This is a genomic window from Enterococcus nangangensis, from assembly GCF_005405245.1.
In the GTDB taxonomy this organism is placed as follows: Bacteria; Bacillota; Bacilli; order Lactobacillales; family Enterococcaceae; genus Enterococcus_J; species Enterococcus_J nangangensis.
The window spans coordinates 1-56,566 of sequence record NZ_BJDR01000013.1 but is presented as its reverse complement, the minus strand read 5'-3'; the positions used below and the strand labels follow the sequence as shown (position 1 = coordinate 56,566).

Sequence of the window (56,566 nt, the reverse complement as noted above, 5' to 3'; positions counted from 1 at the left end):
GATGGACGTTGCGCGCTTTCCAATAACCTAGCGGAACGCAGTATTCGTCCCACAACCATTGGTCGAAAGAATTGGAATTTTTCAGCAAGCACCCGTGGTGCGACTTCGAATGGTATCGTATACAGCTTAGTGGAAACAGCTAAAGAAAATGGCATCCAGCCCACAAAATATTTTGAATTTTTATTTGAACATCTACCTAATCTTTCAAGTTTGTCGGATCTTGAAGCCTATTTACCATGGGCAGATCAAGTTCAACTTGCTTGTAAATAAATAGGCAATCACCTCTACATCCATTGTAGAACTGCGATTGCCTATTTGACATATACTCGTTTACTTCCCGCTTACGAACCGTCTGCCAAAGTTGGTTCGTAGACAATGACTGTTACACCTTTAGCTTTAATTCGTTTCATAACCCCTTGAATACTACTTTGGCGGAAGTTGTCGGAATTACTCTTCATTGTCAGACGATACACCCCAACAGTAACTTCACGCTCTTTGTCTTCTGACCAACTACTGTTTGCTTTGTATGTTCCAGCAAGCTCTAATACATTGTCGGCAATAAAATCTTTCCGTGTACGATTACTCTCTACAATAGCGGTCATCATATTTTGTGGAACAGCATCGTAGTTAGCTAAAAGTTGCTTCGTGTCTTTCGGTAAGCAATATCCGCCATAACCAAAGCTTGGATTGTTGTAGTGGCTACCAATTCGTGGATCTAAGCCGACACCGGTGATAATGTCTTGCGTGTTAAGGTTTTTCATTTCGGCATACGTATCCAATTCATTGAAGTAGGAGACCCGTAGAGCAAGGTAAGTATTAGAGAAGAGTTTCACGGCTTCTGCTTCAGTAAAGCCCATAATGAGCGTTGGGATGCTTTCTTCTAAAGCACCATCTTGCAAGAGTTGGGCAAATTCTTGTGCTTTAGCAGTCAAAGCTTGGTTCGTCTTATCCGTGCCCACAATAATACGACTAGGATAGAGGTTATCATACAAAGCTTTGGACTCCCGCAAGAATTCTGGTGAGAAGAGGATATTCTCTGTTTTATATTTTTCACGAATGCCAGCGGTGTATCCCACTGGAATGGTGGATTTAATTATCATAGTAGCTGCTGGATTGACTTTGAGTACGAGTTCGATGACTGTTTCCACAGCTGAGGTGTCAAAGTAATTTTTTTGACTATCATAATTGGTAGGCGCTGCAATCACCACGAAGTCCGCATCTTGGTAAGCTGCTTCTCCGTCTAAGGTAGCCGTTAAATCCAATTCTTTTTCAGCTAAATATTGCTCAATGTAATCGTCTTGAATTGGTGATTTTTTATTATTAATCAAGTCTACTTTTTCAGGGATGATGTCAACGGCGGTTACGTGATTGTGTTGCGCTAAAAGGGTAGCGATAGAAAGACCTACATAACCTGTGCCTGCTACGGCAATCTTGCGGGGCGTATGGGCAGTCGTAGCCGTATTTGTGGTTTCTTCACGGAATAAAGCAGTGGGCTCGAAGTCCAGAACCTCAGCTAATTTTTCAAGTTGGGGAATGGAGGGTGTATAATCTTGGGCTTCTAAACGGCCCAACATCGTCCGATTCATTTCAGCCAAGTCGGCCAATTGTTGTTGGGTCAGTTTCTTTTCTTTACGTAGGGAATACACTTTGGTAGCTAATAATTCGAGGGATAATTTTTTCATAGTGTTGTAGCTCCTTTGATGTTTAAAAGAACATTATTTTGATATTCTAGTTTTACTTAATACGCTTATTTTACCATTGTTAGACGTAATGTACAATTTCAATAAGCAAAAATTTGAATATTTTAAGCTGGGAATATGTCCATGAATAAATTTGCTTTTTAAAACATCATTGAGAGTGCTGTGTATTTTGGGGAATTTAGTGTATTCTTTTATTTTAACCGATAAAAAATCTCTGACTATCAAAAATAGCCAGGGATTTTTTGCGTACCTTTATAGTAAGAGCGCAAGATTGAGAGGTTCTTGCTGTTATCCAGGTGTAGTTTATATGGACTTTGGCCGTCTCCCACCCATCAACCGACTAATTCTAGAAAAAAGTTGGTGTCGAGGAGGTCATATGAAAAGCTCGACTCCCTTGGTCAGAAATTGAGCAATAAGCGAAGGCCAACTGAAAATTTGCTTCTTAATTTTTATGTTGGACTTACTTATTGCCGAAATTTCTAGGGAGACGAGCTAGACATGCCAATGAAAAATCGCTGGAAACGGGAAAGGTTGAGAGAAAAATGCTTACGAGCATTTTGCAAGTTCTATTGGTTGTTAAAGCAATCCTTGATATTGTTAGAGCAATTGTGGAGCTTGTACAAACAACTAAAAAAGACTCTAAAGAGTAATCTTTAGAGTCCAACCGAATAAGGCTATCGCCATGTAAATGGGAGAGATACTGACAATATCTTTCCCCTACACCTGAATTATAGCAAGGACGAATGGGAAAGGCAAGCTATGGAGAATGTACACGCTGAATATCTTATTCTCTATATTAAAGATTAGTCGTGTTTGAGAATAAAAAAATTACTAGCTTTCAAAATACTTTGCATATCTTTATAGTAAGTGCGAAAAATTGAGAAGTTCTTGCTATCATTCAGGTGTAGTTCACATGGACTTTGGCCGCCCCCGAAGCAACAATTAATCTATTCTAGAAGGAATGTTGGTGCTGAAGGAGACGGATGCCAATGAAAGAATCGCCAGGAAGCGGGAAAGGTTCTAAAAATGCTGGAAAGCATTTGGCAAATTTTGATGATTGTACGACTAATCATCGAAATCGCCCATGAACTAAAAAAAGACCCTAAAGAGTAATCTTTAGAGTCACAACTTGGCCATTGCCATGTAGAAATTGGAAGAGGTATACCCAGTACCTTTTCCCTACACCTGAATTATAGCAAGTACTGTTTTAAAAAGCAATTGTCAGAGGTGTGTGTAATGAGGGGAGGTTAATCATACCTGATGTATGCTAGTTTTCGATCTTTTTGGGGTCTTATTGTTGATTTTTGATAAAGTTAAGCACGTAATAAAGATATAACTTTGATAGAATTTGGATAAGAGGTGAAGAAAATGCTACAAATTAGACCAGTTTCTGATTTGCGAAATAAGTTCCTAGATATTAAAAAATAGTGAACGATGGAGAACCTGTTTATTTGACGAAGAATGGTTATGGCTCAATGGTTGTGTTAAGTTTAGAGGCATACTCTCAGTTAACAAATCCCGTTGATTCATTTTTAGATGAAGCAGACCGACTGAGTGAAAAGGACAAGACAAGATTATCGCATGAGGAAGTTTTTGATAATTTGCGAAAAAAATCAAAATAGCAGCTGCCGCCCAACAACTAGGGAAGCAACTGCTATTTTTTATATGTTATTCGGTAATTTCAGCTACCATCTTAGCTAAGGCTTCTTGCCAAGTTGGGATGGTAAAGCCGGTTGCTTTGGTTTTGCTGAGGTCCATCACGGAGTATTGCGGACGGGTAGCTTTTTGTGGGTATTCGCTACTGGTGACGGGTAAGACTTCAGTTGGGAAGTTTTTTAAAATTTCAGTCGCAAATTCAAACCAGGAGCAGCTGTTGTCGTTAGAAAAATGATAGGTGCCAAAAGCGACGTCGTTGGTTTTAACAAACAACATAAATTCAGCGAGGTTGCGGGTCCAGGTTGGGCGTCCGAATTGATCGTTAACCACCGTAATTTTATCATGGGTTTCAGCTAAGCGGCGCATGGTGTAGACGAAGTTGTGACCGTATTTGCCAAAGACCCACGAGGTGCGAATGATATAGTAGTTTTGTAAATATTTTGCTACCATTTGTTCACCTAATAGTTTGGTGCGGCCGTATTCATTTTGGGGATTGGGGGTGTCATCGGTGGCGTATTGGCCATCTTTTTTTGTGCCATCAAAGACGTAGTCCGTGGAGATATAAACTAAAGTAGCACCGACTGCAGCGCAAGCGCGGGCGATATTTTCTGTCCCCACGACGTTAATCAATTCGTCCATTTCTTTACCTTCGTCTTCGGCTTTATCCACTGCAGTATAAGCGGCACAGTGGTAAACAAAAGTTGGTTTGTGCGCTGCAAAAAAAGTATCGACAGCTTGGCGGTTGGTGATATCTAATTCTTGGACATCAGCGGCATAATAAGCCACGTTGTTTTCATCTAAAAGTTTCGTCAACTCTGTACCTAATTGACCTTTAGCACCAGTAATTAAAAGCATTTCTTTTCCTCCTTAAAAAGTCTCGTTTCATTATAACATAGAAAAAAACCGTGGCGGGAAAATTTCCCAGCGCGGTTTTTAAAATTCTGGTTAAACTTTTGTGGATGCTAAGAGGCGTTCTTTGTAATCGGCTTCAATCATCTTAAAGCGCTCCGCATCAAAGGTATAAGGACGTTTTTCCGCTACTGCCCGCAAGTGATGCATTTGTAAAGTCCAGCCGGCTAAGTCCCGTACTAAATCAGGAAAAGTAACTGGTGCATCTTCTACGAAAGTGAGTACTGTTAGATCCGCAGCCAATTCGCGGAGTGTGAAAGTGACTGTCGCTTCGGCCCAACCGTAGGAAAGCGTGTAGGGTTCTTCCAGCTGAAAGAGGGGCAAATCTTCTTGAATGCCATTTGCATCAAAGAGTAAGGCTTCTTTTTCTTTAAAGTCGTCGGCGCTAATTTCAGGAAACCACTTGTGATACCCCTGTGTAGTAGTGAGGAGTTCCCAACAAACTTGTTTTGGCGCTTTAATGACGGCTTCAATCTGGAGAATCGTCTTGGTCGTTTGGCAGTCGAGGCTAACTTTCATCAGAGGTCCCATCCTTTAGTAAAATATGGCAGTAGTTAAAATGTAAACGCGTGCAGAGCTATTATGCCATGCTTTAAGTTTGCTGTCAATTTCACCCCAATTTTTTATTGTTTAACGGGCGTGAACCCAGCTGCGAGACAGCCACTTGGAAAAGAGGGACAAGAGGTAATTGACGATAAAATAGATGACAGCTAAGAAAGCGTATAAGACGAAGACCTGTTCCGAGGCGTAGTAACGGCCCATCAAGATTTGCGCTTTCCCCGTTAAATCTTGAATCGCGATAACGGAGTATAAGAGGCTAGTATCTTTAATGACTGTGGTAAATTGGGAAACAATGGCCGGTAACATGCTGCGGAGTGCTTGTGGCAAGACCACGTAAATCAAAGCTTGGAAACCGTTCATACCTTGGGAGCGAGCGGCTTCATCTTGACCTTTAGCTACAGCATTTAATCCGCCCCGTAAAATTTCCCCCACAGCCGCGGAAGTAAAGATGGTGAAGCTGACAATCCCGGCTGGATAGGAATTTAATTTAAAGAGAATAAAGACGACATAAATCCACAGCAGGTTAGGAATATTGCGGACGATTTCAATGTAGGTAGTAGCTAGCCATTTTAAGGGCTTAGGACCGTTGTTCCGCAAAACTCCGAGAATAGTTCCGAAGACGAGACTTAAAAGGATAGCCACGGTGGAAATGTAAAGGGTGGTCTTAAGACCTTCCCACAAGAAAATCAGATTGTTAGTAGTGAAAAGTTGTTGCATGTATTCAGCAAATGTCATGAGACCACCTCCTTAATAAGCGCTTTTGCTGCGTGTTTCTAAGTAACTAGCTAGCTTAGCCAGTGGGAAGCACAGAATAAAGTAAAGGGCACCGGCAAAGACGAAGGCCGGTCCGTAGTATAAGTTGTAGCCTGACCAAGAGTTAGCCATAAACATAATGTCTGGGCCTGTGACTAAAGCGATTAAAGAAGTATTTTTGATTAAAGAAACGACTTGGTTGGTAAATGGCGGTAAGAAGATGCGCCAAGCTTGAGGTAAAACAATTTCTTTCATCGTCTCTAGCCGCGTCAGTCCTTGAGAAAGCGCCGCTTCTGTTTGGCCTTTAGGTACAGCGGCAATCCCAGTACGAATGACTTCTGATACATAGGCGCCGTGATACAAGCCAACGCAGACAATACCAATGGTGGTGACACTTAAGGTTACTCCGAAAAGGGGCAAACCAAAGTAGACGAAGAAAATTTGAATCAGTAAGGGGGTATTTTGAAAAAAGTTCACATAGGAGCGAGAAAATCCCCGCCAGCCGCGATGCGTAGAGGAGGCCATTACGCCAAAGACCACACCCAGTACGACGGCTAGAAAGAGTGCGCCTAAAGAAATTTGAACAGTATAACCAAAGGCTTTCCAGAAAATCCCTTGCTCTTTAAAAAGCGCCGCCCATTTATAATCGGCAAAAGGACCATCGCCTGTAAAGGGATTAGTAAAGCCTAAAAGATAATGCGTCATGAGAGCCATCCTTTCTATTATTTATTTTTATTAAAGGTATGCTGTAAAGTTAAGACTAATTTTTATTGATTGCTAGTGTCTTTAATGTTCCATTTGTCGAAGAGTTCTTGCATCACGCCATCGCTACGGAATTCAGCAACAGTTTCATCTAGGTAACTAGCCAGTTCTTTATTGGCTAGTTTGGTGGCGATGCCGTATTCTTGTGGCGCAAAGCCAATGTCTAGGATTTCTGTTTGCTCATCGACATATCCTAATAAGATGGATTTATCTACGGAAAAGGCATCAATTCGGCCTGCGCTTAAGGCGAGTTTCAACATGGGATAAGTCCCAAACTCACCAAATTTAAAAGTCAAACCGCCTTCTTCTTGGCCTTGAGCTTCGATGGATTGTTTCGTGGTAGCTGTTTGCGCTACACCGATAATTTTTCCGTCTAAGGAAGCAAGGTCAGTGAAGCCATCTTCCTTGCGTACGAGGAAACCAACTTCATCTGTATAGTACGGTGCAGTAAAGTTATATGATTTTTTGCGATCTTCTGTGATGGTGAAAGTTGCAATCACCATATCGATTTCGCCATTATCTAAAAGTGGTCCGCGAGTTTTGGCGGTTACACCAATAAATTCGACGTTTTCTGCTGACCCTGTGATGCGTTCAGCTAACTTACGAGCAAGGTCAGCTTCCATTCCTTCCACTTGACCAGTGTCAGGATCTTGGTAACCAAAGCCTGGAACGTCAATTTTGACGCCGACACGTAACTTACCACGACTTTTAATTGTCTCTACCGTTGTAACACCTGTGTTGGTGGCAGTATCTTCTGTTTTTTTGTTACAGGCTCCTAAAATAAAAATTCCTGCAGAAAGGAGAAGGAGCGCCGTAAATTTTTTTAAATATTTCATTTTGTGGCCTCCTTATTTATTTGTGGAGAATTTTACTTAAGAAGTTGGTAACCCGTTCCCCTTGATCTTGGGTGAAGAATTCTTCAGGTGGGGCAGCAGCTTCAATTCTACCATCCGCCATAAAGACGACTTTATCCGCCACTGAGCGAGCAAAGCCCATCTCGTGGGTGACCACCACCATGGTAATGTTCATTTCTGATAAATCAATCATTACGTCTAACACTTCCTGAATCATTTCAGGGTCTAGAGCCGACGTTGGTTCATCAAAAAGAATTACTTCTGGATGCATATTTAAGGCTCTAGCAATAGCCACCCGTTGTTGTTGTCCACCAGAGAGTTGGCTCGGGTAAGCATGGGCTTTGTCGGCTAGGCCAATCCGTTCTAAATATTCCATCCCCGTGCGTTCAGCTTCTGATTTTTTAACGCCTTTAACTTTAATCGGCGCTAAGGTTAAGTTTTGTAAAACAGTTTTGTGAGCATACAAGTTAAAGTTTTGGAAAACCATTTGAACTTGGGTCCGCACTTTATTGATGGGAGCTTTTTTATCGGCGATATCGATGCCGTTAACCGTAATACTACCGTCTGAAACGGTCTCTAAGCGATTGATGCAACGAATCAAAGTAGACTTACCGGAACCGGAAGGCCCAATGATGACAACTTTTTCACCGTCTTCAATCGTTAAGTTGATATCTTTCAACACATGGTGGTCACCGTAATATTTGTTGACGTGGGATAATTCGATCATACTCTCACTCTTTTCTTATGAAATTTTTCAGCAATAGTTCAATTTTAGCAAAAAATATCAAATTAATAAACAAATTCTTTTTAATATGAAAATACGTCCGTGAAGATGGTGATTCCCTTAAATTTCCTTTGTTTATCTTTTTCGAATTTTTAAGAATTATAACAAACTGACAAAAAGAGGTCAATAGTTCGTGTTAGATTTTCTGACATGAAGAAGCGATAGTTCGGGAAACGCTGATGGAAAGAGCTGCTCTTGCCAAGCTGGAAAAAGTATGAGAAAATTTTTAGTGCAACCAATTACGAAAGCAATGAGGAACCTTCATGAAACTTTGGCAAAAGATTGTTCTTTCTCTAGTCGGCTTGTTGGCAGTAGTGGTCGGAGTCGTCTGTGTTTACGGCATAAAAATTGCTGGCGATGCTCATACTACGATTGATAATATGTACGAGTCGGTGGAGCGAGAAAGAGAACCGGAAAAAGTAGTCGCGGACTTAGAAGCCTCTAGCCCTTTTTCTGTTTTATTACTAGGAATTGATAGTGGTGGTTTGGGTCGGACGGAACAAGGTCGTTCTGATACCACGATTGTCGTGACGGTCAATCCGCAAGAAAAGCGCACCACCTTGTTAAGTCTGGATCGTGACATGTATGTGGAAATGGTGGGGAAAGAATCTTATGATAAGTTGAACCACGCTTACGCTTATGGTGGTGTATCCATGGCGATTGCGACGGTGGAAGACTTACTGGATATTCCTATTAATCATTACGTGACGATTAACTTGCAAGGGCTTAGCGACTTGATTGATGCAGTGGGAGGGATTACGGTAAATAACCCTCACAATTTTGAACTGGACGGCGTGACGCTTTATCAAGGAGAGCAGACGGTGAACGGGGAAGAAGGTTTAGCTTACGCTCGCTACCGTAAATACAACCCGACTACTGGTTGGGGGGATCCCAATGGCGATATCGGTCGGCAAGAGCGGCAGCGAGAAGTTATTCAACAAGTCATGAACAAAGTGATTTCTTTTGATGGGGTCACTAAGTATCAAGATATTTTAACGGCTGTCGAAAATAATATGAAAACTGATTTAAGTTGGAACGACTTATTGGCGATTAAAGATGGGTACTTGTCTAGCTTAACGGATGTCAGCTCGTACCAATTGAGTGGCTACGGCGAAACCCGCAGCTATGGCTACTATCAGTTTTTAAATGCCGACAACTTATTACAAGTACAAAATTATATGCGCAATGAATTAGGCTTGTCGCAACTAACCGAGCTTGAAAGCAGTAGTGAATACACCAATGGCTACAACTACGGTAAAATGTTTACAGACCAAGTGGATGAAAACTCCTTCACTTTTACGGAAGACGAGTCGTCTACTTCTACTACGAGTAGCGCTGCCACGGTGGCGAATAACTAAGATGAGAAGACCATTATTAAAATATCCTGGACTGCAAGAAGATTTTTTTGCAGTCCAGGATATTTTTTTCTAGTGTATTTTAGAATACACTTATTTTTAAAATGAAGACAAAACTTTTTTAGTTGCGCCGAGTCAGTTTGACTACCACCTCACAGCGGGCAGTTTGTGGGAACATATCGACGGATTGTAAGTACTCAACTTGATAAGTTTGCGCTAAAGTTTTTAAGTCGCGGGCTAAAGTAGAGACATTACAAGAGACGTAGACTAATTTTTGCGCTGGAAATTGTACCAGCGTTTTAAGGAGTTTAGCGTCAAGACCGGTGCGGGGGGGATCCACCACGATGGCATCAGGACGGAAGCCGTCTTTTACCCATTGGGGAATTAAAGTTTCAGCTGTACCCACGTAATAATGAGCATTAGTGAGGTGTAGCGCACTGGCGTTTTCCCGCGCATCTTTGATGGCTTCTGGAATGATGTCCATGCCCCGGACCTCGCGGGCCAGTGGGGCCAAGGATAAGCCGATAGTGCCAACGCCGCAATAGGCATCCACTAATGTTTCATTAGGGGCTAGAGCCAAGGCTTTGCGAGCCTCATCATACAAGACTTTCGTTTGGCGGGGATTTAATTGGAAAAAGGCGCGGGCCGACAAATCAAAGGTTAAGGCAGCTAATTTTTCCGTAATGGCGGGAACACCCCAAAGTAATTTCGTTTCTTCACCAAAGATGATGGAAGTTTTGGTAGGTTGCACGTTTTGCATGATACTCACCAGTTGAGGAAATTTAGCAGTGAGTTGGGCAATCATTTCTTTAGCTCGCGGCAATTTTGGCGAATGGGTCACGAAGACGAGCTGGGCTTGACCAGTTTCTACGCCACAGCGGACGACTAAAGTTTTCACGATACCGGCATTTTTTCTTTCATCATAGATGGGGACTTGAAATTTTTCCAGCAAGTCGCGGGTAAAGTTGACGACTTCTTGGGTGATGGGTTCTTGGACTAGACAATCCGTTAAAGAAACCAAATCGTGAGAATTGGCTTTAAAAAGACCGGCGATGACTTGGCCATTTTTTTCTCGCACTGGGAATTGGGCTTTGTTGCGATAATGCCACGGCTCATCCATGCCGATTGTGGGTAGGAGTCGATAATTTTCAAAGCCTGCTGGTTTAAATTTTTGCAAAGCTTGTTTTAAGAGGGCGACTTTAAAATTTAATTGACCGGCATAACTTAAGTGTTGCAACTGGCAACCGCCACATTCTTCATAGATGGGACAAGGTGGGACTTGACGCTCTGCTGATTTTTTTAAAACTTTTTTAAGCGCAGCTTCAGCGTAACCGGGGGTGACTTTCGTGACTTCCACCACGACTTTTTCTTTAGGTAAAGCACCCGGAATAAATAAAATTAATTTTTGAAAATAGGCGATACCTTCACCGTTAATCCCTAGGCGTTTGACAGAGACGGTGAGTTGCTGGCCGATGGAGACGATATTTTTAACCGACATAAAAAGCTCCTTTATAATTCAGTGCTTTAATTCTACTCTGAAACGGACGGTTTGTACAATTTTTCCGAAAGGGATTCTGTGGTAAAATACAGAAGGAATGGAGGAGATTTTGTGGCCGAAATTGAAAAAATTACCCGCCAAAAAGAATGGTACCAGCTGCACTTAACGAGTGGTGAAAAACTTTTAGTATCAGAAGACCAGTTGGTGCGCTACCGGTTGTTAAAAGGACAAGAAGTGACGCCAGAGTTGTTGGCCGAAATTAAAAAAAGTGGTGCCCAAGAAGTTGGCTTACAATTAGCTTATCATTATTTGAGTTACCAATTACGCAGCGAAAAAGAGGTCGTAAAATTTTTACGGGAAAAAGAAGTTCCTAATTCAACGATTAAAGAAATTATTTGGCGTTTAAAAGAGCTGAATTTAATTGACGACCGCACGTTTGCTGAAAGTTTTGTGCGAACGCAAGCCAACGTTGGCGATAAAGGACCGCAAGTGGTGGCGCAAAAGTTAAAAGAAAAAGGGGTAGCGCCGGAAGTCATTACGGAAGCTTTATTGCAATACCCACTGGAACAACAAATTAGTGTTGCCCAACACGTGGCCCAGCGTTTTTTAAAACGTTCCAGTCAAGATTCTTTTAAAGTGCGGCAACAAAAAGTCAAAGTTCATTTAGCACAAAAAGGATTTAATCAAGAGGTAAGCCAAAGCGCTTTAGCTAACTTAGCGCCGGAAAAAGACGACGAGCAAGAAGCTGAGTTGTTAGAGCGGTTAACCGCCCAAGCCTTTCACCGCTATCGTAATTTACCCCAAGATAAACGGCGGCAAAAAGTCAAAGAAACTTTATATCGCAAAGGTTTTCCTTATGACGAGTTGGCTAGTTTGGTGGATAACTTTCAGGAGGAAGAATGACAATTGATTTAAGAAGGGCTAAAAAAGAATTCCAGACTGACTTTTTAACGTGGTACTATGCTAACGGACGCCATTATTTGCCGTGGCGCCAAAATCGGACGCCCTATGGTACGTGGGTCTCAGAAATTATGTTGCAGCAGACGCGAGTAGATACGGTGATTCCTTATTACGAGCACTTTATGGGCCTCTTCCCGACAGTGGAGGCTTTGGCCCACGCGCCAGAAGAAGAACTTTTAAAGTCTTGGCAAGGTTTAGGCTATTATTCTAGAGCTCGGAATTTAAAAGCTGGGGCTCAACAAGTACTGGCGGATTTTAATGGTGAACTGCCAGCGAACTTAGCTGACCTGCAAAAAATTAAGGGCATTGGCCCTTATACCGCTGGCGCCATCAGCTCCATGGCTTTTCAACAGCCAGTAGTTGCCGTAGATGGGAATGCTTTTCGCGTCACCACCCGTCTGTTAGCTTTAGATGATGATATTAGTTTACCGAAAACCGCCAAAAAAATTGGCGCTATTTTAGAAGAAGTTGTCCCGAAAGAAGCACCAGGGGATTTTAATCAAGCTTTGATGGATTTAGGTTCCAAAATTTGTACGCCAAAAAATCCCCAGTGTGCCAGTTGTCCGTTACAAAAATATTGTGTCAGTGCAGCGCGGGGCACACAGCTAAATTATCCAGTGAAAACGCAAAAGGTCAAAGTGAAACCTGTTTATTATGTGGCGTTAGCTTTAAGTGACGGTGCTGGGAAATTTTGGCTAGAAAAACGAGAGAACGCTGGTCTGTTAGCAAATTTCTGGCATTTTCCTTTACTAGAAGTGACTAAAGCGCAGTACACAGCCTTAACGAGCACAGTAAGTGTTAGTACTGAATTGGTCGCTGAAGAAACGCCAGACGAGGCCTTCAATGACTTCTTGGCGGCTGAAGTCACGCCGCAGTATCCAGCTTTTATTTTTCAAAAAAGAACGCTAGGGACAATTCAACATATTTATTCCCACTTGAAGTGGCACGTGGTTTTAGCTTACGGTGTCTTAAAAGCCGACGACAAAGTTGAACTGCCAGGGGAATTTGTCGACTTAACGCAAACCGCTCACCCGTTGCCCAAAGCCCAATTAAAGCTCAATCAACTGTTGTTGGCTGAAGGCAAATTAAATAAATAAGCAGAAAATTCAACATTAAAATTTACCGGAGTTTCCAAGAGGCAAACGTTCCTTTTTAAATAAATGATTTCCGCTATTTTTTTAAGACGAAAAACTTTTCCTATGCTATAATTGGGAAGAGTTCGGTGTAGCTACACCCAAATTTTAGGAAAGTTGGGTCATTATGCAAGTTCCAAAAGAAGGAGAGTTCATTACAATCCAAAGCTATAAGCACGATGGACACTTGCACCGAGTATGGCGGGATACCATGGTTTTAAAAACCAGTGAATATTCACTGATTGGCTTAAATGACCACACATTAGTGACGGAAGCAGACGGCCGCAGATGGGTAACACGGGAACCAGCGATTGTGTATTTTCATAAAAAGTACTGGTTTAATATTATCGCGATGCTTAGAGAAAAAGGCGTTTCTTACTATTGTAACTTGGCGAGTCCTTATCTATTAGATGATGAAGCGCTGAAGTACATCGACTATGATTTAGACATTAAGGTGTTTCCTGATGGGGAAAAGCGGCTTTTAGATGTGGATGAGTATGAGCTCCACAAAAAAAAGATGCACTATTCACCAGATATTGACTACATCTTGAAAGAAAATGTCAAAATTTTAGTAGATTGGATCAATAATCAGGAAGGTCCCTTCTCCAAAGAATATACCGATATTTGGTTTGAACGCTATCAGCAGTTGTCCAAAAAGTAATAGCACAATAAAAAGAAGCTGTGCCGAAAAAATTTCGGTACAGCTTCTTTTGTTCGTCGTTGAAAATGTATGGCTAGCTTCAAATCTTTTACTAATGTCTCCTTTAAAGAGCTGGCTTCATGAAGCGTGGGCCGGTTTCTTCAACGTGATAATGCTCACCGAAGAAACGTTTGATTTCGGCTTGGGCTGCGGCTGGGGAATCGGAAGCATGGACGACGTTTTCAGTTCCCGCCATCGCATAGTCGCCACGAATAGTGCCAGGTACGGCCGCAGTCGCTTGGGTCGCTCCTAACAGCTGTCGCACAATAGCGATTACTGCTGGACTCTCTAAGACTAAGCAAACCACTGGACCAGAAGTCATATAGGCGATTAATTCTGGAAAAAAGGGGCGACTCTTTAAGTGGGCGTAGTGTTCTTCCACGGCCTCTTTCGTGAGATAGCTGTACTTTAAGGCTGCAATCTTCAGATTTTTATCTTCGAAGCGTTGAAGAATTTTTCCGACTAAATGACGTCTCACTCCGTCAGGCTTAATAATTACTAGCGTCTGTTCCATAAGAACACTCCTTTATTTTAGTGGGATTAAAATAAAAAGCAGCTCCACTTTTTGCAATCGTTTTCTTAATTGTAAAGGAAAAAAATTTAAAAAACAACTCCCAGCTGAGGAAACTTAAGAGATGGTAGAACTTCTATGAAGTCGGCTGTTCCTTAAGATAATCTTTAATTTTTAGGGATAGATATTGCACTGTAGCGTTTTCTGTGAGAAAATTTGGCGTAAACTTTTAGGAAATCCAAATAAAAAAGGTGAAGCTATGTCAAAAACAAAAAAAATAATCTTAGTTGTCGCAGCGACTCTCACATTATTAATCGGTGCCGGCTGTGTCTTTGCATTGTCTGTTGTGCATCAAGCAAAAAAAACCACGGACAATATTTATGAATCAGCCGAGCGAGCTAGTACACGGGATGATTCCGATAAACCTGTCAACTTTGAAGCCACTGAACCCTTTTCTGTTTTATTATTAGGGGTGGACTCTGGCGGCTTAGGGCGCAGTGATCAAGGACGCTCAGACACCATGATGGTGGTGACGGTCAATCCGCAGCAAAAAAAATCCACCATCGTTTCCATTGACCGCGATATTTATACGCAAATTGTCGGTCACGGGACTTATGATAAATTGAATCACGCCTATGCCTTTGGCGGCGTGGGAATGGCGATGGACTCCGTCGAAGCCTTGTTAGATATTCCCATTAATCACTATGTTACCATTAACTTAGACGGCTTTTCTGATTTAGTGGATGCAGTAGGAGGCATTGATGTCACCAACAAATATCACTTTGAGCTAGACGGTGTGGAATTATTACCAGGGGATTATCACTTAGATGGAAAACAGGCCCTTTCTTATGCGCGCTATCGGAAATATAACGCGACTACCGGGATGGGAGATCCTGATGGCGATATTGGTCGTCAACAACGGCAACGTGATGTAGTTAAAGAAATCGTCAATAAAATTTTGAGTTTAAACTCTATTACTAGCTATCAAGATATTTTGAAAGCTGTAGAAAAAAATACGAAAACAGATTTAGTTTGGAACGACATGTTAAACATTGTGGAAGGCTACACCAGTGCAGCTAAAGATGTAGAGTCTTTGCAGTTGCAAGGCGATGGCGTCATGATGGATAGCATTTACTACCAAAAGGTTCATCAAGATAGCTTATTAGAAATTCAAAATAAATTAAAGACGCAATTGAATTTGCCGACTTCAGATGCGTTAGACTTAAGTAAATATGCGGACAATCAATTTTATGGTAGTAGCAATGAAACCACTACGACTGAAAGTAGCGAAGAAGTGACTGCAACGAGTACAACGAGTGAAGAAGTTTACTACGACGATGAAGAGGAAGAAACCAACGATAATAGTTGGAGTAACTCTAATAGTGGTAACAGTAACAATAGTGGCTCTACTGGTGGAAACGGAGGGACAACGACACCAAGCTCTGATAATGGTGGAGGGACTAGCTCAGAAAGTTCAACCAGTTCTACGCCGAGTGAAAGCGGCAACGCTGGGGAAAGTTCTAGCTCCTCTTCAGAAGAAAGTACCACGCCAAGTACTTCTGCCCCTGAAGAAACGACGGAAAGTACCACGCCGGTGGAGCCAACTACAAGCGGTGAATAGTTTTCTGTCTGCTTAAAATAAAAATCCTAGGAAGCTTCGTCTATGACGAAAGTTCCTAGGATTTTCTTTGTTAACGAGCTTTCTATGTTGTCAAGCTTTCCCAACTAGAAGAGTAGGTAATAAGCTGTAAGCCCCACAAAATTTGAAAAACAATTTTCCGTGTCTTCCAGCTTATTACTCCTCTTCTGCCCAAGTTGGAAAAGCTCTGCTAATCTAAATATTTTTCCATCATGATGTGGGGAATATTAGCGTCTAAAAATTCTTCGCCGTACGCTTGATAGCCAAGCTTAGCATAAAAAGGTTGGGCAGTAAGCTGAGCGCCTAAAATAATATGGTGGTAATGTTGTTCTTTAGCGAAAGCTTCCGCTTCTAAAATTAATTGCTCGCCAATGTGCATTTTACGGAATTTTTTTTGGACTGCCATCCGTTGTAATTTCATGACACCATCTTGTAAAGGGTGTAGGCGACACGTGCCCATGGGAACTTTGTCATCATTATAAGCGACAAAATGAATGCAGTAAGCTTCATCTTGATCGATTTCTTCTTCTAAAGGTACATTTTGTTCCACCATGAAGACATCGTGACGAATGCGTAACGCATCGACGTAGATGTCACTTAAGGTATCTTTTGTTTGAACAATTTTCATTTTCTTCAACTCCTGCAAATTATGGCAAATACTATTTTTATTTTTGGGGTAAATCCAGTATACTATAATCAATCTAAAGATACGAGAAGGAGGGAAACGATGTTTGAAAAATTACGACAATCCAAATTATTTTTTTGGTCGGTGGAATTATTAGTCTTGGCGACGTTGATTTTTGTCAGTCAAAAAATTAATTTTATTTTCTCCCCGATTGCGACATTTTTCTCGACGCTGTTTGCGCCAATTTTAATCGCCGGTTTTTTGTATTACATTTTAAATCCGTTAGTGAAACTCTTGGAAAAAATTAAGGTTAAAAGAATTTACGCGGTCATCATTGTATTTTTGGTACTGGTGGGCGTCTTAGTACTAGGAATTTTCACCCTGATTCCATACTTAGCGCAACAGGTAACGTCCCTACTAAAGAGTATGCCTAGTTTGGCAGATAATTTAGAAACGTGGGCGCGGGAGATTGCGGCTAAGCCGATTTTTGCGAATATCAACGTTCAAGAACAAATTGACAAGCTAAATATTTCTTACTCTGAGCTATTTAGTAATGTTTTGCAAAAAGTTTCCGTGAGTCTAGGCTCCATCTTTGCCACGATTACTTCAGTCACTATGATTGTTGTGACGGTACCTTTTATTTTATTTTATATGTTAAAAGACGGCGACAAACTGCAACCGGCTATTCGTAAGTTAGCGCCGAAAAAACATCAAGATGAAGTAGTAGATTTGTTACATCAAATGAATAAAACGATTGCCACTTATATTTCGGGGCAAGCAATCGAGTGTCTCTTTGTGGCCACCTGTACCTTTATTGGTTACTTAATCGTGGGGGTAGATTACGCCTTACTCTTTGGCGTGATTGCCGGGTTAACTAACCTGATTCCTTACTTGGGACCTTATCTAGGTCTTTTGCCCGCCGTGTTGGTGACGGTCTTTACTTCGCCAACGAAAGCTTTATTGTGTTGCATCGTAGTTTTAATCGTGCAACAATTAGATGGAAACATCATCTATCCTAACGTGATTGGTAAAACCTTGAAGATTCATCCTTTGACGATTATTTTAATTTTGTTAGTTGCTGGTAATCTTTCTGGTTTACTGGGGATTTTTCTTGGGGTGCCGATTTATGCAGTAGTCCGGACAATCGTTACTTACTTTTACGATATTTATAAACTGCGCCAGAAAAAAGATGAGGAAACCCAACTGCAACTTTAAAAATTTCCTAGTTTTTAGAAAATAGCTGGAATCCTTGTAAGGGCAATGCTTTTCGTCACAGAATATTTTATGTTTTCAATTGAAAAAAATTTTTAAATATGCTAATATTTTTTAGTGATTAGACTATCGTCTAATCACTATTTTTTTATGATAGAAGGAGAGATGAGTATATGGGTAATTCTGACCCCGATAGTCAGTCGCTGATTTGGCAAATTCTGTTGTTAATCTTTTTAACCTTGTTAAATGCTTTTTTTGCGGCTTCCGAGATGGCGGTTGTATCCATTAATAAAAACCGTGTTGAGCAAAAAGCAGATGAAGGTGATAAGAAGGCCCAGCGCCTCATAGGGATTTTACACGACCCGAATAATTTCTTATCCACGATTCAAGTAGGAATCACTTTGATAAACATTTTATCTGGTGCGTCCTTAGCAGATAGTTTGTCCACAAGATTAGCCGTTGTTATGGGGAATTCAGCTGTTGCCAAAAATGTCTCCAGCTTGATTATTCTTGCATTACTGACTTACGTTTCCATCGTTTTTGGGGAACTTTATCCGAAACGAATTGCCTTAAATAAAGCCGAGGAAGTGGCTAATTTTTCGGCAGGCATTGTGAAAGCTGTCGGCGTGATTGCTAAACCTTTCGTTTGGTTGCTGACTTCATCCACTAGTTTGTTGGCGCGAATAACGCCTATGACTTTTGATGATGAAGAATCTAAGCTGACCCGCGAAGAAATGCGCTACATGTTGGAAACTGAAGGTGTTTTAGAAGATGACGAGCTTGAGATGTTACAAGGAGTCTTCTCTTTAGATAACAAAGTTGCTCGTGAAGTCATGGTCCCCAGAACCGATGCGTTTATGGTGGATATTGACGATGATGTGCAAGAGACAATTGATCGCATTTTGTCAGAGAATTATTCCCGGATTCCTGTGTATCAAGGGGATAAAGATAAAGTCGTCGGCGTGTTGCATATTAAAAACTTGCTGAAAGCCGCGCATAAGGTTGGTTTTGCAAACATTCGCTTACAAGATGTTTTACAAGAACCGCTTTTTGTGCCAGAAACGATTTTTATTGATGACTTATTGTACGAATTAAAGAAAACACAAAATCAAATGGCAATTTTACTGGATGAGTATGGCGGTGTCGTAGGGATTGCCACGTTAGAAGATTTGTTGGAAGAAATTGTCGGGGAAATTGACGACGAGAGTGATGAAGTGGAAAACCTCTACACGAAAATTTCGGAAAACGAGTACTACGTGCAAGGCCGGATGCTGATTGAAGAGTTTAATGAAGCTTTCGATACCCATTTAGAAATGCCGGATGTGGACACGATGGCGGGGTACTTAATTACCGCTTTAGGCACGATTCCCCAAGAAGGAGAACAGCTGACTTATGACGTGGATCACATCACCTTAGCTCCGGAAGAAATGGAAGGAGCGCGGGTTTTATTATTAAAAGTTACTTTTCATGAGAAACCTGAAGTAGAGCCTAGCGAAGAACCTGAAGATCGCCGGCGCTTCTTTAGAGAAACTGAAAAAGAAAAAGAGGAAGAAGCACGCGAGTCTTCCAAATAAGCTTAGGACTAGTAATGGGTCAAGCCTTTTAAGCGAGATTGTGCCGGTGAAAGACAATCAAGAGCAGCCTTTGAACCTCCCTAAGACAATTGCTAGTGAAAACTAGCCGTAGCTTTGGCGTTAACAAAGTTAAAGTTGAGCTGAGAAATTCAGCTAAGCAAGGTGGTACCGCGATGACAACGTCTCGTCCTTACATGAGGATGGGGCGTTTTTTATTTTAGGTAAAAAGAAAAAACAATAAGGAGTAAAGCAAATGACAAATTTACAACGAGAAGATTTTTCCAAATGGTATTTACAAACGATTCAAAAAGCAGACTTAATGGCCTATTCACCAGTGCGCGGCTGTATTATTTTTAAACCAGATGGCTTTGAATTGTGGGAACACATTCAAGAAGAATTCAATAAATTTTTGAAAAAAGAAGGGATTCGTAACGCATATTTCCCAATGCTGATTCCCCAAAGTTTCTTCATGAAAGAATCCGATCACATTGAAGGTTTCGCGCCAGAACTTCCTTGGGTGACGAAAGTGGGCAACGAAGAGTTGGAAGAACCTTTAGCTTTACGGCCAACCTCTGAAACTATGATTGGTTCGGCTTTTTCGGAATGGATTAATTCTTACCGCGACCTGCCTTATGAAATCAATCAATGGGCCAATGTTTTCCGTTGGGAGAAAAAGACTTTGCCATTCTTACGTACTTCTGAATTTTTATGGCAAGAAGGTCACACTGCTCACGCTGATGAAACAGACGCCCGGAAGCGGACGATGCGGGTATTAGACGCCTATGCCGACTTAATCGAAAACTTCTTAGCAATTCCCGTCTATAAAGGACAAAAAACACCTTCAGAACGTTTCGCTGGGGCTGTGGATACCTACTCGGTAGAAGCCATGATGCGGGACGGGAAAGCCGTGCAAGCAGGGACATCTCATTATATGGGAACCAAATTTGCGGAAGCTTTTGATATTAAATACTTAACCAAAGACAACCAACACGTTTTTGCCCACACGACTTCTTGGGGGATTTCTACTCGGTTAATCGGTTCATTAATCATGACCCACGGCGACGAACAAGGGCTAGTCTTCCCACCAGCCATGGCGCCAACACAAGTCGTCTTGATGCCCGTGGGACCTTGGAAGAAAAATCCAGCCATCTTAGAAAAATTAGTCACCATTAAAGAAGAATTAGCCGCCAATGGTCTGCGGGTGCGTTTAGACGACACGGACAACACCCCAGGCTTTAAATTTAACGAATGGGAATTAAAAGGCGCGTGTTTGCGGATTGAATGTGGTCCACGTGATTTAGAAAATGGGCACGTCATGACTAAATTGCGGGACGTTGAAGGGAAAGTTGCCGTAGACTTTGCCGATTTAACCAGCTACGTTGAAGAAGAATTAGGGAAGATGCAAGTTCGCTTATTGGAAAATGCCCGGGCCCGCAATAAAGAAAATGAACACTATGACATTGATACCTTAGAACAATTACAAGCCCACATTGAAAAATGCAAAGCTGACAACACGCCAACTGGCTTTGTTTTAATCGGCTGGGATGGTACGGCAGAAACTGAAGCTAAAATTAAAGAAGCAACTGGTTTTACTACTCGGAATATTCCTTTTGCTGCGCCAATGGAAAAAACGGTGGACCTTATTTCTGGCAAACCAGCGAAATACACCGTTTGGATCGCCCGCGCGTATTAAAATAATTTAAAACGAAATAGATTAGAGTGCGCCTTAAAAATTGGCGTACTCTTTTTTGCCACCAATAATTTTTTAACACCTTGACTGAAAAAGTTGAGGTTTTTTTGTAACCAAAAGGCAGTTGGTTGGTTATATCAGTGTAGGAGGAGGGATGAGGTGCAATTAGCAGGATATGAAAAATTGTTGGCAACCCTTGCGGAAGAAATAATTCGTTACTTAATGAAAGCCGGAGCGACGAAAGAGGACGCGCAAGATATCGCTCAAGATGCTTTTGTGAAGTTGTTGGAAACGGAAATTATTTTGCCACCAGCTAACTTGCGGGCATGGATGTATCGGGTAGCCATCAGTCGCTACTATAATCTTTATAATCGGAAGAAGCGCTATCAAGAAATTTTAGCAGCTAATTTTTTTCACCAGGAAAGCTGGAGCGATGTGCCCTTACCTGAAACGGGTTTAACCCAAGCACTAGGACGCCTCACCGTTGAAGAAGGGTTGTTAATTATTATGCGCTATGAAGAAAGCTTAAGTGTGAAAGAGATGGCTCAAGTTTTGCAAAGAAAAGAAGGAGCGTTAAAGACGCAGCTCTTTCGCATTCGCCAAAAACTAAAAGAATATTTACGGGAGGAAGATTGATGGAAAATTTAGATCAAGATTTCAAAAAATTAGCACGCAAAACGAAAAGAAGACGCTGGTTGTTAACTTTTTTATTAGTGTTGGTGACAGTTTTTGTTTTAGTCGGGGGAGGATTACTTTTTGTCCAAAGAAGAACCGAAAAAAATCTATCCCGCTTACGTTTGGAACTTATTTTAAAAAATACCTTGCTTAGTCCGAATTATCGCATACCGGTTATGGGGGGCAGTTATCAGCCGCTGACAGGTGATGCTGAAACCGTAACGGGCAGTAAAAATATTGATGGGTATCTAGTGAAGTTTGGCGAAGCTTATGGTAGTTACAATTGGCGAGGCTATGAGGTTAGTCGTTCTGGTCTTGCGATGTTATCAGCTAGTCCCAATTACGAAGCAACCTTTGATAGTTATTCTGGTGAAAAAATTCCTCAGTTTTATAATGTTAAGTTGCGTGCTGCAAAAACTAACTTTTCGCCAACGCAACAGCTGAGTCAACTGGCGACGATGGAAAATTATGTTGGCGAAGTTGCCCTGACTTTTGATCAGGATTATTCCTATGCCCAGATTCAACAGATGTTGCCAGAAAATGTCATGATTAACTGGTATTGGTTTACTCCGGTGGATAATTTTGATCCTAATGCGAATGACACGCAAGATGTCGTGGGGATTCAAGGGGAGGACGCCAATGGGAGTATCAGTGAAAAATATTATGGCGAGTATTTAAAAGCTGTCAAAAGTTATCAAGAGAATTTTGCCTTAGCCGGTACGCCAATCGCAGAAAATACCGCCAAAATTAGTACGGAGTATGCTAGCTTAACTAGTGCACGCTTTGCCGGCGTTATTGTTACAGGAAAAACAGAAAACTTGGCCCAACTGGTACAAGCCGATTGGTTATTTGCTAGTTCTGTCGGGAGTACAGTGGAGCGGGTTCCGTACTTAACGCCGACTAAATAAAAGTAAATGAGTTGACGGCACTCCACAAGCTCCCTACAATGAAGGCAAGTAGAGAAAGGGAGGTTGACACATGAAAATAGGAATTATCGGGGCTACCGGTCAAGTAGGGAGTTTATTGTTAGCCGAAGCGGTGAAACGGCAGCTAGATGTAACGGCGATTGTCCGCAGTCCACAAAAGGTCACGGCAGCTGTACCCATTTTAGCTAAGGATTTATTTGCCTTAACGAAAGAAGATTTAGCACCTTTTGATGTGGTGATTGATGCTTTTAATGCACCTAAAGGTCATGAAGAGTTGCACGAAACGTCTTTGGCGCACTTGACCAAACTTTTACAGGGAACCACAACGCGCTTACTCGTCGTGGGGGGTGCTTCTTCTTTGTTTGTAGATGAAGGTAAAACCAAGCGAATGATTGACGGGGTTTCTAGTGATGCGCCTTTTTATCCTACCGCTCATCACATGGTGGAAGCTTCCTTACAGTTAAAAGCGACCCCCAACCTCCATTGGTTATACCTTAGTCCCGCCGTTTATTTTTATCCTCACGGCGTACAAACAGGCCACTATCAATTAGGGGACGATCAATTAAGAGAAAATGCAGCAGGTAAAAGTGAAATCTCCATGGCCGATTATGCGTTAGCGATGTTAGATTTAGCTGCGCAACCAGAAAAAGAGGGGCACTTCAGCGTCTATCAACAATAAAAAAATCAACATCACGACTGAACAGACAGTTAAGCTGTTAAGGTTCGTGATGTTGATTTTTTTTGTGTTGTTCTGCTAAATAATGTTGAGCGACGCGATCACGGATTGCTGAAAGTTCTGCTTCTTTTTTGCGAAGCTCAGCTAAGTCTTCTTCTACGGCGCGTTTTGTTTCTTGCGGCTTAGGCTGCAAGGCCAAGTTTAAAGTGATGGCGATGGTGGTGCCGATAAAAGTATCTAGCACGCGATTAATCGCATAAGTAAAATTTTCGCCACTAGGTACGCCAAGGGCCACTAAAAGAAGCGTGGAGATACCGCTAATGATGCCAGAATTGTTGTGAATGCCATCGCTAAAGACAATCGTGATAATGACCAATAGCGGCAAAATCAGCACCTCAAACCAAAAGTGGGGACCAAAGTGATTTTGGAGCAGATAAAACACCAAACCTAATGTGCCGCCAATACAATTTCCCAAGATGCGGGTCTTACCAAAAGAAATGCTGGTGTTTAAATCTTGCCGCAAAGAAAAAACAGCGGATAAAGCAGCAATCATGGGGGCACCGCGATTTGTATAGTGGAAAAGCAGGACACACAAGGCTACGGCTAACGCCGTCTTCATGGTGCGCATGCCTAAACGAAAAGGTCCGAAATTCATAAGCATTCCTCCTTACTTTAAGGGTAAAGGAAATGGCCAATTAATTCAAAGAATTGTCGGTGCGTTAACGTAAAAGAGTATAGAGACGGAAGTAAGTACTACACTTAAAAATTTGTTGCGGTTAATTCCTTCAGCAAAATTAAATCTTTTTGTGGGTCATTACCCACGGGGAAAATATGCGCTCCTACTTCATGAAAGCCCATCTTTTGATAAAAATTTTTGGCTGGTTCATTGTGTTCCCAAACGCCTAGCCAGATACGCTCTTCTCCCAAGTCGCGGGCTTGTTGGGCGGCATGTTGCAAGAGGAGTGAACCAAGCCCCTGTCGTTTAAAAGGTGTGCGAATATAAATTCGTTCTACTTCTAAAGCATGGGGAGCAACGTTTTCTGTTTGTGCGTTACCGTCATTTAACTTGAGGTAACCAGCGATTTTGTCACCGAGATATAAAAACCAAAAAGTAGTGTGAGGATTTTGCAATTCAGTAATTAACTTAGGCAAAGCATAGGCGTAATCTAAATGCGCTTGAAGATCTTCAGGAGTATTCGCCCACGCAAAGGTATCGCGGAAAGTTTCGTGACTGATGGCTTGTAAGGTATTGACGTCGGCGACAGAAATTCTTTTAAGGAGAGGAGTCATGCTTTTTTGTGCCACGCAGTCTGCATTGCCCCTAACAAGGCGATGACGTCTTGCGTTAGGGTTAAGCTGTGATTTTCACCGGTTTTAACGGCGGTAATAAAATTGCTAATTTCGTAGTTCATGGCCTGACGGGAGTCGCCAACTTGCAACGTCTCAGTGGTGCCATCATGATAAAAAATGTGTGCTGTATCACTTCTTGGGTATTCAGGAATAGTGATGTAGGCCTTTTCTAAAGCAATGGTACCGACTTTGGGCATTTTTGCTTGGAAAGTTAATAAGACTGCAGCCATTTCATCCTCTTCGTTACGAAACAAGCTCATGGATTGTTCGTCCACCCCGGTGGAAAAAGGGAGCATCGTGGAAGCCACAAGTTCCGGTTGGCTACTTAAAAAGTAGCGGGCAAAACTAACCGCATAAGTCCCAATGTCTAATAAAGCACCGCCGCCTAACGCTGGATTAAAAAAGCGATTTTCAGGATCAGGTTCTTTATAACTACCAAAGGGCGCTTGAATCATTTTTAGTTTGCCAAATTTTCCTGCTTGGATTTGTTCTTTCAAGGTTTGATACAAGGGCATATTAAAAATCGTCATGGCTTCTTGCAAAATTAAATTTTTTTCGTCAGCTAAAGCAACTAACTTAGCTAGCTCATGGGGGTTCATGGTGATGGCTTTTTCACACAAGACGTGTTTGCCAGCTGTCAGTGCTTTTTGACAGTAATCAAAATGTTGGAGATTAGGTACGCCAATATAAATGGCATCAAGGGTTGGATCTGCTAACATCTCGTCGTAAGTGCCGTAAGCTTGAGGAATATTAAATTCTTGAGCAAAGGCTTGTGCTTTAGCTAAGGAGCGAGAAGCGCAAGCGCCAATTACGGCTTCTTCTTGTTGAAAGTAAGTGGCAAAACTTTTAGCGATGCCTCCAAGACCTACAATGCCGAAAGTAAATTTTTTCATCTCTTTCATCCTTTCTTTGTTACTTGCTTCCAGAATAACAGAATTTTTCTCGTAAGCGGTACTGAAGAGGTGTGATTTGCTAAAAATTTATCAAGATAATAGCTTCCATGTGATTTTTTCCAAAAGATTCAGTAAACTAAGAAGTGAAGAAGTTTTTAAAAGGAGGGATGCGAAATGCATCAAGTTTTAATCGACATTATGGTGGAAGCCATCGTGGAACAATATGACAGCGAAGAATTTTTTTATCAACATCTTTTACAAATTGATGCCAGTCAATGGGCAGCATTTAAAACAGGGGAACAATCTTTAAGCGAAGAACATATGCAAAAGATTAAAGGTTTGTTTAGCGATTACGAGTGGATGCTGGTGCAAAAAGTTTTACGCCAAACAATTATTTTTCCTGAACGGCGGAACTTTGCTGCAGCGGAGTATCGCCGTTTGAAAACCATTATCGCCAAAAAGTGGTTAGAGACTGGTGGCGAAGCGGAATTAATTTCAAAAAAAACGGGTGAAAAGAAACGTCAACGCGGCGTCAATGGTTTCATTGATTTGAAAGTAACCATGCCTTACGGTGAATGGGGCTTTGATGATATTTTAAGCTTCCGCCTACCTGCCATTATCCAACAACAAATTGAAGGCTCCACGGTAGATCTTTTAGAATGGGTCAATGAGAATTTAACCGACACTTATGTCCATCAAAAGGAATGAGTTGCCTATGAAGCAAAAAAAATATCAAAAAGTTTTTTTAGGAATCTTAGCTGTCATGCTAGCTAATCTTTTAGGCGCTAGTAAAAAAGTTATGGCCAGTTGGCAACCGACTGATGGCCTAATGATTCCTGCTGTGTGTCAGGGAAACAAAGTGGTGACTACATTTCCTTTTATGCAAGAGAAGTTTGATAGACCTGCTACAGGTGCAAGAGCAAAGGCGGTGGCACCAGTTGTCCCAAGTAGCGACTTACCTGCGGGGGTGACGAAAGATGATTGGCAACTACAGCTAGTGAATCGTGATCATCCCGTTACTACGGAACCAACTGTGCAATTAGTTGAGTTTGCCGGACAATGGATTGCTGCAGAAATTTTTGATTCTTTGACGGAACTTTTCGCGGCAGCAAACAAGGCGGGGATTAACCTGGTGCTGATTTCAGGCTACCGCAGTATTGCGCACCAAGAAGAACTTTTTCAAGACAAAATTGCGGAGTACGTAGCAACTGGACTTTCCGTAGCCGAGGCTCGTGGGGAAACGTTAAAATATTTAACGGCACCAGGCACTAGCGAACACCATACCGGCTTAGCAGTCGACGTGATTGACGACGTGTGGGCTAAGGAAAGTGGGGAATTAGTAACCGCGTTTGGCTCGACTGAAGCGGCGGAATGGCTAGCGCAATATGCGCCAGCAGCAGGTTTTATTATTCGTTACCCTTTAGGTAAGACAGCTGACACGTATATCGAATACGAACCATGGCACTTACGTTACGTTGGGGTTGACAGTGCTCAGTATCTGACGGAAAATAATTTGAGTTTAGAAGAATACCACCAACGACTATCAGAAAACTAGGAGTATTATGAGTAAAAAGAAAAAGGTAAAGGTTCGCCGGTCCTATCAAAAACGGGCACCTTATCAGCGCCGCTTAAAAGTGTTCATTACCATTGTTGTGATTTTGTGGTTGGCCTTTGTCGGCATCTATCATCTGGGGAAAATGGTCATCCAAAGTTCCACGTCTGCGACGACAGCCACCACGGAAGAGTATTTGAGTCACGATGATTTTTTAGCAAGCCTTGTGCCTAAAGCCCAAGAACTACACGCCCAGTATGGTGTGTTGCCGAGTATTATTTTAGGACAGGCAATTTTAGAATCCGATTGGGGCCGTTCCCGCTTAGCTAGTGAGTATCATAATTTGTTTGGGATTAAAGCTGGTGCTGGCCAGGAAAAGGTTCACTTGGAAACCCAAGAGTATGTTGATGGTCAATGGCTGACGGTCACTGCTGATTTTCGTGTTTTTGGTAGTAACGCGGAAAGTTTAGAAGCCCACAGCGCTCTTTTTGTGAATGGGACGACCTGGAATCCTCAGCAGTATCAAAGCGTTCTTTTAGCGAAAGACTATCAAAGCGCGGCGCAAGCTTTGCAAACTTCCGGTTATGCCACCGATCCAACCTATGCCGAAAAAATTATCGGCGTCATTGAAGAGTATAATTTAACGCAATACGATAGTTTTACTGCGACACAATAAAGTTTGGGAGGATGCCACCATGACGACAGAAGAAAGATTTGTTCCGGAGATTATGACGGACCTGAGAAAAGATATTGTTAAAGTTCCTGAGCTAATTAAAAAAGCTAGTGGTATTGTGATCTTTGGTAAAAAAATTCGCTCCATTATTTTCACCACGGATATTTCCATTATTCGGAATACCAATGCGGATGCCGTCATTGCAGTTTATCCTTTTACTCCCCATCCGGCCATTACAAAAAGTATTATTGAAGCAGCCGATATTCCGGTATTTTCTGGCGTCGGTGGCGGATTAACCCAGGGTAGTCGCAGTGCGTACATGAGTCTTTTTGCAGAAGCTCAAGGATCCATCGGGGTAGTTTTAAATGCGCCCACACCCTTGAAAACGGTGAAGATGGTGACAGCCGTGGTGGACATTCCCGTGGTGAGTACAGTGACCAGTATTCATACACCTTTAGCTGAAAAGTTAGCAGCTGGTGTTTCCATTATCAATATTTCGGCGGGAAAAGATACGGCAGCCACTGTGGCTCATTTTCGTAACCTTTATCCGGAGCTACCAATTATTGCCACTGGAGGACCTGATGATGAAACGATTGCGGCTACTATTGCCGCTGGTGCCAATGCAGTGACGTACACACCGCCAACTAGCGCAGAACTTTTTTCCAAAAAAATGATGAAGTACCGCGAAGAAGAAAAACCGCAAGCATCAGAATAACCTGTAGTCTGGTGGAATTAACGGCGACTTGCTGAGAAATTTTTTCTGTAGCAAGTCGCCGTTTTGTTAGTTTATTTGTAACAAAAAGGGGAATATTTCTCTGCTAATGTAAGTTAAAGTATGTTTTTTCTGAACGTTTGACGTTTTTTTTCACAGGAGTTACGATTGTTCCTTGAAATTTGAAATTGGCAGTGTTTTAATAAAAGCTATACAAGTTTGAAAATTTTAGGAGGAAATCATGCGGGAATTAGAAGAACGAATTGCAAATAATGGTCGGGTTTTAAGTGAAGGTGTCTTGAAAGTAGACAGTTTTATTACTCACCAAGTGGATCCAATTCTGATGGAAAAAATTGGCGCACGCTTTGCAGAAATTTTTAAGGAAGCCGGGATTACCAAAGTAGTCACTATTGAAACTTCTGGTATTGCGCCAGCTTTGTATACCGCGCAAGCTTTAGGCGTACCCATGATTTATGCCCGCAAAGGGAAAAGTTTAACCATGAATGAAGAGTTACTTTCTACGAAGGTCTATTCCTTCACCAAACAAGTAACCTCGAATATTAGTATTTCGCGGCGCTTTTTAAGTGCCGAAGATCACGTCTTATTAATCGATGACTTTTTGGCCAATGGGATGGCAGCTAAAGGTTTGATTGAGTTGTGTGAACAAGCTGGTGCTAGTGTGGAAGGCATCGGTATTTTAATTGAAAAAAGTTTCCAAGACGGCCGCGACTTTTTACAACGCTCTGGTGTAAAAGTTGTTTCTTTGGCCCGCGTTGCCAGCCTCGAAAAGCAAGAGGTAAAATTCTTACCTGCTGATGATGAGGCGTAATTAATCGACGACAACACGAGAGAAAGTAGTGATAAACTTGGGGAAAAAATTTTTACCTGGTCAAACCATCGGCATTATTGGTGGTGATGAACTAGGCCGTTTAAGTGCCAACGCTTGTCACGGCTTAGGCTTAAAAGTGCTCCTCTTAGATCCCAATAAAGATTGCCCAGCTGCACAAGTTTGCGATGAACAGATTATCGCTGACTTTGACGACTTGGCGGGCTTTGAAGAGTTAGCCGTCAATGTTCACGGCGTCATTTATACGACAGAAGCCGTGCCTACAGCGAGCCTGCGCCACATTCAACCCGTGGTGCCAGTGATTCAAAGTATTGATTTATTGGAGATTACCAAAGATCGCCTGTTGGAAAAAGCTTTTTTAGAGGACAACAATATCGTTTTGGCGCCTTATGCGACAATTGTTAACGTGACGGACATTCAAGATGCAATTGATGGTATCGGTTACCCTTGCGTTTTAAAAACGGCTGAAAAAGGACACGCTGGTCATGGCCAAATGGTCTTGTATTCGCCAGCGGATATTCGTAAAGCTATCGACTTACTGCGTTTTGGCACGTGTGTCTTAGAAGCGTGGATTCCTTTAGAAAAAGAATTAGTCGTGACCGTTTTTGGCAATGAGCGACAAGAAGTCAGTGTATTACCGGCCGTGGAAGTGGTGCAAAAGAAAAATCGCTGGCACCAGAGTATTGTCCCAGCGCGGGTTTTACCAGAAGTCGCCACAGAAGCGCAACGGATCGCCAAAGCGCTAGCTAAAAATATCGAACTCACAGGTGTCTTAACCTTAGAACTTTTTGTGGGGAAAAACGGCGCTATTTATGTGAATGAAGTTGCTACGGTTCCTAGTCTAGCTAACAATTTATTTCGCTCAGCAGCTAACTTTAGTCAGTATGATTTACTAGCCCGCAGTTGTGCCAACTGGAGTCTAGGTAGCGCAAAATTATTGGCAACGGCTGTTTCCGTCAATATTTTGAGCCAAGATCAATTCGAATCAGAAAAAATTATTGATGCCTTTCCCGATTGGGATTTTCAATATTATGGCAAGTTAGCCAGTGGGGATAATCAACCAGTGGGCTACATCACAATTTTAACGGAAGATATTTATCAGACTTTAGAAGCAATTTATCAAACTCAAATTTGGGATTAAAGGAGTAAAGACATGTTAGAGCGGTACTCAAGAAAAGTGATGCGGGATATTTGGGCCGATGAAAATCGTTACCAAGCGTGGTTAGAAGTAGAAATTTTAGCAGATGAAGCATGGGCTGAACTAGGTGAAATTCCCCATGAAGATGTGGAAAAAATTCGTGCCAATGCCGGCTTTGACGTAAAGCGAATCTTAGCCATTGAAGAAGTCACTCATCACGATGTGGTGGCCTTCACCCGCGCCGTCTCCGAAACTTTAGGAGAAGAACGGAAATGGATTCATTATGGTTTAACCTCAACTGATGTGGTGGACACCGCTTACGGTTATCTACTGAAACAAGCTAACGATATTATTCGTGAAGATTTACAAAAATTTACTGCCATTATCGCCAAAAAAGCGTTGGCACATAAGTATACGGTAATGATGGGCCGGACCCACGGCGTACATGCCGAACCGACGACTTTTGGTTTGAAGTTAGCTACTTGGTATTCCGAAATGAAACGAAATATTGAACGCTTTGAACATGCGGCTAAAGGTGTGGAAGCGGGGAAAATTTCTGGCGCTGTAGGGACCTTTGCTAACATCCCACCGTTTGTGGAAGAATATGTTTGCGCAAAACTTGGTACACGCCCGCAAGAAATTTCTACCCAAGTATTGCCACGAGATTTACACGCTGAATACCTAGCTAGTCTTTCTTTAATTGCCACTTCGATTGAACGTTTTGCTACCGAAATTCGTGGCTTACAAAAATCAGAAACGCGAGAAGTGGAAGAATTTTTTGCAAAAGGGCAAAAGGGCTCTTCGGCGATGCCCCACAAACGGAATCCCATTGGCTCTGAGAATATGTGTGGACTAGCGCGGGTCATTCGGGGTCACATGTTAACGGCTTACGAGGATGTGTCTCTGTGGCATGAACGGGACATTTCCCATTCTTCGGCGGAACGGATTATTATTCCCGACACCACGATGTTGATTGACTACATGTTGAATCGTTTTGGTCGCATCGTAGAAAATCTCACAGTCTTCCCTGAAAATATGAAACGGAATATGGCAGCAACGTTTGGTTTGATTTATTCACAACGGGTCATGTTAAAATTAATTGATCACGGTTTAACGCGAGAAGAAGCTTACGACCTCGTGCAACCGAAGACGGCGATTAGTTGGGACAACCAAGTGCCTTTTAGACCACTAGTGGAAGCCGACGAAGTGATTATGAGTAAATTAACACCGGCCGAAATTGACGATGCATTTGATTACCATTGGCATTTAAAAAATGTAGATGCAATCTTTAAACGAGTAGGTTTAGAGTCGTAAATAGTACGTGTCTTGAGGCTAAAATTAAAACTGTAATCTCCATGGTTGGTGATTACAGTTTTTTCATGTCCTCTTAAAACGTTAGCGAGTATACTAGTAGCATTAATAGGTTACAGCAATTTGTCGTTTTAGCGTCTTGATGGGAGAAGAGAATTTTTTGATGGACAAGGGGCAGTTTTGGTGGCAAACTGGAATGAATGAAACGAAGACGAAAGAGGAATGAAAAATGACTTTAATTCTTAGACCATATACGCAAGAAGATGTACCAGCAATTTTAGCAATTGAAAAAGAAGCTTGGAATTGGTCTAACTCACCTGTTCCGCAGGTGAGTCAACGGACCGCCGATGAATTTTTAGCACGGAATCCTTTTTCAGAAAATCTAGTGGGAGAATTGGCTGGTGAGATTATTGGTGTTGTAGGTTATCACCAATTAGGTTTAGGTGCTGTCTGTCAACACGTAAGAGAAATTGACCTAGCCATTGCAGCCAAATTTCGGCGGCAAGGTTATGGCTTAAAGTTGTTAAAATTATTGCAGGAGCATGCTTTACATGATGGCATAGAAAAATTAATGTTACGAGTTCTATCTACAAACACTAAAGCTATGGCCTTGTATCAAAAAGCGGGATTTGAAATTGAAGGGCGCTTAAAAAATCATTTTTTTATTCAGAATCAGTTTGTCGATGACGTGTACATGGGCTATTTTCCTTTAAAGCAATTAGTTTTGCGTCCCTATGAAATTTCTGATGTGCCAGCAATTTTGGCGATGGAGGAGTTATCTTGGGATGAAACCAATACACCGGCTGGTAAATATCAAAAGCCTACTGTAGAAGAATTTATTGCCAGTAATCCATTTGAAAAATATTTAGTGGGGGTCATAGGAGAGAAAATAGTTGGCGCCATGCAGTACACTTCTAACCATTCTAGTGCAGCAGGTCAGTTCGTGCGCGCTTTAGATTTAGTGATTCATCCTGAGATGCGCCGCCAAGGTTACGGTCTTCAGATGTTAGAAGCCGTTAAACGTTATGCAAAAGAAACAGGTGTCAAAAAGTTAACCTTGCGGGTTCTAGCGACTAATCCTAAAGCAATTGCTTTATATCAGAAAGCAGGCTTTCATGAAGAAGGTCGCTTAGTTCAAGAATTTTATTTAAACAATCAGTTTGTGGACGATATTTTAATGGCATACTTTGTGGAGTCGTTGTAATGCTTAAAGGGAGTGTCAACAAAAAAGTGGAGAGTTGGATTTTTTTACTGTTAATTGCCTTGGTAGCTTTCTTAGGGAAGAACCAAAGTTTGCTGATTGCTGTGGGGGTAGTGATTGCTTTAAAATTAATTCCTTTAGCCGCACCTGTCCTAACTTTGATTCATGCTAAAGGAATTAACTGGGGTGTCACGATTATTTCGATTGCCATTTTGGTACCCATTGCCACGGGCGAGATTGGTTTGCGAGATTTAATCAATGCCTTTAAGTCGCCGGTTGGTTGGGTGGCGATTGTCTGTGGAATTTTAGTGGCGATGCTTTCAGCTAAAGGGGTCGGCCTGATTGCCGACAGTCCAGAGGTCACTGTGGCCTTAGTTTTAGGAACGATTATCGGCGTTGTCTTTTTAAAAGGGATCGCGGCAGGTCCAGTGATTGCTGCCGGCATTACCTATTGCATTATGCAAGTACTGATGCTGATAGTAGGAAAATTTTCATAAATAAAAAGATGGCGTTTCCCGCTAATTGGGGAGACGCCATCTTTTTGGTTTCATAATGCAGGAAGGACAAATATTTATTTCGTGATGTCACTGTAACTTGGATTGTCGTGCGCTAAACGGCTAGCTGCTGCTGCCGCAATTGCACCCACGATGTCATCTAAGAAGGTATGGATCTGGGGGCCTTCATGGTTGTTGAGTTTTTCTAAAATACCTGGTTTCACTTTATCAATGTAACCATAATTAGTAAAACCAATGGAGCCATACAAATTCACAATAGAAAAAGCGAGAATTTCATCGATACCATAGAGACCTTCATCATCAGCTAAAATAGTCTGTAAAGGTTCCATTAAAGCTTTTTCTTCCGCCAAAATGTCTAGTTGGACGCCTGTGATAATTGCGTTATGAACTTCCCGTTTTTTTAAAACGTTGTCCACATGAATCAAACAGGTCTCTAAGCTAATTTTGTCGTTGTAGGGCTTTTGTAAAAACATGACTAGTTCGGCAATATCCGTAATAGCCACACCCCGTTGTGTCAAAAGTTCGCGAGCAGCGCTTTCTAAATTTTTTCCTTGAATAACCATAAGTTTCCTCCTTAAATAATCGTCCGTTACATGGACGTAGAATGAGTAGGTTGCAAACGACTTTCGGGATGCAAATAAAAATATGCATTGCTTACAGCAGTGGGGGCTTCTCCTAGGCCAGTAGCAATTAAATTAATTTTGCCGGGATAACAGGCCACATCTCCTGCGGCGTATAAACCGGGTACTGAAGACTCACAACGGGAGTTGACAGGAATGTTGTTGCCTTCTAAGCCGAGACTTTCGCAAGCTAAAGGCGCATGGGTGTTAATAAAACCATAGCTCACTAATAATTTGTCCACTGGCAAAGTACGTTGCTCTTTGGTTTTAACGTGGCGCAGTTGTAAACCGCTTAAATTATTTTCTGCTAACACCAAATCTTCCACCACATAAGGGGTCAGGCGTTCCACCGAACTTGCAGTTAGTTGGCTCATACTATGTTCTAAAGCCCGAAAATTATCACGGCGATGAATCAAGTAAACTTTTTTAGCCACCGGTTCTAAGGTTAACGCCCAATCCACGGCGGAATCGCCGCCACCTAAGACGCCGACTACTTGGCCTTTGAAGTTCTCTACGTCAGTGACATGATAAAACAAACTTTGTTGTTCCAGTGTTTCACTAGCAGGAAGCGCCAGTTTGCGAGGGACAAAAGCACCACCACCTGTAGTCACCAAAATAGTTCTAGATAGATGAGTGCTTTGATTGGTATGAATATAAAAAAGATCAGCTTTTTTTTCGCAAGCGTCGACTTCTTCATTGAAGCAATAAGTAACGTCTACTTGGGCCACTTGCGCTTTCAGCTGAGCGATAAAATCTTGTGCTTTGACTTGAGGGAAACCTGGTAAATCTTTAATTACTTTTTCAGGATAAAGTAATTGTAGTTGTCCGCCAAGATCATTTAAACTTTCGACGACTTTGACTTTCATTTGGCGTAGACCGGCATAGTAAGCGGCAAATAATCCTACAGGCCCGCCACCAATGATGGTTAAGTCGAAAATGTCTTGTGCCATAAAAATCCTCCATCTCTAGCTAAGTACTTGTTGAAGCTCTTAGCTATAAGAGTGCGTTTCATCTTTTTAACGACCCTTACATGAAAGAGTATAACATACTCAAAAAGAAGTTGACATTAGTTAAGAATTAGAAAGACTAGAAGAATTCCATAGCCAAAAACATTTTTTTCCGCTATCATGAAACGTGGCAAACAAACTATGGAGTACGCTTGACCATCAAGTGAGGTGACGCAATAATTTTTCCACCGCAAAATCTTCACGACGTTTAGTGTATTCAATTATTTTAAGGAGGAATTTTTTATGTCAACATTTCCACAGCTCGACTTAGCAAATCAAAAAGGACCGCAAGCCATTATCACCACTAACCACGGAAAAATTACGGTGCAACTTTTTCCAGAACAAGCGCCAAAAACAGTCGAAAATTTTGTGCAATTAAGTAAAAAAGGCTACTACGATGGAATTATTTTCCACCGTGTGATTCCTGGTTTCATGATTCAAGGGGGCGACCCAACGGGTACTGGTATGGGAGGCGAAAGTATTTACGGTGAAAAATTTGAAGATGAATTTTCACGGGAAGTTTTTAACTTGCGGGGCGCGTTATCCATGGCCAATGCTGGACCTAATACCAACGGCTCACAATTTTTCATCGTCCAAAGCGACAACGTACCAGATAGCATGATGGGCCAATTAGCTGAAGCTGGTTTTCCAGCCGAAATCGTCGAAGCTTATCGCGATGGGGGAACTCCTTGGTTAGACTTCCGGCACACTGTTTTTGGTCAAGTGACCGCAGGGATGGACGTGGTGGATGCCATCGCCAACGTTAAAACCGGTGCTCAAGATCGTCCAGCAGAAGATGTGGTCATCGAAGGCATTGAAATTCAAGACTAAAACTGTTTCACCTTTTATAACACAGAAGTAGTTGCTGTTGCATTATTTATAACAGTTGCTAAAATCAATGATGAAACGCTTTCGTAAAAATTAAATAAATAAATTTAAAACAGTTTGTGCGAAAATAGTAGCACAAACTGTTTTTTTATGATATATTAGTCTCGTAAGGCAGTGATGCCTGATTTCGTAGGTAAAGGAGGGGTGAATATGTATGTAGTTCAAGTATTTCATGGATATATCACAACCGATGGCCATCGCACAGTAGATAAAGGTCAAGCAAAAATTTATCAAAGTCGCGATCACGCCGAAAGATTCGCCAACCTCATCGGTGGTCGCGTCAAGGAACTGACAGCTAGCGTTAAAGCTAGCTAATCAACCTGTTAACTTTCAGCAACGCTCTTTTTAGGGCGTTGCTTTTTATTTTTTAAAACAGACGAAAGACAACATAGCTTTCAGTTGTCCTTCGTCTGTTTATTGTTATAGGTAGAGGAGGGAATCAAGGTTTTCTATCTGATCCAGCTCAATTCCCTAAAAATTTCGGCAATAAGTGGCAAGTCTCCAAAAATTTGAGAAACAATTTTCCGTGTCTTTCCAGCTTGTCACGCAAATTTTGAGTGAGCTTGAAAAGCTCTGCTTTATTGTCGAGCACTGCTAATTATGTTCAACCTCAATCCCCAAAACAGTGAGGTGGCCGTTAGCGACGAGTTTAATCACCAGTTGGGCGAGATGTTCTGGGCTCATAGTGGATTCAGCGGTGAGCCACCAATGTAAGGTCCCCATAAAAATTGAGGTCATGTACTCGATGATAAAATCGATGGGAACTTCCAGTTTGTTTTCGGTGATGCGCAAGGAGTCAAAAATTTCGTGGTATTTATCGTAGAGGGTTTCGGCTAATTTTTTGCGTAAAAACTCGTTGGCGTTGCCCTCGGTGATGGTTAAGAAAAATTTGCTGTTTTCCCGCACGTTGACGTAGATTTTGGTTAAGAGTTGTTCCACGTGTTTGAGGCGAATCGTTTTTCCTTTAATCAGTTGGTCGTCAGAAATCACTGAGGTGAACACTTCCACCGCTAAAGATAAAATTTTTTCGTAGAGTTCTTGTTTGTCAGTGAAGTGGGCGTAAAAGGTGGCACGATTAATCATGGCGCGGTTGGCGATGTCTTGAATCGTTACGGCTTCATAACCTTTTTCTTCCACGAGTTTAACGAAAGCTTCGACAATCATTTTTTGTGTGCGCATGGTGCGTAAGTCCGTTTTCTTTTTGGGGTTCATTAAGTCCGTCAATTCTTTTTTCATGTAAATTTCCTCACAATTTTTTGATTTTTTTCCAACAAAAAGTAAATAAGTGTTGTTTAAGTCACAATCGCCGCCATTTTGACGATTGTCTTTTTTTGTAAATCTTTTTACAATAGACATAAGTATTATATCAAACAATCTGTCAGATAATCGACAAATTGTTGTCTTTTTTAGGGGGGATATCATGACTTACCAAGCTGGTATCGATGTAGGTTCAACAACAGTCAAACTGGTCATCTTAAATGAGGCCAAAGAAACGATTTTTCAAAAATATGAGCGGCATTTTTCCGACGTGAAGAGTGCTTCAGAAAAAATTTTAAAAGAAGCCAGTACGCTAATTGGTGGCGACCAACCGCTGAAAATGGCAATTACTGGTTCAGGGGGCATGGGTTTAGCGGAAGTCTTGAATATTCCTTTTGTCCAAGAAGTCATCGCTTGTACCAAGACAGTGGAAGAAATCATTCCGGAAACGGATGTGGCCATTGAACTGGGAGGCGAAGACGCCAAAATTACTTTTTTTGACGGTGCTCTAGAACAACGGATGAACGGCAGCTGTGCTGGCGGCACGGGAGCTTTTATCGACCAGATGGCGGTTTTATTAAAGACAGATGCCAATGGAGTCAATGAGTTGGCGAAAAATTACCAACAACTGTATCCTATCGCTTCTCGTTGTGGGGTATTTGCTAAAACGGATGTGCAACCTTTAATCAATGAAGGAGCCAACAAAGAAGATATCGCCGCTTCGATTTTTCAAGCGGTAGTCAATCAAACGATTGCGGGCCTAGCAGCGGGTCGAAAAATTCGCGGTAATGTTGCCTTTTTAGGTGGTCCTCTTTATTTCATGTCGGAATTACGGCAACGTTTTATTGAAACTTTAAATTTAAAACCGGAAGAAGTGATTTTTCCGGAAAATCCCCAACTTTTTGTAGCGATTGGGGCAGCTTTTTTTGCGGAAGAGGCGACGGTAACAACTTTAAATGGCCTAGCAAAAGCTTTAGTCAGTAACACCGGCAAACAATTGCAAAAGAGTCACGCCCTAGAACCACTTTTTAAATCTGAAGAAGACTTAGCAAGTTTTCGGGCGCGCCATAGTCAAGCGACAGTTGCGCAAAAAAATTTGCAGGAACATCACGGTGTAGCTTTCTTAGGAATTGATGCGGGTTCCACGACGACGAAAGTGGTGCTGATTAATGAAGACGGCGAAATTTTATTTGATTTTTATGGCAACAATGAAGGGCAACCGTTGGAAACAACGATGGGTGTTTTAAAAGATTTATATCAAACAATGCCGGCCGATGTCTTTATTGGGAAAGCTTGCGTCACGGGTTACGGTGAAAATTTAATTAAGAATGCCTTGAAGATTGATTTAGGGGAAGTAGAGACGATGGCCCATTATAAAGCCGCCAACTTCTTCCAACCTGGTGTTGATTTTATTTTAGATATTGGCGGCCAAGATATGAAGGCCATGACTATTAAAGATGGCGTCTTGTCTTCCATTCAATTAAATGAAGCCTGTTCTTCTGGTTGCGGTTCTTTTATTGAAACCTTCGCCAAATCTATGAAATACGACGTCCGGGATTTTGCTAAAGAAGCACTGCTGGCTAAAGAGCCAGTGGATTTAGGTTCCCGTTGTACAGTCTTTATGAACTCAAAAGTAAAACAAGTCCAAAAAGAAGGCGCCAGCGTAGGAGAAATTTCGGCAGGACTTTCTTATTCCGTGATTAAAAATGCCATTTACAAAGTAATCAAAGTACGGCGGCCGGAAGATTTAGGCGCCAAAATTGTTTGCCAAGGGGGAACTTTTTATAACGAAGCGGTGCTACGGGCGTTTGAACTGATTACGGAACGCGAAGTGGTGCGGCCGACGATTGCCGGGTTAATGGGGGCCTTTGGTTGTGCGTTAATAGCTTTAGAAGATTATGAAGTCGGTACGGCCACCACCATGTTAGATGAAACAGAATTGGATCATTTTTCAGCCGACAAAGAATTTACCCACTGTGGCTTATGTGAAAATAATTGTATGCTAACCGTCACTGTCTTTTCTGATGGCCGGAAATTTATTACCGGGAATCGGTGCGAGCGGGGCGCTCAAATCAAAATTAAAAAAGAAGATCGCCGCGTCAATTTAGTGGATTACAAATATCGCAAATTATTCCGCTACCGTTCTTTGAAAGAAAAAGATGCCCCCCAAGGAATTGTCGGGATTCCGCGAGTGTTAAATATGTACGAGAATTATCCATTGTGGCATACCTTCTTTACCAAATTAGGTTTTCGAGTTCAGTTGTCGCCGCGTTCGGATAAAGATCTTTACGAAAGTGGCATGGAGACGATTCCTTCTGACACAGCTTGTTATCCGGCAAAGATTACCCACGGTCACGTGCAAGCGTTAATTAATCAAGGGGTGCCGTTGATTTTTTATCCTGGCGTTGTTTTTGAACGGATTGAAAATAGTAGTGCGGATAATCACTTCAACTGTCCGATTGTTCAAAGCTATCCAGATGTCATTAAAAATAATGTGGATGAAATTCGCGACGGTTTAGTGGACTACCGCAATCCTTATCTTAATTTGGCTGACGAAAAATCTGTCGCCGAAGTGTTGTACCGGACCTTTGCGGATAAAGGTTTCACCCAAGAAGAAGTGACCAATGCTTTACATGAAGGTTATGAAGAGTTAGCAAAATTTAAAGCCGACGTTCAACAAAAAGGGGAAGAGACCTTAGCTAAACTGCATCAAGCTGGACAAAAAGGGATTGTTCTTTCTGGTCGACCTTATCACTTGGATCCGGAAATTAATCACGGTATCGCTGAAGTGATTACGCAAGAAGGTTTCCACGTTTTAACGGAAGACAGCATTTGTCATTTAGGGGACATTCCTAACTTACGGGTAGTGAACCAGTGGGTCTATCATTCACGGTTGTACGCAGCAGCTAGCTTAGTGGCGAAAGATAAAAACCTTGAATTAGTCCAATTGAACTCCTTTGGCTGTGGCCTTGATGCCGTGACTACCGACCAAGTTGAAGAAATCATGGCCCAATACGGTAAAATTTACACCGTGTTAAAAATTGATGAAGGGGCCAACCTGGGAGCGATTCGGATTCGTTTACGTTCCTTAAAAGCGGCAGTGAAAGAACGCACTAAACAAAACTTTGAACCTCATAAATTATTTGAGGAACCAGAAAAAATTGTCTTCACTAAAGAAATGCGGAAACGCCATACGTTACTTTTACCGATGCTTTCACCGATTCACCAAGAAGGATTGATTGATCTCGCTTTACGTTCTTCGGGATACGACGTGGTGTGTTTGCCGGCGATGGATCGAAAAGCTATTGACGTAGGCTTGAAGTTCGTCAATAACGATGCTTGCTATCCCGCAATTATTTCCATTGGTCAATTGATTGAAGCTTTAGAAAGCGGCCAATATGATTTGCAAAATACTTCTGTCATGATGACCCAAACCGGTGGTGGTTGTCGGGCAACCAACTACATTCCGTTATTGCGCAAAGCCTTAAATGACGCAGGCTTCCCGCAAGTGCCGGTGGTTTCTGTTTCATTAGGGAATAAGGGGGTAGAAAGTAACCCCGGTTTTAAATTTACTTTACCGATGTTAAAACGGATTGCGATTGCCGTGTTATATGGTGATTTGTTTGAACGGGTGGTTTACCGGACGCGTCCTTATGAACTGACAGCTGGTTCAGTTAACGCGCTTCATGCCGCATGGTTAGAAAAAGTCGCCAAAAATGTCGAAAACGGTTCTTTAACCTTGTTTAATCGCAATATGAAAAAAATTATTCGCGACTTCGATGAAATTCCGATTTCTACTGAACGGAAACCGCGGGTGGGTGTCGTGGGAGAAATTCTCGTGAAGTACTCCCCAACGGCCAATAACGACATTGTCAGCATCTTAGAAGAAGAAGGCGCTGAAGCCGTAGTGCCAGATTTGATTGGTTTTATGAATTATTCCTTGTACAACCAAATTTTCAAGTACGAAAATTTAGGGATGTCCAAAAAATCGAAGAACTATGCAGAGTTTGCCATTAAGATGATTGAATTAGTGGAAAAACCCATGAATAAAGCGCTAGAAAAATCACAACGTTTTGAAGGGATTCAATCCATTTACGATTTAGCCACGGAAGCCGGTAAAATTCTTTCCATTGGGAATCACACGGGTGAAGGTTGGTTCTTGACGGGTGAAATGATTGAGCTGTTACAAAACGACGTAGATAATATCGTCTGTATGCAACCTTTTGGCTGTTTGCCTAACCACGTGGTTGGTAAAGGCGTGATTAAAGAGTTGCGGCGCCGTTTCCCGAAAGCCAATATTGCAGCGATTGATTATGATCCTGGTGTATCGGTCGTCAACCAATTAAATCGTATTCGTTTAATGATGGCGACAGCTAAAAAACAATTAGTTAAAACCGAAGCTTAGAGTTTAGAAAACAAAAGAAGCCTCGTTCCTGTTTGCGAAGGAACGAGGCTTCTTTTTTCTAAAAGGGTTTATAATTTTGTTTTCCCGACTTGGTTTTGTTCCATTTGTTGCAAGGTAACTTTAATTTTTTGTGAGATACCCGTGTCTGTCAAAATTAATAAAGTGTCGCCAACGAGCATCACCGTATCGCCCCGCGTCAGGAGTTCTGCTTCGCCCCGTCGAATGGAAGTCAAAAGCATTTCTTTTGGCCAAACAAAGTCACGAATCATTTGTCCGGCAAAACCACTTTCAGCGGTAATGGGGAATTCCACAATGGTTTTGCGGCCTTTAATATTGCCAAAGTCTGGCTCAATCATTCGTTCTAAGAGGGCTTCATAAATGGGTTGGCCGCCAAAGAAGTCTACCGTCATGTAAGCTACCAAGGAGACCACCCCTAAAGGCATCAAGTGAATAATGCTGCCGTTCATTTCCGTCACTAAGATGATGGCGGTTAAGGGGGCCTTACCAATAGCGGCAAAATAACCCGCCATGGCAAAGACGATAAAATCTTTAATATAGCTCACGTCAAGTCCCGTAAAGTGACACCAGACTGTGCCGAAAATACAACCGAGCACAGCTCCTAAAGTTAAAATCGGTAAAAAGATACCCCCGGGTAAACCACTACCATAAGAAATCATGGAAAAAACAAAACGTAATAAAAAGAGACCAACTAATAAATAAAAGCTTAAAGGTGCTGTTCCTAGTTGGTGGATAATTTGGTTCCCGCCGCCTAAATAATGAGGAAAGAACAGCCCTACTGGAATTAATAAGCAGAAAGGCACAACGCAATAAAAAGCCGTCGGAATTTTTAATTTGCCATACCAACGAGGGAGGCGCAGTAAAACTTTTTGATAGCAGAGTCCTAAAAGACCTAGAAAAATCCCGAGAAAGACTAAACTAATATAGTGTTTCACAGGTAAACTTTCTAGTTCACCAAGGTAAAGCACCGGCGTTAAGCCGAAGAAATTCATGGAAATAAAGTTACTGGCTAAAGCAGCGGCAAAACTCGTCAGCCAGACTAAAGGGGAGAAGTTATGATGGACTTCTTCTAAAACAAACAGCAGCCCCGCAATGGGCGCGTTAAAAGCCGCCGACAAACCAGCCGCCGCACCAGCGGAAATATAAATTTTTCTTTCACTGTCGGTCTTTGCTAGTTTAGTCCCCAATCCTTGGGCAACCGACGCGCCTAATTGAATAGAGGGACCTTCCCGCCCCAAAAAAAGACCTGAGCCGACAGCAAGCACGCCACCCAGCCATTTTTTCCACAAGACCGACCACCAGCGAATTTCCATTTGGCCCCGCAATTGGCCTTCTACTTGAGGAATCCCGCTGCCCTTAATATTTTGATCACTTTGAATTAAGCGCCCCGTAATTAGTACCAGTAAGGCGGCCAGTAAAAAGGCAACTGGCAAATAATAAAGATGTCCTTTTAAAAAGAGAAACCAGCTGGGCAAATGTTCCCCAATTTTTTCAATACTCAAGCGAAAAAGACTCACGACAAAACCCGCGATAACGCCAATCACTAAGCCGCCAGCAATGAAGCGTAAGCTTGTATCGTCTAAACGTTTAATTTCTGAAACTTTTTTTTCCATGATGTCCTTCCTTTCGTTTCTTAAGATACCAAAAAGTTCAGTGGAATAAAAGGTTTCTTTGGAAAATGAAGGAAGTTTTTGCCAGTAGACTTAAAAAATAAAACCAGAAAAACTTAAAATCATTAAAATCAAAGCCACGACGGTGGAAGCGAAGTAGTAAAGAGCATTATTTTTTTGTTGAAGGCGTAAGTTGGTAAAAGCCGTCGCTAAAAAATTTGCTCCTAGAGGAATCATGGCTAAACCAAAGCCGAGGTTTTTACTGAAGTGGAAAATAAAAAAGGCAATCAGGACAGCGGCTAAAAATAAATTGGTTACCGTCACGAAAATTTTTTCGGGTAAAGTTTTAATGCGCCAATAATCACGGTCAAAGCGTGGCTGAAAAAGTGTTGCTCCTAAGGCATCTAATAGTGTTGCGAATTTCGAGCTGGCCGTAGCGGTAGTTACGGCGCGGTAAAGGGTCTGGGCTAAGAAAAATAAAAAAATAACTAGACTAATAGCTAGCACCCACCAGTTATCACCATAAAATTTTAGTAACAGACTGGCAGCAAGCGTGACGATTGTTAGTCCCAAGGGATAAAGAAAGTTGAAGCGTTTAGCCATCATGGATTCACTCCTTTGTAAAATTTAATTTATTATAGCATTAATCGTTAGTATAAAATATCTCAGGAAGAAGAAATCTTTTTGTTTCTTAGCTACTAAAAAAATTTCAGTAATCAGGGCAAAGCTTTGCCTTTTCTTAAAGAAGTTTTAGGCATTTTTTGGTATACTAAATAAGATTGAAAAGGAGTTTTGACCATGAATCCAAAGGAAAAATTATTAGCGGGCATGAATCCGCAACAAGCTGCAGCAGTGCAGTATACAGAAGGCCCCCTCTTATTGATGGCCGGCGCCGGTAGTGGCAAGACCCGAGTTTTAACCCACCGCATTGCCTACTTAATTGAAGAAAAGGAAATGAATCCTTGGAATATTTTAGCCATTACCTTTACCAATAAGGCGGCTAAAGAAATGAAAGAGCGGGTGGCCAAGCTCTTAGTTAGTGGTGCTGAAGATGTTTGGGTCTCGACGTTTCACTCCATGTGTGTGCGGATTTTGCGCCGCGATGTGGACCTGATTGGTTACAGTAAAAATTTCACCATTGTTGATGCCGGTGAACAGTTAACTTTAATGAAACAAGTTTTAAAAAGTCTCAACGTGGACACGAAAAAGTTTGATCCGCGTTCGATTTTAGGCAGCATTAGTAACGCTAAAAATAAACTGCAAGATCCCAAAGCTTACCAAGCTTTACAAGGTAGTTACTTTGAACAAATTGTCGGGCAGTGTTACGAAGCCTATCAAAAGGGTTTGCGGCAAAATGAAGCGATGGACTTCGATGATTTAATTATGAATACCATTCGTTTATTTGATGACCAGCCGGATGTTTTAGCTTATTATCAAAATAAATTCCGCTACATTCACGTGGATGAATATCAAGATACTAACCACGCCCAATATACGTTAGTGAATCTATTGGCGGCCCGCTTTAAAAATCTCTGCGTCGTCGGGGATGCTGACCAAAGTATTTACGGTTGGCGGGGAGCGGATATGCAAAATATTTTAGATTTTGAAGCTGACTATCCTAACGCCAAAGTCATCTTGTTGGAACAAAACTATCGCTCCACCAAAACGATTTTACAAGCCGCTAACCAAGTGATTGAAAACAATAGCTTACGGAAAAAGAAAAAGCTCTGGACAGAAAATCACGACGGCGAAAAAATTATTTATTATCGCGGCAATGACGAGCGGGATGAAACCCGTTTTATTGTCAGTCAAATTCAAAAAGAAGGTCGCGAGCACAACCGCCCATATAATGATTTTGCGGTCCTCTACCGTACCAATGCCCAATCCCGGGTTCTAGAAGAAACCCTCTTAAAATCCAATATCCCTTACACGATGGTGGGGGGCCACAAGTTCTACGACCGTAAAGAAATTCGCGATATCTTAGCCTATTTAACGGTAATCGCCAATAACAAAGATTCCTTGAGCTTTCAACGGATTGTCAATGTTCCTAAACGAGGAATTGGTCAAACTTCCATTGAAAAATTGCAAGAGTTTGCCAACTATCACGAGTTTAGTTTGTTGGAAGCCGCGCAAAATGTTGCTTTAGCCAATATCAGTGGCAAAGCCAGTCGCGAATTAGCCAACTTTGCGGTCTTGATGGAAAACTTTATCCAACAAGTTCCTTATTTAACAGTGACGGAACTCACGCAAGAAATTTTAACGAAGTCAGGCTACGAAGAAGAGCTGAAACGCCAAAACACGTTGGAATCCCAAAGCCGCTTAGAAAACTTGGAAGAATTTTTAACAGTAACCCAAGAATTTGATAAACGTTGGGAAAAAGAACGTGATGCTGAAGCCGAAGAGGATAAGTTAATTATTTTCTTAAATGATTTAGCGTTAGTTTCGGACCTAGATAACTTAGAAGAAAATGCTACTAGTCAAGTTACTTTAATGACTTTACATGCCGCTAAAGGCTTGGAATTTCCAGTAGTCTTTTTGATGGGGATGGAAGAAGGTGTCTTTCCTCTATCCCGGGCTCTAATGGAAGAAAATGAGTTAGAAGAAGAACGGCGTTTAGCCTATGTGGGCATTACTCGAGCTGAAGAAATTTTATATTTAACTAACGCCCAATCCCGGACGCTTTACGGGAAGACCCAGTACAATCGACCAAGTCGCTTCATTAGTGAAATTGATGAAGAGTTATTATCAAGTTCCGGTACTACCGAAAATAATACTTCACCGTATTTAGCGCGCCGGACCACAAGTGCTTGGGGCAATAGTAATCGTAGCTCTGCCAGTCAAAGAACTACTAGCAGCCAAACGACTTATCCTTTTGACCAAACGAATCGTTGGAATCAAGCTTACGCACCCAAGAAAACCACCGCGCCTCAAGCACCACAGCCAACCTATAGTAAGCCACAAGCGAAAACTACAAGTACTAGCTATCAAGTAGGAGATAAAGTGAACCATAAGAAGTGGGGCATCGGTACAGTAGTGAAAGTCAGTGGAGCGCAAGAAGAAATGGAATTAGATATTGCCTTTAAGGAGCAAGGCATCAAACGCTTATTAGCGGCTTTTGCTCCCATTACAAAAGCTTAGGAGGGATGAGGAATGGACAACGCCGAAGTTAAAAAAGAACTAATACAAATCAAAGAAACCCTAAAAGCGTGGGCCCATGAATATTATGTCTTAGATCAACCCACCGCCAGTGACTACGACTACGACAAGCTCTACCGCCAGCTGGAAGAGTTGGAAGGACAACATCCTGAACTGATTACGCCAGATTCTCCTACGCAGCGGGTGGGGGGCAAAATTCTTACGGGCTTTGAAAAAGTGACCCATAATGTACCCATGATGAGCCTAAGTGATGTTTTTTCTCGCAGTGAACTGGAAGCCTTTGACGCCCGCGTGAAAAAAGCCTTAGGGGTGGAGACAGTCGCTTATTGCTGTGAATTAAAAATCGACGGCTTAGCGATTACCTTGAAGTATCAAGATGGTCTTTTTGTCCAAGGCGCAACCCGCGGCGATGGTGTCGTGGGAGAAAATATTACCGAAAACTTGCGCACTGTCCAAGCAATTCCGATGCGTTTAGCCCAAGCTATCAATTTGGAAGTGCGGGGGGAATGCTATATGCCTAAAAAATCTTTTCTCGCTTTAAATGAACGGCGGGAACAAGAAGGACAAGACGTCTTTGCCAATCCCCGTAATGCCGCGGCAGGTAGTTTGCGGCAACTGGATACGCGGGTGACCGCGCAACGTAATTTAAGTACCTTTTTGTATACAGTAGCCGATTTCGGTCCGTTAAAAGCCATGAGTCAAAGCGCGGCCTTAGCGGAACTTTCGACAGTCGGATTTCGCGTGAATCCTGAGTATCGTTTATGTCATTCTGTTGCTGAAATTTGGCAATACATTGAAGAGTATCATGCTAAAAGAACTAGCTTGCCGTATGAAATTGACGGCATCGTCATTAAAGTGGATGATTTTGCCCAACAAAATCAGTTAGGTTTTACCGTCAAAGCACCGCGCTTTGCCACGGCCTATAAGTTTCCACCCGAAGAAGTAGAAACGGTGATTGAAGAGATTGAATGGACGATTGGGCGGACCGGGGTTTTAACTCCGACAGCGGTGATGACCCCAGTCAGAGTAGCGGGTTCAACGGTTAGTCGGGCCTCTTTACACAATGGAGATTTTATCGCCGAAAAAGATTTACGCATTGGTGATCACGTTTTGATTTATAAAGCCGGGGATATTATTCCGGAAGTGGCGAAAGTACTTTTAGCAAAACGACCAGCTGGTAGCGTCCCTTTTGTCTTACCTACTCATTGTCCCGTTTGTCACAGTGAACTGGTGCACTTGGAAGAGGAAGTAGCTTTGCGCTGTATCAATCCTATGTGTGAAGCGCAACTTTTAGAAGGCTTGAATCATTTTGTCTCGCGCAATGCCATGAATATTGACGGCTTAGGGCCCAAAATTATGCAACAACTTTTTGCTAAAGGCTTAGTGAAAGATGTCGCTGAACTTTATCGCTTGCAAGAAGCGGACTTTTTACAACTGGATAAAGTGAAAGAAAAATCGGCGGAAAATTTTTATCGCGCCATTCAAGCAAGTAAAAGTAATTCTGCTGAACGTTTATTATTCGGTTTAGGGATTCGCCATGTGGGGGCTAAAGCGGCTAAAATTTTAATGAGCCATTTCGGAACGATTGCCGCCCTAGCGCAAGCGACAAAAGAAGACATTGTCGCTATTGATTCCATGGGGGAAATTATCGCCGATAGCGTCACGACGTATTTTAAAAATCAAGAAGTCCATCAATTATTGGCGGAATTACAAGCGGCCGCGGTGAACTTAAATTATTTAGGGGCACCAGCTGTTAGTCCAACAGAAAGCACCAGTGAATTTAACGGCAAAACCGTTGTTTTAACCGGAAAGTTGGTGCATTATACAAGAGACGAGTTGAAAGCCCGTTTAGAAAGCTTAGGTGCCAATGTGACGGGGAGTGTTTCTAAAAAAACAGATATCGTCATTGCGGGTACTGATGCGGGTTCAAAATTAATAAAAGCCCAGAGTCTGAATATTCCTGTTATGGATGAAGAACAACTGCAGAGCAAATTGATGGAGGAACAATAAATGCTAACGAGAAAAAAAATCCTCTTAGGAGGAGCTTGCCTGGCGCTAGGTCTTTTGGCGGGCTGTGGCAAGTTAGAAAATATTTCCACCGCTGACCAAACGAGTAACAGTGGGACCATTACTACAGGACGCGTGGATGAAAAAGTTTACCAAGCGCTATTAGTAGACGGTCAGTATCAAACCGGAATCGCTAATGGGGTGGAAACTTCTACTTTAAATTCCAATTACAACACTAATAATTTTCAAACGGGACTCTTACGTTTAGCCCAATTAAACTTTGCTACAGATAAATATTATTTCCAAGAAGGGCAAAAAATTGACGGTGTTACTTTACGTAATTGGCTAGGCCGCAAGACGGATGATAATCCAGATGGTTTAAATGCTGGCGATGCCAGCAAAGGGCAAGCGGTGCAAAAAATTATCGAGTATGATTTTATTTCTGCCGACAGTGAAAAATTAGCTGGCTTGGTGATTGGCGTAGCCTTAAACCAAGTGGACTATTCTGTGACGCCTAACCTTGAACTTTCCAATGAAGAAATGCTCGCCCAAGGCCGACAAGCAGCCAATAGTATTTTGACGCGTTTACGGCAAGAGGGGGACTTAAAAGAAATTCCCATTTACATCGCCTTGTTCCAACAAGCTAAAAACGACGATGTTCAAGGAGGAAACTTTATTTTAGGCTCCTTAAGTGATGGCACCGCAACGGTGGACAAATGGGATACTTTATCCGAAAATCACATTTTGCTCCCTGTGACTAGTGGCGACAATGAAGCCACCCAAGATGGTTTAAATGCCGCTTTTAAAACATTTCAATCAGCCACTACCAGTTTCTTCCCTAATTTGACCGGCGTTTCGGGAATGGCTTATTATGCAGAAGGCAAACTGGTAAAATTGACGATTACAGTGGAATCCGGTTACTATACGAAAGCAGAAGTCACTAGCTTTACGCAGTTTGTGGCTAAAACAGCCCAAGAGACCTTTGCCAAAGATGTGACGTGGGAAATTAGTGTCAATGCTGTGACGGGTACGCAAAGTAACGTGATTAGTCAAGGGGACGCCGATCCTATTGCACATGTTTTTAATTAATTTTCAAAAAAATGTGGTAAACTCAAAGAGAATTTTGCAAGAAAGAAGGGGAACAAATGGCAATCACTAATGAAGAAGCACAACACGTGGCTAAACTTGCCAAATTGAGCTTTTCAACCGCAGAACTGCCAGGCTTTACGAAACAAATGGGTAAGATTATTGAAATGGTGGAACTATTAGGAGAAGTAGAAACAGCAGGGGTACCTTTAACGGTTAACGTTGTGGATGGTATCAATGTTTTACGCGAAGACGTGGTGGTACCAGGAATGCCGCGGCAAGAGTTGTTACGCAATGTACCGCAAACTAAAGATGGCTATATAAAAGTGCCAGCAATTATGGATAATGGGGAGGCTGGAGCATAGTGACTGAACTTTATCAAAAAAACATTCAAGAACTACACAATTTACTTGTCAGCAAAGAAATTTCAGCAACCGACTTAACGAAAGCCACTTTTGCCCGCATTGCCGAGACCGACAAAACGATTGGTGCCTTCTTAGCTTTAAATGAAGAAAAAGCATTGCAAATGGCTAAAGGTCTTGATACTAAAGGGGTCGCTGAAGATGAAATCTTAGCCGGTATTCCCATTGGAATTAAGGACAATATCGTCACCAAAGATTTGCGGACGACTGCCGCTTCCAAAATTTTAGCAAACTTTGATCCGATTTATGACGCTACTGTGATGGATAAAGTTTATCAAGCCAATATGATTCCGGTTGGTAAACTCAATATGGATGAGTTTGCCATGGGGAGTAGTACCGAAACTTCCGCCTTTAAAAAGACGGTTAACCCTTGGGATACCACCAAAGTTCCCGGTGGGTCTTCTGGTGGTTCTGCTGCCAGCGTGGCGGCGGGGGAAATTCCAGTGTCTTTAGGGAGTGATACTGGGGGATCCATTCGGCAACCAGCCGCTTTTAACGGGATTGTCGGCTTGAAGCCTACTTATGGTCGCGTGTCGCGTTTTGGTTTAATCGCCTTTGCTTCTAGTATGGATCAAATTGGACCATTAACAAGAAACGTTACGGATAATGCCTTAGTCTTAAACGCTATTGCTGGCTACGATGCCAAAGATTCCACCAGCTCTGGGCGCAGCATTCCTGATTTCACTGCGAAAATTGGCAAAGAAATTAAAGGGATGAAAATCGCTTTACCTAAAGAATATTTAGGGGCCGGGGTACAACCGGGCGTGAAGAAAGTTATTTTAGAAGCTGTGGAAACCTTTAAAAAATTAGGAGCTACTGTAGAAGAAGTCAGCTTACCTTATTCTAAATATGGAGTAGCAGTCTACTACATTATGGCTAGTTCAGAAGCTAGCTCCAACCTGCAACGTTTTGATGGGATTCGTTATGGCTTTAGAGCTCAAGACATTGAAAACTTAGAAGATGTCTATGTCAAATCCCGTTCTGAAGGTTTTGGCATGGAAGTGAAGCGGCGGATTATGTTAGGAACTTATTCTTTATCTGCTGGTTACTATGACGCTTACTTTAAAAAGGCAGCGCAAGTACGGACGTTAATCAAAAATGACTTTGACCAAGTCTTTGCCAATTACGATTTAATTATTGGCCCAACTTCACCGAATGTTGCCTTTGGTTTAGGAGAAAATATCAACGATCCAATTTCCATGTACTTAGCCGACTTATTAACGATTCCCGTTAACTTGGCAGGTCTTCCTGGGATGAGTATTCCCGCTGGTTTTTCTGAAGGGCTGCCTGTGGGCTTACAAATTATCGGGAAAGCTTTCGATGAAGCTACCATGTACCAAGCTGCGGCCGCTTTTGAAGGGGTCACAGATTATCATAAACAACAACCCAAGATTTTAGGAGGGTTTTAAGATGAATTTTGAAACAGTTATCGGACTAGAAGTCCACGTAGAACTAAAAACCAATACTAAAATTTTCTCCCCGGCACCAGCGCATTTTGGTGCTGAGCCCAACACTAACACTAACGTTATTGACTGGGGCTATCCTGGTGTTTTACCGGTTTTAAATAAAGCCGCCTTGGAATTTGGCATGAAAGCCGCATTAGCTTTAAATTGTGAAATTGCCCGCGACACCCACTTTGACCGGAAAAATTACTTCTATCCTGATAATCCCAAAGCGTACCAAATTTCCCAGTTTGACCAACCCATTGGGCACGACGGCTGGATTGAAATTGACGTAGCAGGTCAGAAAAAGAAAATTCGCATTGAGCGGGTCCACTTAGAAGAAGATGCGGGGAAAAACATTCATGGTACTGATGGCTATTCTTATGTGGATTTAAACCGCCAAGGAACGCCTTTAATTGAAATTGTTTCCGAAGCTGATATGCGTTCACCAGAAGAAGCTTATGCTTATTTAGATGCTTTACGCTCTTTGATTCAATTTACGGAAGTCTCTGACGTGAAAATGGAAGAAGGTTCCATGCGCTGTGATGCTAACATTTCCCTGCGGCCTTATGGGCAAGAAAAATTTGGCACCAAAACCGAGTTGAAAAACCTGAACTCTTTATCTTACGTGAAAAAGGGCTTAGCCTTTGAAGAAACGCGGCAAGCAAAAGTCTTACGGGCTGGCGGTGTGATCCAACAAGAAACTCGCCGTTTTGATGAAACAACCGGCCAAACGATTTTAATGCGGGTGAAAGAAGGTTCTTCTGATTATCGTTACTTCCCAGAACCAGATCTGCCGCCTTTTAAAATTGATGACCAGTGGATTGAACGGATGCGGCAAAGTTTACCAGAAATGCCCAATAAACGACGGGCACGCTACATTGCCGAATTAGGTTTACCGGAATACGATGCGATGGTTTTAACCTTAACCAAAGAGATGTCTGATTTCTTTGAAGCCACCTTAGCCAATGGTGCTGATGCCAAACTTGCTTCCAACTGGTTGATGGGGGAAGTTTCCGCTTATCTCAACAGCCAAAAACAAGAATTAGCCGACACGAAATTAACACCGAAAAACTTAGCCGAAATGATTCAATTGATTCAAGACGGGACCATTAGTTCGAAGATTGCTAAACAAGTCTTTAAAGCCGCTATTGAAGAGGGCGCCGAACCAAAAGTTTACGTGGAAGAAAAAGGATTAGTCCAATTGTCTGACCCAGCTAAATTGATTCCTCTGATTACGGAAATTCTGGATAACAACCAACAATCCATCGAAGATTTCAAAAATGGTAAAGACCGCGCAGTGGGCTTTTTAGTAGGACAAATTATGAAACAAACACGGGGCAAAGCCAATCCAGCTGTCGTCAACCAATTGTTAATGGCGGAATTGCAAAAAAGATAGGAGAGAACATGAAGGCACGATTAATTTATAATCCGGTTTCCGGAAAAGAATTAGTACGGAAAAATCTTGCTGATATCTTAGACGTGTTGGAAAAAGCCGGCTATGAGGCCAGCGCTTTTGCCACCACGCCGGAAGAAGAATCGGCCAAACATGAAGCAACCCGCGCTGCTTTGGCAGGCTTTGATTTAATTGTCGCCGCTGGTGGCGATGGCACGATTAACGAAGTGGTCAATGGTATCGCGAACTTACCTGTCCGTCCCAAAATGGCGATTATTCCTGCTGGCACGACTAATGATTACGCCCGCGCTTTAAAAATTCCTCGCGATAATATAAAAAAGGCCGCCGAAGTAATCTTAACAGGCAAATCCATTAAAATGGATATCGGTGAAGCGAATGAACGTTACTTTATTAATATTGCGGCCGGAGGCTATTTAACAGAACTGACCTATGAAGTCCCTTCTGAACTGAAAACGATTTTTGGTTATTTAGCTTATTTAGCCAAAGGCGCTGAGATGTTACCGCGAGTCAAACCGATTAATGTTCATTTGGAATATGAGAATGGCATCTATGATGGACCAGCTTCGATGTTCTTTTTAGGCTTGACCAATTCAGTGGGCGGCTTAGAACAAATTGCACCAGATGCGAAACTAGATGATGGTAAGTTCTCTTTAATCATCGTGAAGACCGCCAATCTCTTTGAAATGATTCACTTAGTTGCCATGGTCTTTAACGGTGGCCGCCATGTGAACGATCCTCGCGTGATTTACACGAAGACTAGTTTCTTGCATGCTGAAGTGCAAGATGACGCCACGCGCATGATGATTAACTTAGATGGCGAATACGGTGGCGATGCCCCCATGACTTTTATTAATCACCAACAACATATCGAATTTTTTGCCAATGTCGACGATATTGCCGATGAGGCGATTACAGAACAAGAGTACGACGAAACCACTCGGGCTTTTGTTAATGAAGTAGAAGAGTTGGCGCAAGAAGATTTAGACGGCGATGGTTTGATTAATCAACAAAAAGAAGACTAATGCAAAATGCTTAGTCTGGTGAGGAAGCTTCACAGAGGTCTTAGGAATAAGTCTCGTGAAGCTTTTCTTAGGACTGAAGATGTGGTCAAGACTGCATCTTGATAAAAGGAGACCAACATGAAAAAAGAAGTACCAGTAGAAAAAAATCAAAACTTGCAAGTGACGATTCACGATTTGACCTATGAAGGACTAGGCGTCGCCAAACGCGACGGCTATCCAATTTTTGTCGAAAATGCGTTACCTGATGAAGTTGTCGATATTAAAGTGATTAAAGCAGGGAAAAATTTTGGCTTTGGTAAAGTTTTAAAACTAGTGAAGGAAAGCAGCCAACGAGTGGCAACAACGGATAATCGCTTGTTACAAACCGGCATTGCTCCTTTACAACACTTAAACTACAGCGGCCAATTAGCTTTCAAACGCCAACAAGTCCAAAACGTCCTGCAAAAAATTGCTAAACTGCCAGAAGTACCAGTCTTGCCTACACTAGGTAGTGCTAAGCAAACCGGCTACCGCAATAAAGCGCAAATTCCTGTGCGTTTAGTGGAGGACCATTTAACCACCGGATTTTTTCGAAAAAATTCCCACCAACTGATTTCCATGGAAGATTTTTATATCCAAGATCCCGTGATCGACCAAGCGGTTATTACGATTCGTGACATTTTGCGAGACTTCGGCATTAGTGCGTACAATGAAGAAAATCATACCGGCTTTTTGCGGCACATTATCGTGCGCCGTGGGTATTACTCCCATGAGATGATGGTCACGTTAGTCACCCGGAAAGAAAAATTCTTTGATGGTCCTAAAATTGCTCAACGCATTCACGAAGCGCTGCCCGAAGTTGTTTCCGTGATGCAAAATGTCAATCATGAAGTGACGAACGTCATTTTAGGAAGTCATAATATTGTGTTATGGGGCCAAAGTTATTATGAAGATCAATTATTAGGGAATACGTATCGTATTTCTGCACCATCTTTTTACCAAGTGAATACACCACAAGCCGAACTTTTATACCAAACAGCTATCGACTTTGCCCAATTAACCAAAGATGACGTGGTGGTAGATGCTTACTGTGGTATCGGGACCATTGGCTTGTCTTTAGCTAAACGTGTGCAACAAGTCTACGGCGTAGAAGTTGTGCCAGAAGCAGTAGCCGATGCCAAAGAAAATGCCAAACTTAACAAAGTCACTAATATTAGCTATGAAATCGGCAACGCTGAAGACGTGATGGCCACTTGGCAAGCATCCGGCGTGAAGCCAACGGTGGTCATGGTGGACCCCCCAAGAAAAGGCCTCAGCGAAAGTTTTATCGACGCTACTGTCGCCATGGCACCAGAGAAAGTTGTTTATATTTCTTGTAACCCAGCGACTCTAGCTCGCGATTTAGCTTTATTTAATGCTTCCGGTTACAATATTGAAAAAGTCCAACCGGTAGATTTATTCCCCCAAACCGTGCATGTTGAAAGCGTCACTTTACTCACCAGAAGAGAAAAATAGTAGTCAGCCAAGACACGTGAAGGTCAAAAAGACTTTCACCTGTCTTTTTTTTTGTCGTCTTTGATGGTTGTGATCAAACAAACGCAAAAGGTTATGGCTTTATGAATAAATTGATTTAAGTTAAAATTAAATTAAAATAAACAGTCTAAAATGCAACTGTTTTATCATTTATCGAGATTATCAGAGCTAAACAAGCATTGGAGGTAAAAAAATGGTCAAGGTACGTCGAGAAGGGAATACTATTTTTATCATGTCGAAAAAGGAAGTAGCGGAGCGTGAGCGTATTTTACTAGGTGAATTGCGTTCCTGTCCTTCTTGTGAACAGGCATTAGAATTGCAGCAAAGAATGTGTAAAACGTGTGGTACGCTGATTAATTTAACAGATGGGACAGTAGATTTAAACAGTCAAGCAACTTTTAGTGAAATGCAGGAGTTTATTCAAGCTCAAGCTAAATCTTCCAAGCTTGGCAAGTGGGTAATGCTAGGCGGTATCCTGCTAGTGCCACTAGGATTTTTAATAAACGGTATACTGGGGATAGCCATATTTATCGTAGGGGTTGTCATAGCACTTTTAGGCTGGGTGCATCGCAGTGATTCAGCCAGCAAAATAAAAAGCCAAGCAGCCACTAATATTATGCCGATGCTACTGAAAAAAATCTTTAAGGAGTTTGACTATCAACACGAAAAGGGATTAGCCGTGGAAGATATCCAGCAGGCGGCCAATAGTTTTGGCTTTCGTTTTGATGAACTTAGAGGAAGCGATCTAGTGAAAGGCAACTATCGAGGGGTCCGTTGTGCGTTTTCTGATATAGAATTAACACAAGTCACAACGAGTAAAGATAGTGAAGGGAATACTGTTCATACGTACAAAGAAGCTTTTAAGGGGCTGTGGTTAATTTGTGATTTTCCTAAGCAGTTAGTGGCTGATGTTTCCGTGCAAGAAAGAGAGCGTAAAGGTCAGCGCAACTTAAAAGGGGGCATTACTACGGATAGTGCTAGTTTCACTAAACGTTTTTTTGTCGAAAGCATCAATGAGCAACAAGCTTATTATATTTTGACACCACATATGATGGAGTATATTCAAAGGATGGCTGACCGTGCGCAAGCCAAGGTCTTTCTTCATTTCCAAAAAGAAGGTCAAGTACACGTGGCAATTTATTCGCAACATAATTCTTTTGAAATAGCTGATGCGGAAATGATGAATTTGGGAAAGGTGATGCAACAGTTTTCAGAAGAAATTGACTATATTGTCAGCTTGATTGATGAATTGCGCTTAGTGGATAGCTTATCTTTGAGAGCGTAAAATAGTTTGTGTAAATTAGCGTATTGAAAAAGGAAGACCTTATCCGTATGATTAAAGCGTCTAAACC

The 56,566-nt window shown here is 42.0% G+C and carries 52 protein-coding genes; 34 read left to right on the top strand and 18 right to left on the bottom strand.

Annotated features, from left to right (window positions below; all coding sequences use genetic code 11):
- Positions 1-270 (top strand): transposase domain-containing protein (locus FFM57_RS05815; RefSeq protein WP_137599586.1); only part of this gene is annotated, 270 nt, incomplete at its 5' end.
- A 71-nt stretch (positions 271-341) separates the two neighbouring features.
- On the opposite strand, the gene FFM57_RS05810 is transcribed toward FFM57_RS05815, so the two are convergent.
- Entirely contained in the window at positions 342-1,682 is a 1,341-nt protein-coding gene (locus tag FFM57_RS05810; RefSeq protein WP_137599585.1) for a nucleotide sugar dehydrogenase, read from the bottom strand.
- A 1,445-nt stretch (positions 1,683-3,127) separates the two neighbouring features.
- Between FFM57_RS05810 and FFM57_RS09975 the strand changes: the two genes are divergently transcribed.
- On the top strand, positions 3,128-3,322 hold the full coding sequence (locus tag FFM57_RS09975; protein ID WP_307722994.1) for a type II toxin-antitoxin system Phd/YefM family antitoxin: 195 nt from the start codon (positions 3,128-3,130) through the stop codon (positions 3,320-3,322).
- A gap of 46 nt (positions 3,323-3,368) precedes the next feature.
- Here FFM57_RS09975 and rfbD read toward each other — a convergent pair whose 3' ends face one another.
- From rfbD to FFM57_RS05775, 6 genes are all read right to left on the bottom strand, one after another.
- Positions 3,369-4,211, bottom strand: a complete 843-nt coding sequence (gene rfbD, locus FFM57_RS05800) for a dTDP-4-dehydrorhamnose reductase (RefSeq protein WP_137599584.1) — start codon at positions 4,209-4,211, stop codon at positions 3,369-3,371.
- A 90-nt stretch (positions 4,212-4,301) separates the two neighbouring features.
- Entirely contained in the window at positions 4,302-4,784 is a 483-nt protein-coding gene (locus FFM57_RS05795) for an SRPBCC family protein (RefSeq protein WP_137599583.1), read from the bottom strand.
- A 111-nt stretch (positions 4,785-4,895) separates the two neighbouring features.
- Complete coding sequence (locus tag FFM57_RS05790) at positions 4,896-5,543, bottom strand: amino acid ABC transporter permease (protein ID WP_170999910.1); 648 nt, start codon at positions 5,541-5,543, stop codon at positions 4,896-4,898.
- Between the two features lie 30 nt (positions 5,544-5,573).
- Positions 5,574-6,284, bottom strand: a complete 711-nt coding sequence (locus FFM57_RS05785) for an amino acid ABC transporter permease (protein ID WP_137599581.1) — start codon at positions 6,282-6,284, stop codon at positions 5,574-5,576.
- A 62-nt stretch (positions 6,285-6,346) separates the two neighbouring features.
- Positions 6,347-7,177, bottom strand: coding sequence for a transporter substrate-binding domain-containing protein (locus FFM57_RS05780; protein ID WP_137599580.1), 831 nt, complete (start codon positions 7,175-7,177; stop codon positions 6,347-6,349).
- Positions 7,178-7,193: 16 nt separating this feature from the next.
- A complete protein-coding gene (locus tag FFM57_RS05775; protein ID WP_137599579.1) occupies positions 7,194-7,922 on the bottom strand; it encodes an amino acid ABC transporter ATP-binding protein in 729 nt (242 codons plus the stop codon).
- Between the two features lie 320 nt (positions 7,923-8,242).
- Here FFM57_RS05775 and FFM57_RS05770 point away from each other — a divergent pair, with 320 nt between their 5' ends.
- Positions 8,243-9,337, top strand: coding sequence for an LCP family glycopolymer transferase (locus FFM57_RS05770; RefSeq protein ID WP_137599578.1), 1,095 nt, complete (start codon positions 8,243-8,245; stop codon positions 9,335-9,337).
- A 118-nt stretch (positions 9,338-9,455) separates the two neighbouring features.
- Here the strand turns inward: FFM57_RS05770 and rlmD (FFM57_RS05765) are convergent, their stop codons facing one another.
- Entirely contained in the window at positions 9,456-10,832 is a 1,377-nt protein-coding gene (rlmD, locus tag FFM57_RS05765) for a 23S rRNA (uracil(1939)-C(5))-methyltransferase RlmD (RefSeq protein ID WP_137599577.1), read from the bottom strand.
- Between the two features lie 111 nt (positions 10,833-10,943).
- Here rlmD (FFM57_RS05765) and recX point away from each other — a divergent pair, with 111 nt between their 5' ends.
- From recX to ntdP, 3 genes are all read left to right on the top strand, one after another.
- Positions 10,944-11,735 (top strand): recombination regulator RecX, encoded by a 792-nt coding sequence (recX, locus tag FFM57_RS05760; protein ID WP_170999909.1) that lies wholly within the window; start codon positions 10,944-10,946, stop codon positions 11,733-11,735.
- Positions 11,732-12,889, top strand: a complete 1,158-nt coding sequence (gene mutY, locus FFM57_RS05755) for an A/G-specific adenine glycosylase (RefSeq protein ID WP_137599575.1) — start codon at positions 11,732-11,734, stop codon at positions 12,887-12,889. The genes recX and mutY overlap by 4 nt, the downstream gene beginning before the upstream one ends.
- A 163-nt stretch (positions 12,890-13,052) precedes the next feature.
- Complete coding sequence (gene ntdP, locus FFM57_RS05750) at positions 13,053-13,586, top strand: nucleoside tri-diphosphate phosphatase (protein ID WP_137599574.1); 534 nt, start codon at positions 13,053-13,055, stop codon at positions 13,584-13,586.
- A gap of 103 nt (positions 13,587-13,689) precedes the next feature.
- On the opposite strand, the gene ndk is transcribed toward ntdP, so the two are convergent.
- Complete coding sequence (gene ndk, locus FFM57_RS05745) at positions 13,690-14,139, bottom strand: nucleoside-diphosphate kinase (RefSeq protein WP_137599573.1); 450 nt, start codon at positions 14,137-14,139, stop codon at positions 13,690-13,692.
- Positions 14,140-14,395: 256 nt separating this feature from the next.
- Between ndk and FFM57_RS05740 the strand changes: the two genes are divergently transcribed.
- Positions 14,396-15,757, top strand: coding sequence for an LCP family glycopolymer transferase (locus FFM57_RS05740; protein ID WP_137599572.1), 1,362 nt, complete (start codon positions 14,396-14,398; stop codon positions 15,755-15,757).
- A gap of 208 nt (positions 15,758-15,965) precedes the next feature.
- Here FFM57_RS05740 and FFM57_RS05735 read toward each other — a convergent pair whose 3' ends face one another.
- A complete protein-coding gene (locus FFM57_RS05735) occupies positions 15,966-16,403 on the bottom strand; it encodes a GNAT family N-acetyltransferase (RefSeq protein ID WP_137599571.1) in 438 nt (145 codons plus the stop codon).
- A 99-nt stretch (positions 16,404-16,502) separates the two neighbouring features.
- Between FFM57_RS05735 and FFM57_RS05730 the strand changes: the two genes are divergently transcribed.
- The 6 genes from FFM57_RS05730 to FFM57_RS05705 all read left to right on the top strand — a co-directional run bounded on the left by FFM57_RS05730 (position 16,503) and on the right by FFM57_RS05705 (position 23,156).
- Positions 16,503-17,615: an AI-2E family transporter gene (locus tag FFM57_RS05730; RefSeq protein ID WP_137599570.1), complete on the top strand. Its 1,113-nt coding sequence runs from the start codon at positions 16,503-16,505 to the stop codon at positions 17,613-17,615.
- 170 nt (positions 17,616-17,785) lie between these two features.
- Positions 17,786-19,186: a hemolysin family protein gene (locus FFM57_RS05725; protein WP_137599569.1), complete on the top strand. Its 1,401-nt coding sequence runs from the start codon at positions 17,786-17,788 to the stop codon at positions 19,184-19,186.
- 253 nt (positions 19,187-19,439) lie between these two features.
- On the top strand, positions 19,440-20,879 hold the full coding sequence (gene proS, locus FFM57_RS05720) for a proline--tRNA ligase (protein ID WP_137599568.1): 1,440 nt from the start codon (positions 19,440-19,442) through the stop codon (positions 20,877-20,879).
- A 156-nt stretch (positions 20,880-21,035) separates the two neighbouring features.
- A complete protein-coding gene (locus FFM57_RS05715; protein ID WP_137599567.1) occupies positions 21,036-21,512 on the top strand; it encodes an RNA polymerase sigma factor in 477 nt (158 codons plus the stop codon).
- Positions 21,512-22,459: an anti sigma factor C-terminal domain-containing protein gene (locus tag FFM57_RS05710; protein ID WP_137599566.1), complete on the top strand. Its 948-nt coding sequence runs from the start codon at positions 21,512-21,514 to the stop codon at positions 22,457-22,459. Before FFM57_RS05715 ends, FFM57_RS05710 begins: the two co-directional genes overlap by 1 nt.
- Before the next feature lie 70 nt (positions 22,460-22,529).
- Positions 22,530-23,156 (top strand): NAD(P)-dependent oxidoreductase, encoded by a 627-nt coding sequence (locus FFM57_RS05705; RefSeq protein WP_137599565.1) that lies wholly within the window; start codon positions 22,530-22,532, stop codon positions 23,154-23,156.
- A gap of 37 nt (positions 23,157-23,193) precedes the next feature.
- On the opposite strand, the gene FFM57_RS05700 is transcribed toward FFM57_RS05705, so the two are convergent.
- The 3 genes from FFM57_RS05700 to FFM57_RS05690 form a co-directional block, all read right to left on the bottom strand.
- Positions 23,194-23,808, bottom strand: a complete 615-nt coding sequence (locus tag FFM57_RS05700) for an FUSC family protein (protein WP_137599564.1) — start codon at positions 23,806-23,808, stop codon at positions 23,194-23,196.
- Between the two features lie 104 nt (positions 23,809-23,912).
- Positions 23,913-24,443: a GNAT family N-acetyltransferase gene (locus FFM57_RS05695; protein WP_137599589.1), complete on the bottom strand. Its 531-nt coding sequence runs from the start codon at positions 24,441-24,443 to the stop codon at positions 23,913-23,915.
- Complete coding sequence (locus FFM57_RS05690) at positions 24,440-25,396, bottom strand: Gfo/Idh/MocA family protein (protein ID WP_137599563.1); 957 nt, start codon at positions 25,394-25,396, stop codon at positions 24,440-24,442. The genes FFM57_RS05695 and FFM57_RS05690 overlap by 4 nt, the downstream gene beginning before the upstream one ends.
- 174 nt (positions 25,397-25,570) lie before the next feature.
- Here FFM57_RS05690 and FFM57_RS05685 point away from each other — a divergent pair, with 174 nt between their 5' ends.
- The 9 genes from FFM57_RS05685 to FFM57_RS05645 all read left to right on the top strand — a co-directional run bounded on the left by FFM57_RS05685 (position 25,571) and on the right by FFM57_RS05645 (position 33,327).
- The gene (locus tag FFM57_RS05685) at positions 25,571-26,104 is read left to right on the top strand and encodes a hypothetical protein (RefSeq protein WP_137599562.1); all 534 of its coding nucleotides are present in this window, start codon (positions 25,571-25,573) and stop codon (positions 26,102-26,104) included.
- Positions 26,105-26,111: 7 nt separating this feature from the next.
- Positions 26,112-26,951: a M15 family metallopeptidase gene (locus FFM57_RS05680; RefSeq protein WP_170999908.1), complete on the top strand. Its 840-nt coding sequence runs from the start codon at positions 26,112-26,114 to the stop codon at positions 26,949-26,951.
- 7 nt (positions 26,952-26,958) lie between these two features.
- On the top strand, positions 26,959-27,624 hold the full coding sequence (locus FFM57_RS05675; RefSeq protein ID WP_137599560.1) for a glycoside hydrolase family 73 protein: 666 nt from the start codon (positions 26,959-26,961) through the stop codon (positions 27,622-27,624).
- A gap of 19 nt (positions 27,625-27,643) precedes the next feature.
- Complete coding sequence (locus FFM57_RS05670; protein WP_137599559.1) at positions 27,644-28,336, top strand: hydrolase; 693 nt, start codon at positions 27,644-27,646, stop codon at positions 28,334-28,336.
- 238 nt (positions 28,337-28,574) lie between these two features.
- Positions 28,575-29,162, top strand: a complete 588-nt coding sequence (locus FFM57_RS05665; protein WP_137599558.1) for a xanthine phosphoribosyltransferase — start codon at positions 28,575-28,577, stop codon at positions 29,160-29,162.
- A gap of 37 nt (positions 29,163-29,199) precedes the next feature.
- Entirely contained in the window at positions 29,200-30,321 is a 1,122-nt protein-coding gene (locus FFM57_RS05660) for an ATP-grasp domain-containing protein (RefSeq protein ID WP_170999907.1), read from the top strand.
- A 12-nt stretch (positions 30,322-30,333) separates the two neighbouring features.
- Entirely contained in the window at positions 30,334-31,632 is a 1,299-nt protein-coding gene (gene purB / locus FFM57_RS05655; protein ID WP_137599556.1) for an adenylosuccinate lyase, read from the top strand.
- Positions 31,633-31,858: 226 nt separating this feature from the next.
- Positions 31,859-32,833 carry a GNAT family N-acetyltransferase gene (locus FFM57_RS05650; RefSeq protein WP_137599555.1) on the top strand — a complete coding sequence of 325 codons (975 nt, stop codon included), beginning with the start codon at positions 31,859-31,861 and terminating at the stop codon, positions 32,831-32,833.
- Between the two features lie 26 nt (positions 32,834-32,859).
- Positions 32,860-33,327, top strand: a complete 468-nt coding sequence (locus tag FFM57_RS05645; protein ID WP_137599588.1) for a DUF441 domain-containing protein — start codon at positions 32,860-32,862, stop codon at positions 33,325-33,327.
- 74 nt (positions 33,328-33,401) lie between these two features.
- Here the strand turns inward: FFM57_RS05645 and FFM57_RS05640 are convergent, their stop codons facing one another.
- Positions 33,402-33,908, bottom strand: coding sequence for a phosphatidylglycerophosphatase A family protein (locus FFM57_RS05640; RefSeq protein WP_137599554.1), 507 nt, complete (start codon positions 33,906-33,908; stop codon positions 33,402-33,404).
- Positions 33,909-33,934: 26 nt separating this feature from the next.
- The gene (locus FFM57_RS05635) at positions 33,935-34,915 is read right to left on the bottom strand and encodes an NAD(P)/FAD-dependent oxidoreductase (RefSeq protein ID WP_137599553.1); all 981 of its coding nucleotides are present in this window, start codon (positions 34,913-34,915) and stop codon (positions 33,935-33,937) included.
- 300 nt (positions 34,916-35,215) lie between these two features.
- On the opposite strand from FFM57_RS05635, the gene FFM57_RS05630 reads away from it, so the two are divergent.
- Positions 35,216-35,803 (top strand): peptidylprolyl isomerase, encoded by a 588-nt coding sequence (locus tag FFM57_RS05630; RefSeq protein ID WP_137599552.1) that lies wholly within the window; start codon positions 35,216-35,218, stop codon positions 35,801-35,803.
- A 207-nt stretch (positions 35,804-36,010) separates the two neighbouring features.
- Positions 36,011-36,175 (top strand): hypothetical protein, encoded by a 165-nt coding sequence (locus FFM57_RS09855; protein WP_170999906.1) that lies wholly within the window; start codon positions 36,011-36,013, stop codon positions 36,173-36,175.
- A gap of 279 nt (positions 36,176-36,454) precedes the next feature.
- Here the strand turns inward: FFM57_RS09855 and FFM57_RS05625 are convergent, their stop codons facing one another.
- Entirely contained in the window at positions 36,455-37,096 is a 642-nt protein-coding gene (locus tag FFM57_RS05625; RefSeq protein WP_246023419.1) for a TetR/AcrR family transcriptional regulator, read from the bottom strand.
- A 184-nt stretch (positions 37,097-37,280) separates the two neighbouring features.
- Between FFM57_RS05625 and FFM57_RS05620 the strand changes: the two genes are divergently transcribed.
- Positions 37,281-41,522, top strand: coding sequence for a 2-hydroxyacyl-CoA dehydratase (locus FFM57_RS05620; RefSeq protein WP_137599551.1), 4,242 nt, complete (start codon positions 37,281-37,283; stop codon positions 41,520-41,522).
- A 68-nt stretch (positions 41,523-41,590) separates the two neighbouring features.
- On the opposite strand, the gene FFM57_RS05615 is transcribed toward FFM57_RS05620, so the two are convergent.
- Complete coding sequence (locus tag FFM57_RS05615) at positions 41,591-43,153, bottom strand: ClC family H(+)/Cl(-) exchange transporter (protein ID WP_137599550.1); 1,563 nt, start codon at positions 43,151-43,153, stop codon at positions 41,591-41,593.
- Between the two features lie 90 nt (positions 43,154-43,243).
- Positions 43,244-43,753, bottom strand: a complete 510-nt coding sequence (locus FFM57_RS05610) for a hypothetical protein (RefSeq protein WP_137599549.1) — start codon at positions 43,751-43,753, stop codon at positions 43,244-43,246.
- Positions 43,754-43,948: 195 nt separating this feature from the next.
- Between FFM57_RS05610 and pcrA the strand changes: the two genes are divergently transcribed.
- From pcrA to FFM57_RS05565, 9 genes are all read left to right on the top strand, one after another.
- A complete protein-coding gene (gene pcrA / locus FFM57_RS05605; RefSeq protein WP_137599548.1) occupies positions 43,949-46,288 on the top strand; it encodes a DNA helicase PcrA in 2,340 nt (779 codons plus the stop codon).
- 12 nt (positions 46,289-46,300) lie between these two features.
- Positions 46,301-48,316: an NAD-dependent DNA ligase LigA gene (gene ligA, locus FFM57_RS05600; RefSeq protein ID WP_137599547.1), complete on the top strand. Its 2,016-nt coding sequence runs from the start codon at positions 46,301-46,303 to the stop codon at positions 48,314-48,316.
- Positions 48,317-49,402, top strand: a complete 1,086-nt coding sequence (locus FFM57_RS05595; protein ID WP_137599546.1) for a CamS family sex pheromone protein — start codon at positions 48,317-48,319, stop codon at positions 49,400-49,402.
- Positions 49,403-49,458: 56 nt separating this feature from the next.
- Complete coding sequence (gene gatC / locus FFM57_RS05590) at positions 49,459-49,764, top strand: Asp-tRNA(Asn)/Glu-tRNA(Gln) amidotransferase subunit GatC (protein WP_137599545.1); 306 nt, start codon at positions 49,459-49,461, stop codon at positions 49,762-49,764.
- Positions 49,764-51,230: an Asp-tRNA(Asn)/Glu-tRNA(Gln) amidotransferase subunit GatA gene (gene gatA / locus FFM57_RS05585; protein ID WP_137599544.1), complete on the top strand. Its 1,467-nt coding sequence runs from the start codon at positions 49,764-49,766 to the stop codon at positions 51,228-51,230. The genes gatC and gatA overlap by 1 nt, the downstream gene beginning before the upstream one ends.
- 1 nt (position 51,231) lies before the next feature.
- On the top strand, positions 51,232-52,662 hold the full coding sequence (gatB, locus tag FFM57_RS05580; protein ID WP_137599543.1) for an Asp-tRNA(Asn)/Glu-tRNA(Gln) amidotransferase subunit GatB: 1,431 nt from the start codon (positions 51,232-51,234) through the stop codon (positions 52,660-52,662).
- 8 nt (positions 52,663-52,670) lie between these two features.
- Complete coding sequence (locus FFM57_RS05575) at positions 52,671-53,702, top strand: diacylglycerol kinase (protein ID WP_137599542.1); 1,032 nt, start codon at positions 52,671-52,673, stop codon at positions 53,700-53,702.
- A 117-nt stretch (positions 53,703-53,819) separates the two neighbouring features.
- Complete coding sequence (rlmD, locus tag FFM57_RS05570) at positions 53,820-55,196, top strand: 23S rRNA (uracil(1939)-C(5))-methyltransferase RlmD (protein WP_137599541.1); 1,377 nt, start codon at positions 53,820-53,822, stop codon at positions 55,194-55,196.
- Positions 55,197-55,407: 211 nt separating this feature from the next.
- On the top strand, positions 55,408-56,499 hold the full coding sequence (locus FFM57_RS05565) for a DUF3137 domain-containing protein (RefSeq protein ID WP_137599540.1): 1,092 nt from the start codon (positions 55,408-55,410) through the stop codon (positions 56,497-56,499).
- Positions 56,500-56,566: the final 67 nt, after the last annotated feature.

Coding starts and splice junctions, on each gene's coding strand:
- FFM57_RS05810 (WP_137599585.1), bottom strand. CDS start 1,682: ATGAAAAAATTATCCCTCGAATTATTAGCTACCAAAGTGTATTCCCTA.
- rfbD (WP_137599584.1), bottom strand. CDS start 4,211: ATGCTTTTAATTACTGGTGCTAAAGGTCAATTAGGTACAGAGTTGACG.
- FFM57_RS05795 (WP_137599583.1), bottom strand. CDS start 4,784: ATGAAAGTTAGCCTCGACTGCCAAACGACCAAGACGATTCTCCAGATT.
- FFM57_RS05790 (WP_170999910.1), bottom strand. CDS start 5,543: ATGCAACAACTTTTCACTACTAACAATCTGATTTTCTTGTGGGAAGGT.
- FFM57_RS05785 (WP_137599581.1), bottom strand. CDS start 6,284: ATGACGCATTATCTTTTAGGCTTTACTAATCCCTTTACAGGCGATGGT.
- FFM57_RS05780 (WP_137599580.1), bottom strand. CDS start 7,177: ATGAAATATTTAAAAAAATTTACGGCGCTCCTTCTCCTTTCTGCAGGA.
- FFM57_RS05775 (WP_137599579.1), bottom strand. CDS start 7,922: ATGATCGAATTATCCCACGTCAACAAATATTACGGTGACCACCATGTG.
- FFM57_RS05770 (WP_137599578.1), top strand. CDS start 8,243: ATGAAACTTTGGCAAAAGATTGTTCTTTCTCTAGTCGGCTTGTTGGCA.
- rlmD (WP_137599577.1), bottom strand. CDS start 10,832: ATGTCGGTTAAAAATATCGTCTCCATCGGCCAGCAACTCACCGTCTCT.
- mutY (WP_137599575.1), top strand. CDS start 11,732: ATGACAATTGATTTAAGAAGGGCTAAAAAAGAATTCCAGACTGACTTT.
- ntdP (WP_137599574.1), top strand. CDS start 13,053: ATGCAAGTTCCAAAAGAAGGAGAGTTCATTACAATCCAAAGCTATAAG.
- ndk (WP_137599573.1), bottom strand. CDS start 14,139: ATGGAACAGACGCTAGTAATTATTAAGCCTGACGGAGTGAGACGTCAT.
- FFM57_RS05740 (WP_137599572.1), top strand. CDS start 14,396: ATGTCAAAAACAAAAAAAATAATCTTAGTTGTCGCAGCGACTCTCACA.
- FFM57_RS05735 (WP_137599571.1), bottom strand. CDS start 16,403: ATGAAAATTGTTCAAACAAAAGATACCTTAAGTGACATCTACGTCGAT.
- FFM57_RS05730 (WP_137599570.1), top strand. CDS start 16,503: ATGTTTGAAAAATTACGACAATCCAAATTATTTTTTTGGTCGGTGGAA.
- FFM57_RS05725 (WP_137599569.1), top strand. CDS start 17,786: ATGGGTAATTCTGACCCCGATAGTCAGTCGCTGATTTGGCAAATTCTG.
- proS (WP_137599568.1), top strand. CDS start 19,440: ATGACAAATTTACAACGAGAAGATTTTTCCAAATGGTATTTACAAACG.
- FFM57_RS05710 (WP_137599566.1), top strand. CDS start 21,512: ATGGAAAATTTAGATCAAGATTTCAAAAAATTAGCACGCAAAACGAAA.
- FFM57_RS05705 (WP_137599565.1), top strand. CDS start 22,530: ATGAAAATAGGAATTATCGGGGCTACCGGTCAAGTAGGGAGTTTATTG.
- FFM57_RS05700 (WP_137599564.1), bottom strand. CDS start 23,808: ATGAATTTCGGACCTTTTCGTTTAGGCATGCGCACCATGAAGACGGCG.
- FFM57_RS05695 (WP_137599589.1), bottom strand. CDS start 24,443: ATGACTCCTCTCCTTAAAAGAATTTCTGTCGCCGACGTCAATACCTTA.
- FFM57_RS05690 (WP_137599563.1), bottom strand. CDS start 25,396: ATGAAAAAATTTACTTTCGGCATTGTAGGTCTTGGAGGCATCGCTAAA.
- FFM57_RS05685 (WP_137599562.1), top strand. CDS start 25,571: ATGCATCAAGTTTTAATCGACATTATGGTGGAAGCCATCGTGGAACAA.
- FFM57_RS05680 (WP_170999908.1), top strand. CDS start 26,112: ATGAAGCAAAAAAAATATCAAAAAGTTTTTTTAGGAATCTTAGCTGTC.
- FFM57_RS05675 (WP_137599560.1), top strand. CDS start 26,959: ATGAGTAAAAAGAAAAAGGTAAAGGTTCGCCGGTCCTATCAAAAACGG.
- FFM57_RS05670 (WP_137599559.1), top strand. CDS start 27,644: ATGACGACAGAAGAAAGATTTGTTCCGGAGATTATGACGGACCTGAGA.
- FFM57_RS05665 (WP_137599558.1), top strand. CDS start 28,575: ATGCGGGAATTAGAAGAACGAATTGCAAATAATGGTCGGGTTTTAAGT.
- purB (WP_137599556.1), top strand. CDS start 30,334: ATGTTAGAGCGGTACTCAAGAAAAGTGATGCGGGATATTTGGGCCGAT.
- FFM57_RS05650 (WP_137599555.1), top strand. CDS start 31,859: ATGACTTTAATTCTTAGACCATATACGCAAGAAGATGTACCAGCAATT.
- FFM57_RS05640 (WP_137599554.1), bottom strand. CDS start 33,908: ATGGTTATTCAAGGAAAAAATTTAGAAAGCGCTGCTCGCGAACTTTTG.
- FFM57_RS05635 (WP_137599553.1), bottom strand. CDS start 34,915: ATGGCACAAGACATTTTCGACTTAACCATCATTGGTGGCGGGCCTGTA.
- FFM57_RS05630 (WP_137599552.1), top strand. CDS start 35,216: ATGTCAACATTTCCACAGCTCGACTTAGCAAATCAAAAAGGACCGCAA.
- FFM57_RS09855 (WP_170999906.1), top strand. CDS start 36,011: ATGTATGTAGTTCAAGTATTTCATGGATATATCACAACCGATGGCCAT.
- FFM57_RS05625 (WP_246023419.1), bottom strand. CDS start 37,096: ATGAAAAAAGAATTGACGGACTTAATGAACCCCAAAAAGAAAACGGAC.
- FFM57_RS05620 (WP_137599551.1), top strand. CDS start 37,281: ATGACTTACCAAGCTGGTATCGATGTAGGTTCAACAACAGTCAAACTG.
- FFM57_RS05615 (WP_137599550.1), bottom strand. CDS start 43,153: ATGGAAAAAAAAGTTTCAGAAATTAAACGTTTAGACGATACAAGCTTA.
- FFM57_RS05610 (WP_137599549.1), bottom strand. CDS start 43,753: ATGGCTAAACGCTTCAACTTTCTTTATCCCTTGGGACTAACAATCGTC.
- pcrA (WP_137599548.1), top strand. CDS start 43,949: ATGAATCCAAAGGAAAAATTATTAGCGGGCATGAATCCGCAACAAGCT.
- ligA (WP_137599547.1), top strand. CDS start 46,301: ATGGACAACGCCGAAGTTAAAAAAGAACTAATACAAATCAAAGAAACC.
- FFM57_RS05595 (WP_137599546.1), top strand. CDS start 48,317: ATGCTAACGAGAAAAAAAATCCTCTTAGGAGGAGCTTGCCTGGCGCTA.
- gatC (WP_137599545.1), top strand. CDS start 49,459: ATGGCAATCACTAATGAAGAAGCACAACACGTGGCTAAACTTGCCAAA.
- gatB (WP_137599543.1), top strand. CDS start 51,232: ATGAATTTTGAAACAGTTATCGGACTAGAAGTCCACGTAGAACTAAAA.
- FFM57_RS05575 (WP_137599542.1), top strand. CDS start 52,671: ATGAAGGCACGATTAATTTATAATCCGGTTTCCGGAAAAGAATTAGTA.
- rlmD (WP_137599541.1), top strand. CDS start 53,820: ATGAAAAAAGAAGTACCAGTAGAAAAAAATCAAAACTTGCAAGTGACG.
- FFM57_RS05565 (WP_137599540.1), top strand. CDS start 55,408: ATGGTCAAGGTACGTCGAGAAGGGAATACTATTTTTATCATGTCGAAA.